This is a genomic window from Salinimicrobium sediminis, assembly GCF_900215295.1.
GTDB classification, from domain to species: domain Bacteria; phylum Bacteroidota; class Bacteroidia; order Flavobacteriales; family Flavobacteriaceae; genus Salinimicrobium; species Salinimicrobium sediminis.
This window is the reverse complement of sequence record NZ_OCMF01000003.1, coordinates 346029-403699: the sequence shown is the minus strand read 5'-3', so window position 1 is coordinate 403699 and position 57671 is coordinate 346029. Positions and strand designations below refer to the sequence as shown.

At 41.4% G+C, this 57671-nt stretch carries 52 protein-coding genes, 6 tRNA genes and 1 pseudogene (2 of these 59 cut by a window edge); 9 read left to right on the top strand and 50 right to left on the bottom strand.

The annotated features are described in order from the left end of the window. The 11 genes from CRO16_RS12895 to recR form a co-directional block, all read right to left on the bottom strand. Positions 1-1634: the 5' portion of an amidase family protein gene (locus CRO16_RS12895; protein ID WP_097056782.1), read on the bottom strand. 37 nt of this gene lie to the left of the window's left edge; the window shows 1634 of its 1671 coding nt (coding positions 1-1634); it begins with the start codon at positions 1632-1634; its stop codon lies off the left edge, out of view. 16 nt (positions 1635-1650) lie between these two features. Then, positions 1651-2604 (bottom strand): signal recognition particle-docking protein FtsY, encoded by a 954-nt coding sequence (gene ftsY / locus CRO16_RS12890; protein WP_097056781.1) that lies wholly within the window; start codon positions 2602-2604, stop codon positions 1651-1653. Positions 2605-2736: 132 nt separating this feature from the next. Continuing rightward, positions 2737-2889, bottom strand: a complete 153-nt coding sequence (locus tag CRO16_RS12885) for a DUF4295 domain-containing protein (RefSeq protein ID WP_097056780.1) — start codon at positions 2887-2889, stop codon at positions 2737-2739. Positions 2890-2896: 7 nt separating this feature from the next. After that, on the bottom strand, positions 2897-3079 hold the full coding sequence (rpmG, locus tag CRO16_RS12880; protein ID WP_013070733.1) for a 50S ribosomal protein L33: 183 nt from the start codon (positions 3077-3079) through the stop codon (positions 2897-2899). Positions 3080-3103: 24 nt separating this feature from the next. After that, entirely contained in the window at positions 3104-3343 is a 240-nt protein-coding gene (gene rpmB / locus CRO16_RS12875; RefSeq protein ID WP_097056779.1) for a 50S ribosomal protein L28, read from the bottom strand. Between the two features lie 428 nt (positions 3344-3771). Further along, complete coding sequence (locus CRO16_RS12870; RefSeq protein WP_097056778.1) at positions 3772-5031, bottom strand: competence/damage-inducible protein A; 1260 nt, start codon at positions 5029-5031, stop codon at positions 3772-3774. Next, positions 5031-5369: an Hpt domain-containing protein gene (locus tag CRO16_RS12865; protein WP_097056777.1), complete on the bottom strand. Its 339-nt coding sequence runs from the start codon at positions 5367-5369 to the stop codon at positions 5031-5033. Before CRO16_RS12865 ends, CRO16_RS12870 begins: the two co-directional genes overlap by 1 nt. Continuing rightward, complete coding sequence (locus tag CRO16_RS12860; RefSeq protein ID WP_097056776.1) at positions 5366-5980, bottom strand: fumarylacetoacetate hydrolase family protein; 615 nt, start codon at positions 5978-5980, stop codon at positions 5366-5368. Before CRO16_RS12860 ends, CRO16_RS12865 begins: the two co-directional genes overlap by 4 nt. Positions 5981-5992: 12 nt before the next feature. Next, entirely contained in the window at positions 5993-6772 is a 780-nt protein-coding gene (locus CRO16_RS12855) for a 3'-5' exonuclease (protein ID WP_097056775.1), read from the bottom strand. A 489-nt stretch (positions 6773-7261) separates the two neighbouring features. After that, the gene (locus tag CRO16_RS12850) at positions 7262-8587 is read right to left on the bottom strand and encodes a dihydrolipoamide acetyltransferase family protein (protein WP_097056774.1); all 1326 of its coding nucleotides are present in this window, start codon (positions 8585-8587) and stop codon (positions 7262-7264) included. Between the two features lie 172 nt (positions 8588-8759). Further along, on the bottom strand, positions 8760-9377 hold the full coding sequence (gene recR / locus CRO16_RS12845; RefSeq protein ID WP_097056773.1) for a recombination mediator RecR: 618 nt from the start codon (positions 9375-9377) through the stop codon (positions 8760-8762). A 108-nt stretch (positions 9378-9485) separates the two neighbouring features. On the opposite strand from recR, the gene CRO16_RS12840 reads away from it, so the two are divergent. After that, entirely contained in the window at positions 9486-10970 is a 1485-nt protein-coding gene (locus CRO16_RS12840) for a sodium:solute symporter (RefSeq protein ID WP_097056772.1), read from the top strand. Here CRO16_RS12840 and CRO16_RS12835 read toward each other — a convergent pair. Beyond that, the gene (locus tag CRO16_RS12835) at positions 10902-11264 is read right to left on the bottom strand and encodes a CoA-binding protein (RefSeq protein ID WP_097056771.1); all 363 of its coding nucleotides are present in this window, start codon (positions 11262-11264) and stop codon (positions 10902-10904) included. The genes CRO16_RS12840 and CRO16_RS12835 overlap by 69 nt on opposite strands. A gap of 350 nt (positions 11265-11614) precedes the next feature. Here CRO16_RS12835 and CRO16_RS12830 point away from each other — a divergent pair, with 350 nt between their 5' ends. Continuing rightward, positions 11615-13984 carry an outer membrane beta-barrel family protein gene (locus CRO16_RS12830; protein WP_097056770.1) on the top strand — a complete coding sequence of 790 codons (2370 nt, stop codon included), beginning with the start codon at positions 11615-11617 and terminating at the stop codon, positions 13982-13984. Positions 13985-14087: 103 nt separating this feature from the next. Here CRO16_RS12830 and CRO16_RS12825 read toward each other — a convergent pair whose 3' ends face one another. Then, positions 14088-15098, bottom strand: coding sequence for a 3-oxoacyl-ACP synthase III family protein (locus CRO16_RS12825; RefSeq protein ID WP_097056822.1), 1011 nt, complete (start codon positions 15096-15098; stop codon positions 14088-14090). Between the two features lie 125 nt (positions 15099-15223). Here CRO16_RS12825 and CRO16_RS12820 point away from each other — a divergent pair, with 125 nt between their 5' ends. Then, a complete protein-coding gene (locus CRO16_RS12820) occupies positions 15224-17689 on the top strand; it encodes a S9 family peptidase (RefSeq protein WP_097056769.1) in 2466 nt (821 codons plus the stop codon). Positions 17690-17757: 68 nt separating this feature from the next. Here the strand turns inward: CRO16_RS12820 and CRO16_RS12815 are convergent, their stop codons facing one another. The 3 genes from CRO16_RS12815 to CRO16_RS12805 all read right to left on the bottom strand — a co-directional run bounded on the left by CRO16_RS12815 (position 17758) and on the right by CRO16_RS12805 (position 20529). Then, entirely contained in the window at positions 17758-18282 is a 525-nt protein-coding gene (locus CRO16_RS12815; protein ID WP_179670540.1) for an EF-hand domain-containing protein, read from the bottom strand. A 181-nt stretch (positions 18283-18463) separates the two neighbouring features. After that, positions 18464-19771: an ABC1 kinase family protein gene (locus CRO16_RS12810; RefSeq protein WP_097056821.1), complete on the bottom strand. Its 1308-nt coding sequence runs from the start codon at positions 19769-19771 to the stop codon at positions 18464-18466. 86 nt (positions 19772-19857) lie between these two features. Then, positions 19858-20529 carry a TetR/AcrR family transcriptional regulator gene (locus CRO16_RS12805; protein WP_097056767.1) on the bottom strand — a complete coding sequence of 224 codons (672 nt, stop codon included), beginning with the start codon at positions 20527-20529 and terminating at the stop codon, positions 19858-19860. 213 nt (positions 20530-20742) lie between these two features. On the opposite strand from CRO16_RS12805, the gene htpG reads away from it, so the two are divergent. Continuing rightward, positions 20743-22629, top strand: a complete 1887-nt coding sequence (gene htpG, locus CRO16_RS12800) for a molecular chaperone HtpG (RefSeq protein ID WP_097056766.1) — start codon at positions 20743-20745, stop codon at positions 22627-22629. A gap of 182 nt (positions 22630-22811) precedes the next feature. Here htpG and CRO16_RS12795 read toward each other — a convergent pair whose 3' ends face one another. Together CRO16_RS12795 and CRO16_RS12790 are read right to left on the bottom strand one after the other, a co-directional pair. After that, complete coding sequence (locus CRO16_RS12795) at positions 22812-25019, bottom strand: response regulator (RefSeq protein WP_245859045.1); 2208 nt, start codon at positions 25017-25019, stop codon at positions 22812-22814. Between the two features lie 184 nt (positions 25020-25203). Continuing rightward, positions 25204-25983 carry a S1/P1 nuclease gene (locus CRO16_RS12790; protein ID WP_097056765.1) on the bottom strand — a complete coding sequence of 260 codons (780 nt, stop codon included), beginning with the start codon at positions 25981-25983 and terminating at the stop codon, positions 25204-25206. A gap of 216 nt (positions 25984-26199) precedes the next feature. On the opposite strand from CRO16_RS12790, the gene CRO16_RS12785 reads away from it, so the two are divergent. The 4 genes and pseudogenes from CRO16_RS12785 to CRO16_RS12770 all read left to right on the top strand — a co-directional run bounded on the left by CRO16_RS12785 (position 26200) and on the right by CRO16_RS12770 (position 30055). Then, positions 26200-27132, top strand: a complete 933-nt coding sequence (locus CRO16_RS12785) for an alpha/beta hydrolase family protein (RefSeq protein ID WP_097056764.1) — start codon at positions 26200-26202, stop codon at positions 27130-27132. After that, positions 27129-27941: pseudogene (locus CRO16_RS12780) on the top strand (Cof-type HAD-IIB family hydrolase). Before CRO16_RS12785 ends, CRO16_RS12780 begins: the two are co-directional and overlap by 4 nt. A gap of 60 nt (positions 27942-28001) precedes the next feature. Continuing rightward, complete coding sequence (locus tag CRO16_RS12775; RefSeq protein WP_097056763.1) at positions 28002-29267, top strand: DUF819 family protein; 1266 nt, start codon at positions 28002-28004, stop codon at positions 29265-29267. Between the two features lie 53 nt (positions 29268-29320). Continuing rightward, positions 29321-30055 (top strand): DUF4369 domain-containing protein, encoded by a 735-nt coding sequence (locus CRO16_RS12770; protein ID WP_097056762.1) that lies wholly within the window; start codon positions 29321-29323, stop codon positions 30053-30055. 518 nt (positions 30056-30573) lie between these two features. Here the strand turns inward: CRO16_RS12770 and CRO16_RS12760 are convergent. The 4 genes from CRO16_RS12760 to idi all read right to left on the bottom strand — a co-directional run bounded on the left by CRO16_RS12760 (position 30574) and on the right by idi (position 31921). Next, a tRNA-Thr gene (locus CRO16_RS12760) sits at positions 30574-30647 on the bottom strand. An 11-nt stretch (positions 30648-30658) separates the two neighbouring features. Further along, positions 30659-30925, bottom strand: coding sequence for a hypothetical protein (locus CRO16_RS12755; RefSeq protein ID WP_097056760.1), 267 nt, complete (start codon positions 30923-30925; stop codon positions 30659-30661). A gap of 70 nt (positions 30926-30995) precedes the next feature. Continuing rightward, positions 30996-31406: a 6-pyruvoyl trahydropterin synthase family protein gene (locus tag CRO16_RS12750; RefSeq protein WP_097056759.1), complete on the bottom strand. Its 411-nt coding sequence runs from the start codon at positions 31404-31406 to the stop codon at positions 30996-30998. Next, the gene (gene idi / locus CRO16_RS12745; protein ID WP_097056758.1) at positions 31403-31921 is read right to left on the bottom strand and encodes an isopentenyl-diphosphate Delta-isomerase; all 519 of its coding nucleotides are present in this window, start codon (positions 31919-31921) and stop codon (positions 31403-31405) included. The genes CRO16_RS12750 and idi overlap by 4 nt, the downstream gene beginning before the upstream one ends. Before the next feature lie 140 nt (positions 31922-32061). Here idi and CRO16_RS12740 point away from each other — a divergent pair, with 140 nt between their 5' ends. After that, a complete protein-coding gene (locus CRO16_RS12740; RefSeq protein ID WP_097056757.1) occupies positions 32062-33651 on the top strand; it encodes a peptide chain release factor 3 in 1590 nt (529 codons plus the stop codon). 70 nt (positions 33652-33721) lie between these two features. On the opposite strand, the gene CRO16_RS12735 is transcribed toward CRO16_RS12740, so the two are convergent. From CRO16_RS12735 to CRO16_RS12595, 28 genes are all read right to left on the bottom strand, one after another. Continuing rightward, the gene (locus CRO16_RS12735) at positions 33722-34504 is read right to left on the bottom strand and encodes a peptidase associated/transthyretin-like domain-containing protein (RefSeq protein WP_097056756.1); all 783 of its coding nucleotides are present in this window, start codon (positions 34502-34504) and stop codon (positions 33722-33724) included. Positions 34505-34646: 142 nt separating this feature from the next. Continuing rightward, positions 34647-35447 (bottom strand): oxygenase MpaB family protein, encoded by an 801-nt coding sequence (locus CRO16_RS12730; RefSeq protein WP_097056755.1) that lies wholly within the window; start codon positions 35445-35447, stop codon positions 34647-34649. An 89-nt stretch (positions 35448-35536) separates the two neighbouring features. Beyond that, entirely contained in the window at positions 35537-36262 is a 726-nt protein-coding gene (locus tag CRO16_RS12725) for a hypothetical protein (protein WP_097056754.1), read from the bottom strand. A gap of 53 nt (positions 36263-36315) precedes the next feature. After that, positions 36316-37560, bottom strand: coding sequence for a hypothetical protein (locus CRO16_RS12720; RefSeq protein ID WP_097056819.1), 1245 nt, complete (start codon positions 37558-37560; stop codon positions 36316-36318). Between the two features lie 30 nt (positions 37561-37590). Further along, positions 37591-37926, bottom strand: coding sequence for a potassium transporter KefB (locus tag CRO16_RS12715; protein WP_097056753.1), 336 nt, complete (start codon positions 37924-37926; stop codon positions 37591-37593). 89 nt (positions 37927-38015) lie between these two features. Beyond that, positions 38016-38315, bottom strand: a complete 300-nt coding sequence (locus CRO16_RS12710; RefSeq protein WP_097056752.1) for a winged helix-turn-helix domain-containing protein — start codon at positions 38313-38315, stop codon at positions 38016-38018. After that, entirely contained in the window at positions 38312-38938 is a 627-nt protein-coding gene (locus tag CRO16_RS12705; RefSeq protein ID WP_097056751.1) for a hypothetical protein, read from the bottom strand. Before CRO16_RS12705 ends, CRO16_RS12710 begins: the two co-directional genes overlap by 4 nt. Before the next feature lie 378 nt (positions 38939-39316). After that, positions 39317-39646, bottom strand: a complete 330-nt coding sequence (locus tag CRO16_RS12695) for a DUF3467 domain-containing protein (RefSeq protein ID WP_097056749.1) — start codon at positions 39644-39646, stop codon at positions 39317-39319. 97 nt (positions 39647-39743) lie between these two features. Next, positions 39744-44045 carry a DNA-directed RNA polymerase subunit beta' gene (gene rpoC / locus CRO16_RS12690; protein WP_097056748.1) on the bottom strand — a complete coding sequence of 1434 codons (4302 nt, stop codon included), beginning with the start codon at positions 44043-44045 and terminating at the stop codon, positions 39744-39746. 87 nt (positions 44046-44132) lie between these two features. Beyond that, positions 44133-47945 (bottom strand): DNA-directed RNA polymerase subunit beta, encoded by a 3813-nt coding sequence (rpoB, locus tag CRO16_RS12685; RefSeq protein WP_097056747.1) that lies wholly within the window; start codon positions 47943-47945, stop codon positions 44133-44135. 132 nt (positions 47946-48077) lie between these two features. After that, on the bottom strand, positions 48078-48455 hold the full coding sequence (rplL, locus tag CRO16_RS12680; RefSeq protein ID WP_097056746.1) for a 50S ribosomal protein L7/L12: 378 nt from the start codon (positions 48453-48455) through the stop codon (positions 48078-48080). 57 nt (positions 48456-48512) lie between these two features. After that, entirely contained in the window at positions 48513-49034 is a 522-nt protein-coding gene (rplJ, locus tag CRO16_RS12675; RefSeq protein WP_097056745.1) for a 50S ribosomal protein L10, read from the bottom strand. Between the two features lie 12 nt (positions 49035-49046). After that, positions 49047-49745, bottom strand: a complete 699-nt coding sequence (rplA, locus tag CRO16_RS12670) for a 50S ribosomal protein L1 (protein WP_097056744.1) — start codon at positions 49743-49745, stop codon at positions 49047-49049. A gap of 18 nt (positions 49746-49763) precedes the next feature. Beyond that, entirely contained in the window at positions 49764-50201 is a 438-nt protein-coding gene (gene rplK, locus CRO16_RS12665; RefSeq protein WP_097056743.1) for a 50S ribosomal protein L11, read from the bottom strand. A gap of 76 nt (positions 50202-50277) precedes the next feature. Next, positions 50278-50829, bottom strand: a complete 552-nt coding sequence (nusG, locus tag CRO16_RS12660) for a transcription termination/antitermination protein NusG (protein ID WP_029035716.1) — start codon at positions 50827-50829, stop codon at positions 50278-50280. Between the two features lie 11 nt (positions 50830-50840). After that, the gene (gene secE, locus CRO16_RS12655; RefSeq protein WP_097056742.1) at positions 50841-51038 is read right to left on the bottom strand and encodes a preprotein translocase subunit SecE; all 198 of its coding nucleotides are present in this window, start codon (positions 51036-51038) and stop codon (positions 50841-50843) included. 139 nt (positions 51039-51177) lie between these two features. Continuing rightward, positions 51178-51250: transfer RNA gene (locus tag CRO16_RS12650), tRNA-Trp, on the bottom strand. A 61-nt stretch (positions 51251-51311) separates the two neighbouring features. After that, on the bottom strand, positions 51312-52499 hold the full coding sequence (gene tuf, locus CRO16_RS12645) for an elongation factor Tu (RefSeq protein ID WP_097056741.1): 1188 nt from the start codon (positions 52497-52499) through the stop codon (positions 51312-51314). Positions 52500-52557: 58 nt separating this feature from the next. Further along, positions 52558-52629 (bottom strand) — tRNA-Thr (locus tag CRO16_RS12640). A 164-nt stretch (positions 52630-52793) separates the two neighbouring features. Next, positions 52794-52866: transfer RNA gene (locus CRO16_RS12635), tRNA-Gly, on the bottom strand. A gap of 72 nt (positions 52867-52938) precedes the next feature. Then, positions 52939-53024: transfer RNA gene (locus CRO16_RS12630), tRNA-Tyr, on the bottom strand. Positions 53025-53174: 150 nt separating this feature from the next. After that, positions 53175-53248, bottom strand: a tRNA-Thr gene (locus CRO16_RS12625). Between the two features lie 97 nt (positions 53249-53345). Beyond that, on the bottom strand, positions 53346-53651 hold the full coding sequence (gene hpf, locus CRO16_RS12620; protein WP_097056740.1) for a ribosome hibernation-promoting factor, HPF/YfiA family: 306 nt from the start codon (positions 53649-53651) through the stop codon (positions 53346-53348). 27 nt (positions 53652-53678) lie between these two features. Continuing rightward, entirely contained in the window at positions 53679-54584 is a 906-nt protein-coding gene (locus tag CRO16_RS12615; RefSeq protein ID WP_097056739.1) for a tyrosine-type recombinase/integrase, read from the bottom strand. An 89-nt stretch (positions 54585-54673) separates the two neighbouring features. Next, on the bottom strand, positions 54674-54868 hold the full coding sequence (rpsU, locus tag CRO16_RS12610) for a 30S ribosomal protein S21 (protein ID WP_029035711.1): 195 nt from the start codon (positions 54866-54868) through the stop codon (positions 54674-54676). Positions 54869-55043: 175 nt separating this feature from the next. Next, on the bottom strand, positions 55044-56213 hold the full coding sequence (locus CRO16_RS12605) for an acyl-CoA dehydrogenase family protein (protein ID WP_097056738.1): 1170 nt from the start codon (positions 56211-56213) through the stop codon (positions 55044-55046). A gap of 59 nt (positions 56214-56272) precedes the next feature. After that, on the bottom strand, positions 56273-57151 hold the full coding sequence (locus tag CRO16_RS12600; RefSeq protein ID WP_097056737.1) for a ComEA family DNA-binding protein: 879 nt from the start codon (positions 57149-57151) through the stop codon (positions 56273-56275). Positions 57152-57166: 15 nt separating this feature from the next. Beyond that, positions 57167-57671 carry the 3' end of an amino acid carrier protein gene (locus CRO16_RS12595; RefSeq protein WP_097056736.1) on the bottom strand. 1580 nt of this gene lie beyond the right edge of the window, so 505 of the gene's 2085 nt are visible here — the last part of the coding sequence; the start codon falls outside the window, past its right edge; its stop codon occupies positions 57167-57169.

Sequence of the window (57671 nt, the reverse complement as noted above, 5' to 3'; positions counted from 1 at the left end):
TGCTGTTCAAAGGCATAACCTATCTCCAGCAGTTTGTCCTCTTCAAAAGGTTTGGCAATAAAGGTGATGCTCTTAGGTTCTCCAGTATTTTCCAGTCCCGCAGGTACTGCAAGGGCAGGATATTTGGCCACCGCCGCAAAAGCCGCATGGTAGTTGTTGATGGAAGCCACAGCATCGAGCTTATGTTTTTGCATTGGATCATCAAAGAATTTTCTCCCCTTTTCCTGCAGGTCGGCAGAGATCCTTTCAAGGTCTTCGGCGCTGGTAGTATCGGCCACGATCCCTTCAAACAGGACCTGTCCATAAGGGGCACGCAACAGGCTATCTTCCATGTTATATTTGGTGATCGCCTCTGCATTTTTAAAAGTAATTGCATCCCCGGCATAGTTGGAGAGATAGACCGGAAGATCCTTTTTCATATCGGCATTTAGGAGGGTGAGGAAATTGTCCAGCTGCACTTCCGGCGCTTCAAATTCCACGATCACGGCCCCTTCACTTCTCATTTGGGCTACTGCTGAATTGTACAGGGAATCTGTAAGCAGCTCTTTCATCACTCCGATTCTTTTCCCTTTAAGACCTTCCGAAGAAAGGTTCTTTAAATAATTCTTTCCACCTTCAACCGATGCTGCATCTTCTACATCTTTTCCCGTAAGGGCGTTAAGGAGGATAGCATTATCGATCACGTATTTGGTCATGGGACCGGGAGTGTCTAAAGTGGATGAAATAGGCACAATTCCGCTGCGACTCAGTAATCCCACTGTGGGCTTTAAGCCTACCACCGAATTTTTGGAAGCCGGTGACAAAATGGATCCCGCAGTTTCAGTTCCTACTGCAGCGACTGCATAATTTGCCGCCACAGCTACCCCGCTTCCTGAGCTGGAGCCGCCGGTTTCAAATTTCTTTCTTCCGTAGGGATTTAACGTTTGTCCGCCCACTGCACTGTAGCCGAGAGGGCAGTCATCGCAAAAGTAATATGCCCATTCACTGAGATTCACTTTTCCCAGAATAAGTGCTTTGTGCCGCTCCAAACGATCTACGATAAAGGCATTTTTGGATGGTTGATTCTCTGCCAGAGCCAAAGCACCAGCCGTGGTTTTCATTTCAGAAGTATTGATATTATCCTTCAGCAGGACAGGCATACCATATACAGAATTCTCGTTCACCGCCGGGGCGGCTCTCTCATCCAGCTGTCTCGCCTGCTCCACCACATTGGGATTAAGCGCGATGACCGCATTTAAAGATTTATTGTTGTTGCTTTCAATCTCCCTTATACGGTAGATGTAGAACAGGGTAAGATCCTCATAGGTTAGGGCCCCTGTTTTCACCGCCTGCTGCAGCTCGGGGATAGACCTCTCCATGATAATAGGCTTTAACCTTTCATATTTTTCCGCAGAAAAACGGGCAAGATCTTCTTCAAAGGGCGCCCAAATGTTGTTTTTATCCAGATATTTTGAGTTGATCAATTTAAAACGCATTCTCTCAATCTCATGAGAAGACTGTTCTTCCAGCTCGGCACTCTCATCTGTGGCTTCCCAACGCACCTGGGGTGCCACTGCAGTTTCTCCCTGTTTGGGATCAACTTTACAGGAAAAGATCAATAGGCTAAGAACGGGCAGCAGGTAAATTTTCTTCATAAGTTAAACGGGAATTTTATTTGAAAAATGAATCTACAAATTCATATTTGTTGAATACCTGAAGGTCTTCAATACCTTCCCCTACTCCAATATACTTTACAGGGATCTGGAACTGATCACTTATACCAATCACCACTCCTCCTTTTGCAGTTCCGTCCAGCTTTGTTACGGCAAGGGAAGTAACTTCGGTCGCCGCGGTAAACTGCTTAGCCTGTTCAAAGGCATTTTGTCCTGTAGAACCATCCAACACCAGGAGTACTTCATGAGGTGCGTTATCCACCACTTTCTGCATAACCCTTTTCACCTTGGTGAGCTCGTTCATAAGGTTCACCTTGTTGTGGAGTCGGCCGGCGGTATCAATGATCACCACATCTGCACCTTGTTTTACGGCACTCTGCACCGAATCAAAAGCCACGGAAGCAGGATCGCTGCCCATTTGCTGTTTTACGATAGGCACATCTACCCTATCTGCCCACACCTGTAGCTGATCGATTGCTGCGGCACGGAAAGTATCTGCAGCGCCAAGCACCACTTTTTTTCCTTCTTTTTTAAACTGATAGGCAAGTTTTCCTATGGTCGTGGTTTTTCCCACGCCATTAACACCCACCACCATGATCACGTAAGGTTTTTTATCTGAAGGCACATAGAAATCTGTAGCTTCACCAGAATTGGTTTCGGCTAAAAGTGCAGCTATTTCTTCGCGAAGGATCTTGTTAAGTTCTTCGGTACCCAAAAATTTATCTTTTGCCACTCTTGCCTCAATACGGTTAATGATCTTTACGGTGGTACCCACACCAACATCGCTGCTCACAAGCACATCTTCCAGGTCATCAAGGACCTCATCATCAACCTTGGATTTCCCGGCAACAGCTTTTCCCAGTTTGGAAAAGAAATCATTTTTTGATTTTTCGAGCCCTTTATCCAGGGTCTCCTTCTTCTCCCGGGAGAACATTTTTTTAAATAAACTCATTATTTGCTTTAGTCTTTATTGTACAAAAATGGTAAAATACCTATGGGCAGGATGCCGAGGGTAAATATACACAAAAACAAAAAGCCGTCCCGATGGCGATCGGAACGGCTTTCAAAATATTTTGAAAATAACTTATTTTTTGTTCAGGAAGTCATTTACCATTTCAGGAGCCATAATAGCTTCCACAAATGTATAGGCACCGGTCTTTGGAGACTTCACCATTTTAATGGCTTTAGTTAACCTCTTTGATCCTGTCTGTAATGTTGCTACTGATTTCTTTGCCATGACCTACTTATTTAATTTCTTTATGAACCGTCATTTTCTTTAGGATAGGGTTGAATTTCTTCAACTCCATTCTATCTGGCGTGTTCTTTTTGTTTTTGGTTGTAATATATCTTGAAGTACCGGGCTGTCCCGATGCTTTGTGTTCTGTACATTCTAATATAACCTGAACTCTGTTACCTTTCTTTGCCATTTTACTGCGTCTTAAATGTGAGGATTACTTGTTTAAAAATCCTTTTTCCCTTGCTTCTTTGATTACAGCTGAGATTCCCTTCTTATTAATATTCTTAATTGCAGAAGTAGATACTTTTAAAGTGATCCATTTATCTTCCTCAGGGATATAAAAACGTTTTTTAACCAAATTGGCGTCAAATTTACGTTTTGTTTTATTCATCGCGTGGGAAACATTGTTTCCTACCATTGCTTTCTTACCTGTAAGTTCACAAACTCTTGACATTGCTCTATACTTTAACTCGTTATTTCAAAACAGGCTGCAAATTAACGATTTTTTTACCTAATAGCCAATAGGGAATAAAAAATATTTTTTTGAATTTCCTTTTTCACATCAGCTCCCGAAATCTCTCTCAAAAATTCCGTTTTTAAAACTTCTGCGGAAGGATTTATTTCATTTTCTTCGGAAGATTTCCTGCCGGAGAACTCCCATAGTCGGAAAATCGAATTAAAATTTGCTCAAAAATGACCTATTCCCGATGCCGCGGACTGACGATCTGTGCTTACCCATTGTGATCATATAACCTTAGAAGGTTAAAAGTGCAACTACCTGAAAAACCTATAAGGTCCAAAAAAGACCTTGCAGGTTAGACTTGAAAAAATTTATTCGTGGATTGGTGGCCTTAACCCCCGCGTACTTCTAACTTCGTACCTCTAACTTCTATCTTCAGAAGTAATTTCCTTCAGGATCATTTCAAAGGCCTTCTGTACGCTTTGCTTCACCACATGATCCCTGCTGTTGCCAAAAATGAATTTTTTGGAATAGGTTTTTTCAGGAGTAGCCAAACCAACAAAAACAGTGCCCACTTCGGCATCGCTGTCCCCTTTTGTAGGGCCGGCGTTTCCTGTTGTGGATAAGGCATAATCTGTCTTAAACATTTTTTTCGCGTTCTTAGCCATAGCTTCCGCCACCTCGGCACTTACCACGCTATATTTTTCAATAAGCTCCTTAGGAACGTGCAGGATCTCCTGCTTTGCCTGAGTAGCATAAGATACCAGCCCCCCTTTAAAACAGGACGACGCTCCCGGATGAGTGGTAAAAGCAGCAGAAAGCGCTCCTCCTGTACAACTTTCTGCAGCAGACAAAAATAGTTTGCGTTCGGTTAGCAGTTTACTTATTTGCACCGCAATTTTCTCGTCCTCCTCCTGCTCTTCCGAAATAATATCCCCCAGGAGTTCATACAGGCCTTCTACTTGTTTCTCGACCGACTTTATCAACTCTTCTTCATCTTCTCCTTTTCCGGAGAGTCGTAAGCGAACTCTTCCCAGGCCGGGTAAATACGCCAGTTTTATATGGGAAGGTAATTCATCCTCAAAACCGGCAAGCCTGTTTGCAATAGCACTTTCCCCTTCTCCACTGGTGAGAATGGTTTTATGATAGATAAACGGGCGGTCATATTTCTCCTGCAGCCCCGGGATTACTTCCTCCTCCATCAATGCCTTCATCTCATAGGGCACTCCCGGCAAGGAAATAAACACCTTCTTCCCCTGCTCCATCCACATTCCCGGTGCAGTACCGTTCTTATTGTGCAGCACCTTCGCTTTAGAAGGCACCATGGCCTGCTCCCGGTTAAGATCTGAAATGGGTGTTTTTTTATATTTTTCAAAAAGCTCCTCTACATGCTTAAGCACAGCCTCATTGAGCACCAACTTATCATCAAAATATTCTGTGAATGTATATTTGGTGACATCGTCTTTTGTAGGACCAAGTCCCCCGGTGAGGATCACCACATCTGCCCTTTCCGAAGCTTCTTTGAGAGCCGTAAGAATATGGTCTTTATCATCCTGCACAGAGGTGATCTGGTAGACCGAGATCCCAATAAGGTTCAGCTCTTTGGCAATAAAAGCCGAGTTGGAATCCACGATTTGTCCAATGAGAATCTCATCGCCAATGGTGATAATTTCTGCGATCATTACAGGTCGAAATCTTCCTTGAGTTCTGCTTCTGCTTTTTTGTATTTATCGGTGATGATACGGGCAGCTTCATGAACTTCAGCATTGTCTTTACCAGACTTTGACCACTCTTCGATGATCTTGATCTGTGGCATTAGCTCCAGGCCGAACATTTGAAGATTTGGCTTCATTTTATGAGCGTACTGGTAAGCCTGGCTGGCATTTTCCTGAGTCACCGCCTGGTTCATCCCCTCCAAATCTGGCGGAATCTCCTCCAGGAATGTCTGGACAACGACTTTTACAAAATCCTGATCGCCTCCGGCCATTTCCTCGACGCTGTCTAAATTGTAATTTTTCATTTTACCTGTATTGAAAAAATTTGTTTGTCTTCTATAAAACCTGTCAGAGTATCATTGATCGCCACCGGCCCAACTCCCGCCGGAGTTCCGGTAAAAATTATATCCCCGATCTTAAGCGTAAAATATTGTGAAATATATTCAATTATTTCGTCAATTTTCCACAACATGTGAGAAGTTGTCCCGCTTTGTACCGCTTCTCCATTCTTTTCAAGGCTAAAACTAATATTATTCAAGTCCTGAAAATGGGTTTTTTTAAGCCACTTCTCCCCGATGACTGCCGAACCATCAAAGGCTTTTGCCTTTTCCCACGGAAGCCCTTTTTCCTTTAGCTTTTGCTGCAGATCTCTTGCCGTGAAATCTATTCCCAGACCTATTTCGTCATAGTATTTATGAGCAAACTTCTGCTGAATATGCTTTCCGATCTTATTGATCCTTACCAGCAATTCTACCTCGTAATGTACATCTTGTGAAAAGGGAGGAATAAAGAAAGGCATCTTTTTAAGCAGGATAGCAGAATCGGGTTTCAGAAAGATCACCGGCTCCTGCGGCCGCTCATTTTTCAATTCCGCAATATGTTCGGTATAGTTGCGGCCAATACAGATAATTTTCATCGGCTGGAACGATTATTTAAGCTTGGTATTTAATTTTCGGAGTTTTATGGCAGTAAGCACTTTTTTGGTGTACAGCGGGAAATCGGCATTTTGGAACCAGCCAAAATAGCCGGGCTCCTGCTCCAGAATGTCTTCTACGCTTTTGCCCTTATATTTTCCGAAGGTAAATACTTCTCTGCCCTTTTTGTCAAAAGCAATGAGTCCGGCGATATCTGCACAATTCTTTTGGGAACTGAATTCAGACAACCACTTTACATCATTCTGCAGCTTATCTTCATACATGTCCAGCTGAGACTTAAGGACTTCAAAAGTTGCTAAGGCATCAGCTTCAGCCCCGTGGGCTCCCTCCAGTTCTCTTCCGCAGTAAAATTTATATGCGGCAGAAAGGGTACGTTGTTCCATTTTGTGAAAGATGGTTTGCACATCTACTGCCAGGGAATTCTTCATATCAAAATCCACACCTGCGCGTAGCATTTCTTCCGCCAGCAAAGGGATATCATAACGGTTGGAGTTGTAACCTGCAAGATCACAACCTTTGATCATTTCATAAACTGTTCCTGCCAACTCCTTAAAAGTAGGTTCATTTTCAACTTTTTCGTTGGTGATACCATGCACTGCCACAACTTCTTTTGGAATGGGCACTGTAGGATTTACGAGCCAGGTCCTGCTTTCGCGGTTGCCGTTAGGGTAGATCTTGAGCACAGAGATCTCCACGATCCTGTCTTTTGCCACATTTGTTCCGGTGGCTTCAAGGTCAAAAAAACAAAGGGGTTTGGTAAGCTTCAGCTCCATTAGAATATCATTCAATTTTGGTAAAGATAATAAAAGTAGTGATCAGTGATAGATGATCTGGGATCAGAAGTTTACAGTGAGCAGTAGCCAGTAGACAGTATGAAATTTGAAGATTTGAAAATGAGGTAATTTGAAAATTCATCTTTCAATGTAATTTATTAATGAGATTATATTTAAGGCTTAGAACATTGAACACCAAGATCACAAGCACCACCCTAAGCAAAGCCCCATCGGGGCGAAATATAATTAGCCTGAGGTTGTCCTCCGGGTTTAGTGGAATACAATGCCAAAAGGCCTGTAAGGGCGACCTATAAACATTTCGCAGTTCTTTTAGAGAAATGAAAAAAGAGAAATAATTCGTGGATCCGTGGATAAAAATCTGTGAGATCTGAGGAATAGAAAGACCGAAAAGCCGCACAGCCGGTCATTTATTAAACAAAAAAAACCACGACTAAAAGGCCGTGGTTTTATATCACTTTTGACAACTTATTAAATGTCTGTCTTGGGATCGAATTTTTCGAGGTACTGCGCTACGCGTTGTACAAACTGCCCCCCTAACGCTCCATTCACCACACGGTGATCGTAACTGTGAGAAAGGAACATCTTGTAACGGATGCCTATAAAATCTCCATCGGGGGTTTCAATGACTGCCGGCACTTTTCTAATTGCACCAAGGGCAAGAATTGCTACCTGCGGCTGATTAATTATAGGAGTTCCCATGATGCTGCCAAAGGTTCCTACGTTAGTTACAGTATAGGTTCCTCCCTGGATATCATCGGGTTTAAGTTTGTTCATTCTTGCACGGTTGGCAAGATCGTTCACTTTTTTAGCCATTCCAACCAGGTTAAGCTGATCGGCGTTTTTGATCACAGGAACAATTAGATTCCCATCGGGAAGGGCGGCTGCCATTCCCAGATTGATATTCTTGCGTTTGATGATTTTATCACCATCTACAGAAATATTGATCATAGGGAAGTCTTTGATGGCCTTGGCCACAGCTTCCATAAATATTGGTGTAAAAGTTAATTTTTCACCCTCTCTTTTCTCGAATGCATCTTTGTTCTTCTTTCTCCAGTTCCAGATGTTGGTTACATCTACCTCAATAAAAGATTGCACGTGCGCCGAAGTCTGGGTACTTTCCACCATGTGATGAGCGATCATTTTACCCATACGGGACATTTCGATGATCTCATCCTCTCCATTTACACTTACAGGTGTTTTCGCAGGCTGCGGAGCCGACTGTTTAGCTGCAGATTGCTGAGCCTGTGGTTGCGGCTGCGCCTGTTTTTGCGGCTGAGCAGAACGGTTTTCAAGGTATCCTAAAATGTCATTCTTGGTGACTCTACCTTCTTTCCCTGTTCCTTCTAATTGCTCAAGTTCCTCAAAAGAAATTCCTTCTTCCTTGGCTATATTCTTCACAAGCGGCGAATAGAACCTGTTGCTGTCTGAATAATCTGCAGAACTTATAGCTTTTGCTTCCTCCACACGTCCTTCTGCCTGGGCAACGGCTTCTTCAATTTCCGGCGATGGCACCTGCTGGTCTGCAACGGGAGTAACCTCTGCTGCGCCTTCTCCTTGAGTTTCAATAATGGCAATGGTCTGGCCTACCTGCACCACATCATCAGCGTTGAAAAGCTTCTCCACCAATACTCCATCAACTTCACTTGGGACCTCGCTGTCAACCTTATCTGTAGCTATTTCCAATACCGGCTCATCGGCATCAATAGTATCTCCAACTTCTTTTAACCAGTTTGTTATTGTCGCTTCCGCAACACTTTCCCCCATTTTAGGGAGCTTAAGTTCAAATTTTGCCATATTCTTATCTAGAAGATTATATACACTTAATTGACTGCGAATTTATTAAAAAAATAGCTCAGTCAATAATAATTATTCAGCTTCGGAAAAAATTTAGGTCGAATTTAACCCTTTTTCCTCCTGCCGATTTTGGGTAAATTTACAATATTTTTAGCGGAGTACTTTTTCAGAATTAATTCCGGAGCGAGCTTTCAAACGGAATTCGGTTGGTGATACTACGACCAAGGGTAACCTCATCGGCATATTCAAGTTCGTCTCCTACAGAAATTCCGCGGGCGATAGTACTGGTCTTTACATTTACTCCTTCCAGCTGCTTAAAGATATAAAAGTTGGTAGTATCTCCTTCGAGGGTGCTGCTAAGAGCAAAGATGATCTCCTCAATTTCCCCATTTTTTGCTTTTTCCACCAAAGATCTGATGGTGAGCTGGGAAGGGCCCACCCCCTCCATAGGATTGATCTTACCTCCCAGAACATGGTACAATCCGCGATACTGGCTTGTATTTTCTATGGCCATTACATCCCGTATATCTTCTACAACACATACCACTTCCTTTTGACGATTGTGGCTGGCACAGATCTCGCAGAGATCGGTATCGCTTATGTTGTGACATTTCCTGCAGAATTTCACTTCGGTCTTTAGGTCCAGTAAAGCTTTGCTCAAAGCAACCGTTTGAGACTCGGGTTGTTTTAAAAGGTGCAGCACCAGCCGCAACGCGGTTCGCCGGCCAATGCCCGGAAGCTGAGACATTTCATTTACAGCTTCCTCCAATAATTTTGAAGAAAAATCCATAAGGTCAAAATTACTCTATATTTCATACAATTCCCAGAAAAAGAAGACTTCTGAAGGGATGCTGCGGATAGAGCGAAGTTTTGTAATTTGCCACCGAAAATTTGACTTATGCAGCCCTCCTTTATCCTTCTGCTTATTGCAGGTTATTTTGCAACTCTCATTTTAATATCCTACTTCACCGGAAGAAATTCAGATAACAATACCTTCTTCAAGGCTAACCGGCAATCCCCATGGTATGTGGTAGCTTTCGGAATGATTGGTGCTTCTCTGAGCGGAGTAACCTTTATTTCTGTCCCCGGCTGGGTTGAGGCAAGCCAGTTTAGCTATATGCAGGTGGTGCTGGGATATGTGGTGGGATATGCCGTTATAGGACTGGTACTGCTGCCTCTCTATTACCGGATGAACCTTACCTCTATCTACACCTATCTCGAGGGAAGATTTGGTACTTATTCCTATAAAACAGGAGCCTCATTCTTTTTACTCTCCAGAATTGTTGGTTCCAGTTTCAGGCTTTTTCTGGTGGCTAATGTGTTGCAGATCATCCTGTTTGACAGTCTGGGAATTCCTTTTTGGGCAACAGTGGTAATGACGATTTTATTGATCTGGCTTTACACTTTCCGTTCCGGAATAAAAACCATTGTCTATACCGATACCCTTCAGACCCTGTGCATGCTGATAGCTGTAGGGGTTAGTATCTATTATGTTTCTGAAGACCTTGGCATCCAGGGTGGAGATCTCATCTCCCATATCTCCAACAGTGAGATGTCAAAAATGTTCTTTTTCGATGATATTAAAAGTGCCGATTATTTCTGGAAACAATTTATTTCCGGAGCATTTATTACAATAGTAATGACCGGGCTGGACCAGGACATGATGCAAAAGAACCTTACCTGCCGAAACCTGGGTGAGGCACAGAAGAACATGTTCTGGTTCACCATCGTGCTTGTTTTTGTGAATCTGTTTTTTATGGCACTGGGTGTACTTTTAACTGAATATGCCCGCGCTAACGGAATTGAAGCCTCTAAAGATGATCTTTTCCCGGTGATCGCTACCTCGGGAGAACTGGGAGTGGGAATAGCCGTATTTTTTATCCTGGGACTTATCGCTGCAGCTTACAGCAGTGCAGATAGTGCCCTAACAGCGCTTACTACCTCCTTTAGTATCGATATTTTGGATATCGAAAAAAGATATGACCCAAAAAAACAGGAGACGGTTAGAAAAATGATCCATATTGGAGTATCGGTAGTTATTATCCTGGTGATCATTGCTTTCAAATACATTATTAAAGATGAAAGTGTGATCGCAAAACTTTTCGTGTTTGCGGGATATACCTACGGACCTCTACTAGGTCTCTACAGTTTTGGCCTCTTCACAAACATGCAGGTACGGGATAAACTGGTGCCGGTAATTGCCATTTTGTCCCCTATTTTCACCTACATAATAAGCGTCAACAGCCTTAAATGGTTTGGTTTCGAATTTGGATTCTTTGTTCTCATCCTTAACGGCCTCCTCACCTTCCTCGGTCTAGTACTGCTGCGTAGAAAGAAGGATGAGCGTACAGGCGATGTCGACCTCGATACCTCTTTCTCGTAAAAGTTTATAGAATTCGGGATTTTCTGTTCCGGGGTTAAAGATCACCCGCTCGGGATTAAGGGACAGGATATAATCATAATATTCCTCCTGTCTTGCCGGCCCCAGGTAGAGGGTCACGGTATGAATATCTTCAAAGGGTAATTTTTCAGTTTCAATATTGACTCCGGCGACTTCTCCTTTGCGAAGGCCAAGTGCAACAGTAGGCACCTGCGCCCTTACCAGCCGGTTAATAGCAATGTGTGCATATCTTCCCGGATTTGTAGTGGCGCCTAAAACGAGGGTTTTCTTTTCCATTTTTTAAAAAATTTTCTACAAGTGTAACAAAGATAAAACTCTGTAGTCTTTAAGGTAAGAAATATTTCCTGCATCGGGGGAATTGAAAAGCATTGATGGTTAGTGTTAAATGACCCCCATGCTAAACCCGTGTAATTTTTTACACGGGTTTTTAATTTAGGCTCAGGGTTTTACCTGGGGAATTTCCTTACACAAAGGTTAAATTTTGAAAATTTTGTAACAAACAGGTTTTTCTGCAGTCTTTTATATAGTAGCCTAAATATTTACGAGGTCGTATGAATTTTAATTAGGTTATACAAGGTATTATGCAACATCAATCATTCTATTAATAACCATCAATCAATCAAAAAATGAAACAGTTAATTTTAGTATTTGTAATGAGCTTGTTCAGTTATTCAAGTCATGCCGGGACTGACCCGACAGACCTGGGTACCATTACTGGACAGATCATGGACAGCGAATTTAAGGAACCTATTCCCTATGCAACCATTTCGGTCACTACCCCTTCCGGGGAACTTGTCACCGGAGCCGTTACTACAGTAGACGGAACTTTTTCCGTAGAAAAATTAAAGGACGGGGAATACATTTTTAAAGCCCAGTTCATGGGATATAAGTCTTTTAGTAAGGAAATAAGGGTTTCCGGAGGCAATAGAGAGATCAACATCGGTACTATTTTTCTTGAAGCAGATGTAGCAGAACTGGATGCAGTAGATATTGTTGCTGAAAGATCTACCATAGAGCAGCGTATTGACCGCAAGGTGGTCAACGTGGGAAAGGATTTGACTACTGCCGGTGCTTCTGCCAGTGAGATCATGAACAACATTCCCAGTCTGTCTGTTGACCAGGACGGTAACATTTCCATGCGCGGCAATGAGAATGTAAGGATACTTATTGACGGCAAACCTACCAACATTCCTGCTGCTCAGCTTTTAAAACAAATCCCCAGCACCTCGATCAAGAGTATAGAATTGATCACCAATCCTTCAGCTAAATATAATCCTGAAGGAATGAGCGGGATCATCAACATCATTCTTCATAAAAATTCAAATCTAGGCTTTAACGGGAACCTCAACACGGGAGTTACCATTGGGGACCATACCCGGTATACCGGATCACTGAACATGAACTACCGCACCGGAAAAGTGAACTTTTTCACCAACCTGGGAACTAACGGTGGGGAAAGCAGCAATAACGGAAGGTTAGAGAATTTTACACGCGACTATACCGAGCAACTTTCCTTCCTTAACAAGAATGAATCTTACCTCGTGAAACTGGGTATGGATTATTATATGGATGATAAGAACACCTTTTCCATCTATACCAACCAGAACTATTATGATGGGGATCCTATTGGAAAGGTAAACCTTTTTTATGGGCCAAACGATGAAAGAAATTTATCTCAAACGTTTTTACTGGACGGGGAGAACCATACTCAAACGTACAATTTTGTGTACAACCATGCATTCAATCCTGAAGGTCATAAGCTGATCCTGGAAGCCGATTACAGTCTTACTGACGAAACTGAAATTGCCGACTACACTTTCACAGGACCGGGATCGGGAGGTTTTACTTCCTACCGCGACGACGTGGGAGCCGAGCTTTCCAATACCACTTTAAACCTGGATTACGAAAATCCATTTTCAGAAACAGCAAAGATCGAACTCGGAGCCGAAGCCAGGTTTAGAAGATCAACCAATGATTACAGCACTACTAATGCCAACCTTGACAACACGCTGTACAACTATGACAACAACATCTATTCTGCCTATGCAACTTTTGGACAAACGCTTGAAAAATGGTCCTATCAGGTTGGGGCAAGGCTGGAACAATATGATGTTGAAGCTGTAATGGATGGAGATCTAATCTATGAGACCGATTATTTGACCTTGTACCCTTCTGCTTTCGTCTCCTATAAATTTGATGAAATGAAGACCCTGCAGTTGAGCTATTCGAGAAGAGTGGACCGCCCGGGATTGAACCAGGTAAACCCGGTGAGGGAGTTTTCTACTCCTCGACTCACCCAACTTGGAAATCCTGAACTGGAACCTCAGTTCACCAATTCCATTGAGATGAACTACACACATAATTTCGAAAAAGGAAGCAGTATTACAGGAGGTGTGTTTTACAGACTTGTAGAACAGGAAATTAGTCAGGTATTATTTGTAGATCCCGAAGACCCTTCAAGACTGGTGCTTACTTTCGAGAACTGGGAAGACAATTCAGCTTATGGAGTTGAGCTTAGCGGGCGCTATAAACCTTTCAACTGGTGGAGCATCAACCCAAGTTTTGAATTGTACAGCAGCACAGAAAAAGGAGTGGTTGGAGAAACTTATCGTGAGGTAGAAGGAACAATGTTCGCTTTACGAGTCAACCAAAGTTTCAATGTCACCAAGAAACTTACCCTCCAATCTTTCGGGATGTACCGTAGCAAAACCAAAATGCTGCAGATCAATCCAAAAGAATTCTGGTTCGTGAACGCAGGTGCACGTTACAGCATCCTTAAAGACAAGGGAACTCTAAGCCTTAATGTAAATGACATTTTTGGCACCCAAAGATTCCAGTTCTACAGCGATGTGCCTTATGAGCAGAGAGGAACTTTTTGGGGAGATTCTCAAACTGTTTACCTCGGCTTCTCCTATAGATTTGGAGGTGGCAAGAACAAAGCCCTGGACAGAAAACAAAGAGATGACAACACCAATGAAGGTGGAGGATTATTTTAATAGATTGTTTGAATTAGCCAAAAAAAATCCGCAGCCTAACAGCTGCGGATTTTTATATTTTAAGAAGCCTATTCTCCGGATTTCAGGCTTCCCATACATTGTTCTACCATTTAATCACTGCACTTGCCCAGGTGAAACCGCTACCAAAAGCTGCCAGCACCACCGTATCTCCTTCCTTGATCTTTCCTTCCTCCCATGCTTCCGTAAGAGCAATTGGAATTGAAGCCGCAGTAGTATTCCCATACTTCTGAATATTATTGTAAACCTGCTCATCTTTCAGCTTAAATTTCTGCTGAATGAACTGCGAGATCCTAAGGTTCGCCTGGTGTGGGATAAGCATATCAATATCTTTAACTTCCAGGCCGTTGGCTTTTAAACCTTCCATGATCACTTCAGAAAAACGAACCACAGCGTTCTTAAAGACGAACTGACCATTCATGTAAGGATAATAGATAATATCATCACCCTGGGGATTCTCTTCAATGATTTGTGGTACCCAGTGCATGGTGCTCGGGCCCTTCAGAGAAAGCTCTAAAGCATGTTTCCCTTCAGAATGCATGTGAGTGGAAAGGATTCCCTGCCCGTTATGGTCACTGCGGGAAAGCACTGCTGCTCCTGCCCCATCCCCAAAAATTACAGAAACTCCGCGGCCACGGGTTGAAAAATCAAGTCCACCGCTGTGGTTTTCACTACCAATCACAAGTACATTCTTATACATACCGGTCTTGATATACTGATCTGCAACAGAAAGCGCATAGATAAAGCCACTGCACTGATTTCTTACATCAAGAGCCGGACACGTATTGATGTCGAGCATTTCCTGCACCTGCACTCCCCCACCCGGGAAATAATAATCGGGACTTAAAGTTGCAAAAACAATAAGCTCTATGTCATCTTTGGAAATATTGGCGCGTTCAATTGCTATTTTTGCTGCCTTTACTCCCATGACAGCTGTAGTGTTGCCATCCCCTTTTTTAATATGTCGTCTTTCCTTTATTCCTGTCCTCTCCTGAATCCAGGCATCATTGGTATCCATGATCTTCGAAAGATCATCATTAGTGACCACATTCTCCGGTACATAAAATCCTAATCCCGCAATTTTTGACTGATACATGAAATGTTTTTTAGGCTTTGTGAAATTATTTCTCTTAAATTTAGGCAATTAATAAAAAGTTGCCGTGCAATATAAGAAAGATTAACATTCTAAGCCGCAGCAGTATTCAACCTAATTTATTTCCCATGAAAAAAGTTATTTTAAGCTTCCTTTCCGTTTTTTGCTTTAGTGGAGCAATTAACGCCCAGGAGAACCTTACCTATCAAAAACCGCCACAGGAAATCCTTGAACTTGTAGATGTGCCTCTTGCGCCTTCCACCTTAATTGACAGCGACGCCGAGAAGATTGTATTTCTTTACCGCGACCAATATAAATCTATAGCCGAATTAAGCGAGGAAGAACTTAGATTAGGCGGGTTAAGGATCAACCCGGTGACCAACATCAGCAGTCGCGCCACTTATTATAACAATATCCAGGTTAAAGATCTATTGGCAGATGAGCCGGTACAGATAAAAGGGCTTCCGGAAGAACCAAGGCTTACAAATTTTAGCTGGTCTCCCGATGAGTCAAAAATGGCTTTTACACATACTACTTCTGAAGGGGTGGAATTGTGGGTGGCCGACTTTAAAACAGCTACTGCAAAGAAACTTACCGGCCCTACGCTCAATGCTAATATGCGTGATGTGATCAACTGGTATAAAGATAACTCTGCCATTTTGGTCAAAATGCTGCCGCAGGACAGGAAGAAACTTATAGATACTGAAACTTCAGTCCCTACAGGCCCCACCATTTCAGTGAGTGATGGGAAAGAAGCTCAGAACCGTACCTATCAGGACCTGCTGCAAAATCCAAATGACGAATATAATTTCGAACAACTGGCCCGTGCAGAGCTGGTTAAGGTAAATCTGGATGGTACTACTTCAAAATGGCTGGATCCAAAAATGTACAGCAGCATTTCATTTTCTCCAGACGGGAATTATGTCATGGTTGAACATATCAAGAAGCCGTTTTCATACCTGGTGCCTTACAATCGTTTCCCTTCAGAATCTGAAATTTACACCAAAGAAGGACAAATGGTGAATAAAGTGAACGATGTCCCGCTAATTGAAGATCTTCCAAAAGGTTTTATGGCCGAAAGAGAAGGCCGCCGCAATATTTCATGGAGAAGTGACGCTCCCGCTACTTTGGTTTATGTAGAAGCTCTTGACGGGGGAGATCCTGAAAAAGAAGTACCCTTTAGAGATGAAGTGTTTTTACTGGAAGCACCTTTTAAGGATAAGGGTAAACCAATCCTAAAAACAAAAGATCGCTTTAGCGGAATTATCTGGGGGGATAACAACACTGCTATTGCGATGGACTATTGGTGGAATAACCGTAATACCCGCACCTATGTCTTTGATCCTTCAAGCCCCAAAAAAGCACCAAAAGTCCTCTTTGACAGAAATTACCAGGATCGTTACAGCGACCCGGGCAGCTTTGTGACTGAAAAGAATGATTACGGACAGTATGTCCTGAAATTATCCAGGAACAACAGCTTTTTGATGGGTGACGGATTTACGCCTGAAGGTCAATATCCATTTGTAGACAAAATTGATCTTAAAACAGGAGAAACCGACCGGCTTTACCAGTCCTCATATAATGACAGGAAAGAAACCCTTGTAGATGCAATTGACCTGGAAGAAGGCAAGCTTCTGGTTAGAATAGAAGCTTCTGCCGAATATCCCAATTACTACATCCGTGATATAGATAACAAAGAGGATCTTACCCAGATCACCAGTTTTAAAAATCCATTTGAAAGCCTGGAAAATGTGTCTAAAGAGGTGATCACATATAAGAGAGATGATGGCCTGGAGCTCAATGGAACCCTTTACCTGCCGGAAGGTTATGACAAGAAAAATCCTGAAAAACTACCAATGATCGTTTGGGCATATCCGAGGGAATTCAAGGATAAGAATTCAGCTTCTCAAAACACCTCTAATGCAAATGATTTCACCTATCCGTATTACGGCTCCCCAATTTATTGGGTAAACCGTGGATATGTGGTTTTGGATGATGCCTCTTTTCCAATAGTGGGAGAAGGAGAAGAAGAACCCAATGATTCTTTCAGAAAACAATTAGTAGCTAACGGAAAAGCTGCAATAGACGCAGTGGATGCACTGGGATATATAGACAGGGATCGTGTTGCGGTAGGAGGCCATAGCTATGGCGCGTTTATGACAGCCAACCTGCTTTCCCACTCTAACCTTTTTGCTGCCGGAATAGCCCGTAGCGGTGCCTACAACAGAACTTTGACCCCTTTTGGCTTCCAAAGCGAGGAAAGAAACTACTGGGAAGCTCCGGAAGTATATTATAACATGTCCCCATTTATGCATGCCGATAAGATGAAGACGCCGCTTCTCCTTATTCATGGAGAAGCCGATAATAATTCGGGAACTTATCCAATGCAGAGCGAGCGTTATTTTAATGCCCTTAAAGGTTTAGGAGCTACTGCAAGATTGGTAATGTTACCAAAGGAAAGCCATGGCTACAGCGCCAAGGAATCTGTGCTTCACGTACTGTGGGAGCAGGATCAATGGCTTGAGAAATATGTAAAGAACAGGGAGCAGACAGAGTCCAATATTCAACAGGCTACGCCACAGCTTCAGAATTAAAACTCCTGACACCCCATAGAAAAAGCCCGCAAATTTGCGGGCTTTTTCTTTTCTTATCATTGGATTTTCTACCATTTACTAAAGGCATCATAATCGTTGAATTCGTCTTCATCAATATAATTGTCATCATTGACATCCCAATCTTCAAAAGTGCTGACGTTCCATTCCTCATTATCGATTAGCCCGTCCTCATTGGCATCATATCTTTCAAACCAGCTGTTGTTGTTATTTGCTTCTTCCCATTCTCCAATATCAAGTTGACCATCCATATTGATATCAAAAGAGCTATAATCCTGGTCTCTTAAAGTAGCTCCCACGCCAGATTCAATTCCCTCGTTCCATTCATCTGCATCCAGGAAATCATTTTTATCGCGGTCAAAACTTTCGTAAGCCATGTCTGATAATTCCACGTAATCCAGTTTTCCGTCCTTATTTTCATCCCAGGTACTGTATCCGGTTTTATTTCTTTCTGTAAACTCGGTTTGGTTGAGCTTTCCATCCTTGTCGGTATCATATTTATCAAATTCCTGGGCATAAGCTCCGGTTCCAAGTATCATACAAATTCCCAGAAAGGTTCCTTTTACAAATTTCATCTTCATTTTTTTTAGTTCGACTTCATTTTTATTTCTCCAACCTGAATATAATACCTAAAAAAGCTGATTTAAAACACTTTAGCTTATTTAACAGGAGAGAATGAAATTTTAGTTTTATAATAACAGGAATAAAAAAACCGGGTTAAAAAAACCCGGTCTGTTATCATTATATAGATGATCTTTAAGAATATTGTTTGAATCTGTTGATTTTCACGGTGGCGCCAAGATCATGAAGAAGGTTATACAAACCAAAGAAGGTTCGGTTAATATAAAGGAAATGCTTACTGCCCCGGTTTCCGTTCATTTTTCGCAGCTCCTGATCTTTACTATACTTTTCACTTAAAGCAGTCACTGAGCTCCAGAAATCTTCATTGGAAAAATCGAAGTCTTCCCCATGAAAAGGCGACGTGAACAAATTCAGCATTTCATAGAACAAGGCTGAAAAAAATTCGATTTCCCTGGGGTTATCGTCTTTCCGAAGGATCTCCAGTTGAAAAAGACGGGCATTAAAAAATTCAGGATCGTTGATCTTATCCTTGTCGGCAAGTTCAAAATAGGGTTTGTAAAAGTCTTCAGGAACCTGCTTTACACATCCAAAATCGATAGCGATGAGATTTCCCTCTTCATCCACAAGAAAATTTCCGGGATGAGGATCTGCATGTACGGCCTTAAGGATATGCATTTGATACATATAAAAATCCCATAGCGCCTGCCCTAATTTATCTGCTAATTCCTGATCTCTGTTCTGTTTGGCAAAATCACTAAGATGCTTCCCGTTCATCCAGTCCATAGTAATGATTCTGGCGCTGGAGAGTTCAGGATAATACTGCGGAAATCTTAGGTTTGGAATATGGCTGCAGGCTTTTGAGATCTCAATGCTTTGCTGAACCTCTAATTTATAATCTGTTTCCTCCAGCAGCTTGCCTTCCACTTCTTTAAAATATCTTTCGGAATCCTTTCCCTGCAGGTTGAACATCTTTATAGCAATGGGTTTAACCATAGCGAGATCTGAACTTATACTATCGGCCACTCCGGGGTATTGAATCTTAACAGCTAACTCTTTCCCATCTTTAGTTGCTCTATGTACCTGCCCAATACTGGCGGCGTTCACGGACTCTGCGGAAAAAGTGTCAAAAAGTTCATCCGGATATTGCCCGTGATATTTTTTAAAGGTTTTCCTTACCAGGGGTGCCGAAAGTGGAGGTACGCTGAATTGTGCCAGGCTAAACTTTTCCACATAGGCATTGGGAAGAAGGCTCTTCTCCATAGAAAGCATTTGCGCCACCTTTAGAGCACTACCTTTGAGGCTTTTGAGGCCGTTGTAGATGTCTTCAGCGTTATTCTCATCCAGTTCATCACGGGAAAGGTCTCCATTTATTGCCTTTTTTGAATAGTATTTAAGGTAATTTCCTCCCACCTTTATTCCTGTCTGTACCATTTTCCCGGTACGACTAAGTTTGCCGGTGGGTATCTTATCTATAGTTTTCATATCATTTGTATTTAAAAAACCCGCCAACCGGAATAGTAGGGGGTAAACCGGCAGCGGGCCCATGCCTAAGCTGATGTTATTCAAGTTTAAGCCATTCTCTCTTTCCAAAGGAATTTTCCAAGATCAAGAACTCTTTCTAACGGAGTATTGTCAAAAACATCAAAAACTGTATTTACAGATTTTTCGATCGCAACATCTGTGCTTTCAAACTGAGGTGAATTATCATCCATCCAGAATTTAAGCAGGAATATCAATTGTATCCAGGCAGCTTCAGAAAAAATAGTTTCAGATCTCTTCAGCAGTTTAACCTGTTTGTTTTCATTCTCGAGACGAATAAGATCTACTGCATAATTCCTCACCTCACGTCGCAGCCCCTTCAACTCTACCATATTATTGAGCATGGACTGTTTGTTCTTCAGGGTAAATAAGACATAGCTCCTATTGGCAGTAAGGATTTCAAAAAAGGTAAAATATAGAGTAAGCATTTTTTCCCTATTGCCATAAGTTGCATATTCCCGGCTACTCTGCATTACCTCGAGAGTATGTTCAAAAAAACGTTCCCAAATTCCCTTTTTCAGACCTTCAAAACTTCCGAAGAATTGATAGAAATCTGCTTCAGTTATACCGTTAATTTTACAGAACTTATAGACTGTTCGTGGCTCTTCTTCATTCTCCAGAACATATTCCATGTACATCTCGATTAGTTTCTCCCGGGACAAATTTTCATTCTGCTCTATTTGTTGTTCTTCTGTTGTCATCACTTTGTTTTATAATCAGTTACGAAGATACAATTTTTGTTTAAGTTATAATAAAAATATTTAAACAAAAATCTATTAATTGTGGTTAATGTGGATTATGGAGGTAGTCGCAAAATATATCTTTTCATTACTGCTGTCAGTTTGTCAGCGGACTCCTATTGGTACTTTTTTTGACTTAACAGGACGAACGATATAAATTAAATTTAAAAATATATGGCAACCGGAAACATTAACGTATCTGTTGAAAACATCTTTCCTTTAATAAAGAAGTTTCTTTACAGTGATCATGAGATCTTTTTAAGAGAATTGATCTCCAACGCTACAGATGCAACATTAAAACTAAAGCATCTTACCAGCATTGGGGAAGCAAAAGTTGAATATGGAAATCCTGTTATTGAAGTAAAGATCGATAAGGAGAAAAAGCAGCTCATCATTAGCGACCAGGGAATTGGAATGACAAAAGAAGAGGTTGAGAAATACATCAACCAGGTAGCTTTTTCCGGAGCTGAGGAATTTCTTGAAAAATATAAGGATTCAGCAAAAGACAGCGGGATCATTGGCCACTTCGGTTTAGGTTTCTACTCTGCCTTCATGGTAGCCAATAAAGTAGAGATCATCACCAAATCTTACAAGGACGCACCGGCAGCACACTGGATCAATGAGGGAACTACAGAGTTTACCTTAGAAGAAGCAGATAAAAAAGAGCACGGAACAGATATCATCCTTCACATCAATGAAGATGACAAGGAGTTTTTGGAAGAAGGCAGAATTAGAGAACTGTTGACCAAGTACAACAAGTTCATGCCTATTCCAATAAAATTTGGAACAAGAGAAGAGGAGATTCCGCTTCCTGAAGATGCTCCCGAAGATGCAAAACCTGAAACAAAAGTTGTTGATGACATTATTAATAACCCAAACCCTGCATGGACCAAGCAGCCAACAGAATTAGAAGATAAAGATTATAAGGATTTCTACAGGGAACTTTATCCAATGCAGTTTGAAGAGCCTTTGTTCCACATTCACCTTAACGTAGATTATCCATTTAACCTTACCGGAATTCTTTACTTCCCAAAAATGTCTCGTGATATGAACATACAGAAGGACAAGATCCAGCTGTATCAAAATCAGGTGTTCGTCACAGACAATGTTGAAGGAATTGTCCCGGAATTCCTTACGATGCTGAGAGGGGTGATCGATTCTCCGGATATTCCGCTGAACGTTTCCCGCTCTTACCTGCAGGCAGATGGCGCTGTGAAAAAGATCTCCAGCTACATTACCCGTAAGGTAGCAGATAAGCTGAAAGCGCTTTTCAACAACAACCGCGAAGATTTCGAGAAGAAGTGGAATGACATTAAGATCGTGATCGAATATGGAATGCTTTCTGAAGACAAATTCTTCGACAAAGCAAAAGATTTCGCCCTTTACCCTACTGTTGATGATAAGTATTTCACTTTTGCTGAATTTATTGAAAAGGTAAAAGAAAACCAGACCGACAAAGATGGTAACAAGGTATTGCTTTACGCTTCCAATAAAGATGACCAGCACAGCTACATTGAAGCTGCGAAAGAAAAAGGATACGAAGTACTTCTTTTAGACTCACCTATCGTCTCTCACCTGATGCAGAAGCTGGAAATGAGTGAGGAAAAAGTCACTTTTGCCCGTGTAGATGCAGATCACGTGGATAACTTGATCAAAAAAGATGATGAAAAGATCTCTAAACTTTCTGACGAGGAAAAAGAGAAGCTAAAAGGAGATTTTGAAAAGGTAATCCCAAAAGAAAAGTATACAGTACAGCTGGAAGCAATGGATTCAAATGCTGCACCGCTGCTAATCACTCAGCCGGAATTTATGAGAAGGATGAAAGAAATGCAGCAAACCGGTGGCGGCGGAATGTTTGGAATGGGGAACATGCCCGAAATGTATAACCTGGTGGTAAATACGAACCACCCGCTTATTTCCGAAATTCTGAACACCAAGACCGAAAAGAAACAGGAAAGGCTTATCAAACAGTCTCTGGACCTTGCACGTCTTTCACAGAACCTTTTAAAAGGAGAAGAATTGACTTCTTTTATCAAGCGTAGCTTTGAGATGATCAAGTAAAATATGATGTTTTCAAAAAAGCCGCTTCCCCACAACCGGAGAAGCGGCTTTTTTATTGAGATAAGTTAAAAGTTGCCGTCACTTGTTTTCAAAGAACCCAGATAAACAGCCTAACGAATCCGGAATTTTGAACCTTAAATCTTGAATTCGGACCTTAAACTTGGAACTTGAAACCTGGAACCTCATACCGCCGTTGGCGTTACCGTCTGTAATAGATTCCTAAAGATAGTATTAAAGAACTGGGGGATATCATAAGGTTTATTAATGATATCGTTCATTCCGGCTTTAAGGATCTCTTCCCGCATCTCTCCTACCTCAACAGCCGTTAAGGCGATCACGGGAAGATGTGCATCAAACTCCCTGATCTTCATGGTAGTTTCCATACCGTTCATTCCGGGCATATTTACGTCCATTAACACGATGTCCAGCTGTTCCAGCTTTATGATATCAAGGGCTTCCTCTCCACTGGCAGCGAGGAGACACTTGAAATCCCTTTTTTCGAGTATCCTTTGGGTCACTAACTGGTTGATACGATTATCATCCACAATGAGAATTTTTCTTATTAACCTTGGTTCGTTCTCTATGGGAGAACTGCTAAGGTGTTTAATACTTTCTGCTTCAGCACCCTGCAAAAATTCTATTTCAAAAGTAAAGACAGAGCCTTCGCCTTCAACGCTTGAAACCTCAATTTCAGAATTGAACAGCTTCAAAAGTTTTTTCACAATAGGCAATCCAAGGCCTGTACCCTGGTAATTGAGGTTCTGGTTCTTTAACTGAGAAAATTCTTCAAAAATTTCCTCCTGTTTATTGGGGGGTATTCCAATGCCGGTATCGCCCACTTCAAATCTGATTCGGCAGTAATTTTCCCTGCATTTCAAATTTTCGGCTTTGATCCAGACCCTTCCTCTTTCAGTAAACTTAACCGCATTCCCCACTAAGTTCATCATGATCTGGGACAACCTCATAGAGTCTCCTACCAGGTAAGGTATTTCAGGATCTATCTGCAATTCCATTTTTATATCCTTTTGATTTCGGTTAATCTCAAAGGACTTAAGAATTCCCTGAAATAATTCATGGATATTAAAAGTGACATTTTCAAGATGTACCAGATTGGATTCCATCTTGTTCATCTGCAACACATCATTGATCAGCGCCAACAGGTAGTCTGCAGAGAATTTCAGAGATTTAAGATCATCGCTCTGGTTTTCATCTTTGTTCTCTTCCAGCAAGAGAGAAGCCAAACCTACCACTCCGTAAAGCGGGGTTCTCAATTCATGGCTCACAGTAGAAAAAAAGCGGGTCTTAAGATTTGAAAGGCGCTCTGCTTCTTCCTTTGCTTCTTTTAATTCAACATTTTTATCCCGCAACTGTCCTATTAACCTTTTCCTTATCCTGTTATTCCTGAATAACAAGATGAGAAAGAAGAACATGACCACCAGAGAGATTACCATTATTGCAGATAATTGCTGAGTTTTCTTGAGCACCTCATCCTTGTAAAGTTGCTCCCTGCGGGCTGCCTCCAGGTCCTTTTTATATACTTTTGTTTGAAACCTTTCGTATACTGCCTCCCGCTGCAAATTCTTTTCCCGGGAAAAGATCTTTTCCCGATATTCCTGATGTTTATCCAGGGCAACATAAGCGGCATTATAATCCTTGCTTTTAAAAAGCATATCAGCAAATTCCTCGTAAGCAAAAGAAGCCTCTACAATGAGAGAATCCTTTTCGGCAATTGCAATTCCCTTTTCAAAATAGGTTCTGGACCTGTCATAATCTTCCATTCCCGAGTAGTACATCCCATAGAGCGTATTAAGATTACTGCGGGTGACTACATCCTCTTCATCTTTTAAAAGACCTTCTGCCCTTTTTAAATAAGGATACGCACTATCAAATTCATCATTTTCAAGAAGTGTCCAGGCAATATTAACTACAGGGATAAGCACCTGGGGTTCATCAGGATTTTTAGATGCAATGGCTATGGCTTTTCTGTAATACTCGAAACCTTTATGTACAGTATTTTTATTAGAAGAATATACATTGCCCAAATTATTATAGGCATACCAGAGCAGCGTATCATTTGAACTCAACCTGGCATATTCGAGGGCTTTTAGATAATTTTCTTTAGCTCTTATGCTATCCTCAAGCATTTCATAAGTTATACCCAACAGGTTATAACCATGGTTTAACTTATTAAAATCTTCTTTTTTAGAAGCCAGATCGATAAGCAGCAGAGATTGCTCTATTGAACGATTAAAATCGTAGTCATCCAGAGCCTTACCGGCTGCCCGGGCCAGATAGGTAGTGCTGTCTTTATAGGTTTCAGCCGGAGATTGAGCATATCCCGGGAGACAAAGAAAAACACCAAAAACACAGAGAAGGTAGTTTTTTCTCAAATTTTCTACGGTTAAAGTTCAATATAGGGCGCAGCCAAATTATTTATTTTAAGTGTCTTATGCAAGAAGAATTAAAAAAACCTAAAAATTTTATTAAAGGTTTGTTAATATCTTTCCTTTAGAAAAACAATGCACAAAAAAGCCCGAACTGGTAGTCCGGGCTTTAAATTTTTTAAACCTTGGATTAAGCGAATATTTCATTAAGGATTTTCGCCAGCCTTAAACCTCCTTTTTGAAGCTGGTCATGGACTACCGGAAACCATTCATACATGTATTCATATCCCAATTTTTCTCCCGTCTCCACAGAAGCGTAAACTTCATTCGCCAATTCTTTAGATTCATACATCCAGTCCAGAACAGATCCTTTTTGGATCTCCCTAATCTCAGCCTTAGATAATTCATCTGAATTATGTGCCAGTTCTGAATAACTCATCTGGAAATCATTGATCATCTCACTATCCCAAACGCGGTGAAGGTTGCTTCCGTCTCCAAACCATCTTACCTGTATATCATTTCCTCCCTTATCTTCCCCACGGCCTGCGTGCAAGGGTTGATGAAGATCTCCCACAAAATGCACCAGCATCTTTAGGTAAAATCCTTTTTCATCGGCTGTAGAATTTTTATCTTTTAACGCAGCCACGCAAGTTTTTATCGCCTGCACCAGATCTCCGTCCGGATTTGCTTTTTCTTTGGTATATTTTGTTTCCCCGGCTTCAAGGTTGACATAATGCCATGGTCCATACTTACGGTATGCGGGATCACTTTTGATGTCATCACCATAAGTAGAAACAAAAGCAAGGTTAGAGCCGTTAAGGATCTCCCTTACCTTTTGCTTTGCTTTTTTAGTAAGATATTGTTCTGCTACTTCTCCTGTAGCACGGTGTCCTGTTCTTCCCCAATCATTTTCTGAAGCAAAACTGAAAGTAGAAACGAATAAAAAGACAGCCAGTAAATAAATTTTCATATGTAGTATTTTTTAGGTCCTCAAAGATAGAAAAAGGAGGAAGTTTTTTCAGCTTTTTCAAATTCCCTGCCAGTTTTGGATGGAGAAAAAAATCGGGAATAATCAAGTATCTTTAAAAATGCTAATTTTGAGCCTTAGGCATCTCTACCTAAACGGTATTTTTGTTGCATTGGAAAAACAGGTACCCGGAGGTACTACTTTTAACTATTCAAAACCATGAAAAACTTCTTTTATTCTTTTCTTTTCTTCTTATGCGCAACCGGCTTTGCACAGGAGAAGCATTATAACTCTCAGGAGATAGATATTAATGAATATATTAAAGGGACACTTGTTACCCCTGTTTCCGAAGAAAAGATGCCCCTGGTGATCCTGTTGCAGGGTTCGGGACCTACAGACCGAAATGGGAATCAATCTTTTATGAAGAATGATGCCTTGAAAAAACTGGCTCTTGAACTTGCCGAAAATGGCATTGCCAGCTATCGTTATGACAAACGGATCCTACAGGCACAACGCCTGAAAATCCAGGAAAAGGATATGAGATTCGATGATTTTGTGACTGATGCTATAAGTGTATTAGATCATTTTCAGGAAAACGAAAAATTTGATAAAACAGTCGTTCTTGGTCATAGCCAGGGCTCACTTGTTGGTATGTTGGCTGCAAAAGATCGTGCTGATGGATTTGTTTCAATCGCCGGGGTAGCCCAACCAATTGACAGCATACTTACCGTTCAGATCGCTAATCAAATGCCGGGTTTAAAGGAAAATGTGCAGCAGACTTTCAGAGAAATGAGAACAAACGGGAGTAGCTCCAGCTACAATCCGGTGCTGGAGTCGATTTTTAGACCTTCGGTACAACCGTTTATCCTATCCTGGATGAAGTTTGATCCCCGGGAGGAGATCGCAAAGCTTGAAATTCCGGTACTGCTGATTAACGGCAGCAATGACCTGCAGGTTGATAAAGAGGAAGCCAGGCAATTACAGGAAGCTCATCCCGAAGCCGAATTGGTGATCCTTGAAAACATGAACCATATCCTGCGGAAAATAGAGGGTGATGACCTGGAAAATTCAAAATCATATAATGAAGCCTCCCTGCCTTTACATCCCGAATTAGTTCCGACACTCGTGGAATTCATCGAAAACATTGAATGAGCTGGAAGATCATCTTTACAGACATTGATGGCACCCTACTAAATAAAGACCGGGAGTTATCACCACTCACTCTTAAGGTGTTTCAGGAGCTTCAAAAAAGGCTACCAATTGTCCTTATCTCTTCCCGAATGCCTCAGGCTATGCAACATCTTCAGGAAGAGCTGCATATTGCTCATCAGCCAATTATTTGTTACAACGGGGCCCTCATTCTGGTTGATGGAAAGATCATCAGCACTGCAGAAATTCCATGGGAAACAATTAAGGGCCTTCACAATTTCAATAATGATGTTAATTGCCATTTAAGCCTGTATAACAACACCCACTGGTTTGTGCCACAAAATGATCAATGGGCGAAAAGAGAGTAAAACAACACAAAAGTCACTCCCGTGGTAATGGCTGTAGATGACGTGCTTGCGGAATGGGAACCTACTAAAAAAGGAGCACATAAAATTATGGCAATGGGTGATGCTCCTAAGATTGACGCTATTGAAAAATATCTTTTTGAAAATTATAAAGATCAATTGCATCTCTACCGATCAAAGGACACTTATCTGGAGATCGCCAATAAAGAAGTTTCAAAACTGACCGCCATAAAACTGCTTCTGAAATCCCATTTTTCATACTCCCTGGATGATAGCATTGCTTTTGGAGACAACTACAATGATTATGAAATGCTGAAAGCCGCCGGATTGGGAATTGCAGTGGGGAATGCGAGACCGGAGATCCTGGAGATCGCAAAGCAGGTAACCTCTCACGGGAAGGAAGACGGAGTGGCAAAAAGCCTGCAGGAAATTTTTAACCTTTCCTGATTTTAATAAATTTTTAAGACACTTCTAAAAATTGTATTTTGCCGTTCTTAAAGGCAATTTATGGACAATCCCCCTATTTTTACTAACGACGCCATCGTTCTTGGACTATTAATGCTGGCTCTCGGTTTTGTATTTATTACTTCCTCAAAAGAAAAAGGTTTCTGGTTTAAGTTTTATAAAGTTGTTCCGGCGCTGTTGATGTGTTATCTCATCCCCGCCATACTTAACTCCCTGAACATAATTTCTGATGAGACCTCCCAACTTTATTTTGTTGCGAGCAGGTATCTTCTCCCCGCTTCCCTGGTGCTCATGACCCTTAGTATCGATCTAAAGGCAATATTTAATCTGGGGCCAAAAGCCCTGATCATGTTCTTCACAGGAACTATTGGGATCATCATTGGAGGTCCGCTGGCAATATTGCTGATTGCTACTTTTTCTCCTGAAACTGTGGGAGGTGTTGGTCCCGATGCTGTTTGGCGCGGGTTATCTACCCTTGCCGGAAGCTGGATAGGGGGCGGTGCCAACCAGGCGGCAATGCTGGAGATCTTTGAATATAATCCCGACCTTTATGGAGGAATGGTATTAGTAGATATTGTGGTAGCTAACATATGGATGGCAATTCTATTGATGGGAATCGGAAAAAGCGACGGAATTGACAGGTGGCTAAAAGCCGATAATTCTGCCATTGAGACCCTAAAGAAAAAAGTGACTGCCTATGCCGATAGCGTTACCCGAAATCCATCCCTGGCAGATCTTATGGTAATGTTGGCCCTGGCTTTTGGTGCGGTTGGTTTTGCCCACTGGAGCGCAGATGGCATTTCGGTGTTTCTTACAGAAAACTATGAAGCCTTTAGGGATAATAAATCGGCTCTGTCCTCTTTTGCCTCCTCCTTCTTTTGGATGATCTCCATTGCCACAGCAGTAGGAATTATACTATCCTTTACAAAAGCTAAAGAGTATGAAGGTGCCGGCGCAAGTAAGCTTGGAAGCGTCTTTATATATTTCCTGGTAGCGACCATTGGTATGAAGATGGATTTAACCATGGTTTTTGATAATCCCGGACTCATAGGAATAGGACTTGTGTGGATGGCGATTCATGCGGGACTCCTAATCCTGGTAGCCAAGATCATTAAAGCGCCATACTTCTTCCTTGCAGTTGGAAGCCAGGCCAACGTTGGTGGTGCTGCCTCTGCCCCTGTTGTGGCAGCTGCCTTTCACCCTTCTCTGGCAACTGTAGGAGTATTGCTTGCAGTGTTTGGATATGTGGTGGGAACTTATGGAGCCATTTTAAGTACAATTTTAATGCAAATTGCTGCCGGAGGATAAACTCCACTAATATTTTTTTAGCATCTTTGCCCGCATTTTATCACAACATATACATGAAAAGATTAGGATTATTTATTGTTGCCCTAAGCCTTATGGTGGCTTGTTCTAAAGAAGAGAAGAACCTGCTCATAGAAGGGAAAGTTCAGGGATTGAAAAAAGGAACTTTGTACCTTCAAAAAATTGAAGACTCCACTTTAGTGACTATTGATTCTGTTATAGTCAAGGGAAATGAAAATTTTAAATTTGAAACTTTTACCGACGGGGTCCAGGTGATGTACCTCTACCTTAACAAAAAGGACAACAGCATCTATGATGACAGGATCATGTTTTTTGCTGAACCCGGGGAAATGGTCATTAATACTACTTTGAAAAACTTTGAAGTAGATGCCATAGTTGAAGGTTCCGAAAATCAAAAGAAGTATGTGGAATTCCAAACGATGATGCAGCAATTCAATAATAGAAATCTTGAATTGATACAGAAAAATCTGGTAGCACAGCAGGAACAGGATATGGAAAATATAGATTCCACAAATAAGGAATTTGAAAGCCTGCTGAAGAGACGCTATCTATTTACAGTAAACTTCGCTGTAAATAACAAAAATATGGAGCTCGCTCCTTATTTAGCGATTTCTGAAGTCTATGACGCCAACATCAAATATCTGGACACCATCTATAAATCTCTCACTCCTGAAGTAAAGGACTCCCGCTATGGAAAAAGCCTGGAGGAATTCCTGAAAGAAAGAAGAGAACTGGAAAAAGCAGCCGCAGATTCTACACCTCAGGCATAATATCTTATTTATAAAATTATATCAAAATCCTGCTTAACGGCGGGATTTTTTGTTGTTTAAAATTAGGAGGGAGAACTACTTACTCGGAAGGGCTACCAGGCACGAATTCAAATAATCGAATTCCGGCCTCGTGTCTGGGAGCTTAAAGCCGCACTTGCTTATTCAAAACGTGGATTCAGAGATTACCTTCTATTTTCCTCCTAAAAATACTCCAAAAATTGGAGGTTTTTGAGCATATAAAAAATGCCCCCGACTACGCCTTGTCCCTTGTTCCAATAAAAAAACCTCCCGAAAAGGGAGGCTTTTTGAGCCGATGGAGGGACTCCCCTCGATCCCGATAGCTATCGGGAGTCGGGATAAACTTCTCGTCCCTTGTTCCAATAAAAAAACCTCCCGAAAAGGGAGGCTTTTTGAGCCGATGGAGGGACTTCCCTCGATCCCGATGGCTATCGGGACTCGGGATAAACTTCTCGTCCCTTGTTCCAATAAAAAAACCTCCCGGAAAGGGAGGTTTTTTGAGCCGATGGAGGGACTCGAACCCACGACCTGCTGATTACAAATCAGCTGCTCTAGCCAGCTGAGCTACATCGGCAAATGCTCTATTTAAAGAGCGTTTATTTTTTCTACAAGACCTCTGGCCTTAGCCTCGAGTTCCTTTTCTATTCCTTTAAAATGTTGTTTTCTGTTTTCAACATCTTTCTTGTTCATCTTACCTATCAAATCATCAAAATCTGAAATTGCTTCATCAACGATCTCTTCAGATTTTGCAGGATCTTCATCCGGATGAGTTATCTGGTGCAGGTAAGCCGCCTCAATAATGTCTCCAAATACGTAATTGATATCTCTTTTTAATGTTCTTCTGTTCGCCATCGCTTCGCGTAATTTTGAGCAGCGAATTTACATTATTTCCCGTTTCAAAAAACAGTTTTTAAATTTTTTTTTACTCTCCCCGGTAAGTGACAAAATTTCGGGGAGTTTCATATAAGGTCACCTCAAGATCAAGGTGTGGTTCCAGTTCGGCTCTCAGTTTGTTCCATATCACCACTGCAATATTTTCAGCTGTAGGATTAAGATCTCTAAATTCCGCAACTTCAATGTTCAGATTCTTATGATCAAAAGGCTGCTCGATCTTTTGGTAGATTAGCTCCTTCAGATCTTTAAGATCCATCACGAAGCCGGTTTCAGGATTTATATTTCCGGTAACGGCAACAATCAATTCATAATTGTGACCGTGATAATTGGGATTACTGCATTTGCCAAAGACACGACTGTTCTTTGCATCATCCCAATCCTTGCGGTGCAACCTGTGCGCAGCGTTAAAATGTGCTTTTCTGTTTACCGTTACTCTCATTGCTGAATGTGCTTGTAGTATTTGTCAAAAATGATCTTAAACCATTCAGTATAATTATCAGGATTTTTACTCATATCTTTCTTTAACTCCTCCAGGCCAATCCATTTATATGCATGAGCTTCTTCCGGATTTAAAACAGGTTCTCCGTTATAGTTTCCCACAAGAATGTGATCAAATTCATGTTCTGTGAGACCATTATCAAAAGGAGCTTTGTAGATAAATGAGATAGTATCCTTAAGTTCTGTAGTAAAACCCATTTCTTCCTGCAGCCTTCTTTTACCGGCTTCTATATTGCTTTCTCCCTCCCGTTGATGACTGCAACAGGTGTTGGTCCATAATCCCGGAGAATGATATTTTCCCAGTGCCCGTTGCTGTATCATGAGTTCGTTTTGATCATTAAAAACAAAAACAGAAAATGCCCGGTGTAACAAAGCTTTTTCATGAGCTTCCATCTTCGGCATCAGTCCTATTTGCTCATCTTTTTCATTTACCAGGATCACTTGTTCTTCTTTCATTGCAAAAATTTGAGTCTCAAATGTACAAAAACACCCGGTAAATCCTCTTTTTGACACTTTAGAAAACCATGAAATTGAGTGTAGGCTTTGAGCATTAAATTCACGATCAAATAATTATCTTTGCAGCCTTAAATACAAATATGAAGTTTTCAGAAGAGATCAAGAGACGCAGGACCTTTGGGATCATTTCTCACCCCGATGCCGGTAAGACCACACTAACCGAAAAACTTTTGCTTTTTGGGGGTGCCATCCAGGAAGCGGGGGCTGTGAAGTCTAACAAGATCAAAAAAGGGGCAACCAGTGACTTTATGGAAATAGAGCGCCAACGTGGGATCTCTGTAGCCACCTCTGTACTCGCTTTTGAATACCAGGGAACCAAGATCAATATTCTCGATACCCCGGGGCATAAGGATTTCGCCGAAGATACCTTTAGAACGCTTACTGCTGTAGATAGTGTGATCGTGGTGATTGACGTGGCGAAAGGGGTTGAGGAACAAACCGAAAAGCTTGTGGAGGTGTGCCGTATGCGAAATATCCCCATGATTGTGTTCATCAACAAACTTGACCGGGAAGGAAAAGATGCTTTCGAACTGCTTGATGAAATCGAACAAAAACTCAACCTTACCGTTACTCCCCTCAGCTTTCCTATTGGTATGGGTTATGATTTCAAAGGGATCTATAATATCTGGGAGCAAAACGTAAACCTTTTTACCGGTGATCCGCGAAAGGATATTGAGGAAACTGTAGAGATCTCTGATCTTGCTTCTGAAGAGCTTGATCAATTAATAGGTTCAAAAGCCGCTACAACTCTTAGGGAAGAACTGGAACTGGCGCAGGGAGTTTATCCAGAATTTGATAAACAAGCATATCTTGACGGAAATCTGCAACCTGTCTTCTTTGGATCGGCACTAAACAATTTTGGAGTACGGGAATTGCTGGACTGTTTCATAAGCATTGCCCCTCCCCCACGTCCAAAAGAAAGCGACGTGAGAAAGGTTGAACCTTCTGAAGATCAATTTACAGGCTTCGTCTTTAAGATCCATGCGAACATGGATCCAAAGCACAGGGACAGGCTGGCATTTATTAAGATCGTATCGGGAAAATTTGAACGCAATACGCCATACCTACACGTACGTCACAACAAAAAACTGAAATTCTCCAGTCCCAATGCCTTTTTTGCGGAAAGAAAGGAGATCGTGGATGTATCCTATCCCGGGGACATCGTGGGACTCCATGACACCGGGAATTTCAAAATTGGGGATACTCTAACCGAAGGGGAAGAATTGCGATATAAAGGCATTCCCAGTTTCTCTCCTGAACACTTTAGATATATCAATAATGCCGATCCCATGAAATCGAAACAATTGGAAAAAGGGATCGATCAATTAATGGATGAAGGTGTGGCACAGCTTTTTACCCTGGAACTGAACGGCCGAAAGGTTATAGGGACCGTGGGCGCACTCCAGTTTGAAGTGATCCAATATAGGTTGGAACACGAATATGGAGCAAAGTGTACCTATGAAAATCTCAACGTTTTTAAAGCTTGCTGGGTGGAACCCAAGGATCCAAAAAGTGAAGAATTCAAGGACTTCAAAAGAGTGAAATCAAAATACCTGGCTCACGACAAACGCGGACAACTCGTCTTCCTGGCCGACTCTGCTTTCTCCCTGCAAATGGCCCAACAAAAGTACCCGAATATAAAATTTCATTTTGTATCGGAGTATAAATAAGAATCAGGAGATTAGAATAAGGAGAAAAGACTAATATTGAAATATCTGTCTTCGAATTTGGTCCTCGCGGTTACATGCGCTCTTTAATAAATTCAGGGGCTTTCGTTTGAAAATATGCGATGAGCTCAAAACGTTTGGTTTCGGGTAAAAGGGAAGAAAATTCAGCATCTTCGGCGCAATAATAAACAAAGTCCCGAATTCGGTCTTCGGGAATTGCCAGGTCTGTAAAAAAGGAAACCGGCATTGCAGCAACTCCCGCATCCACGGTTTGGGAAAGATCTTCATTGGCTGCGGCTTTTTGAAGCATTGCAATTTTTCCGTTCAACCTGTTGATGATTCCATCGAGGCTTACATTCACCAATCCGGGAGGATTATACGCTGAAGTCGTACTAACGTTGGAAGCTGTTTTTAATTTCCGTTCAATGGAGGTTGGCCTTGGCACATCAGACATTGGAAAACCCAGATCTGCCTGGGTAAGAGTGGGAATATTTTTTAAATCGGTAGCTATATTCCCGCTCAGGCTAATATCACTGATGCTTACTTCGTCCAGTTCATTCATTTTCTCCACAAGAAGCACCGTCAAAAATGCCCTTTTCAACAGGTCTTCTGTAACCACTATTTCCCTTGGTTCGTACTGTATTGAAGAAAAATAGATTGTATCATTCAAACTAACAGCGATCTCAAATTCCCCTTCGGTGTTGTTGGTGGTTCCAATTCCACGGGAAAGATTAAGAATATTAATGGAAGATCCCTGTAAACTTTCGGTTAGAATTTTGCCTTTCAGTAGGGTCTCCTGAGAAAAGCCCGAAACAAAAAAAAGAATGAAGATCAGTAAAAGAAAGTGTCTGATCATCTTAGATTATTCGGGAGCAACGGGTTCAAAAATAATTTCAGTTTAAATTTCTTTTATTCAAACGTAGAAATCATTTAAGTTATTTCCTACAATTTAAAGTATTAAGTAGAAAAATGGCAGAAATTGCTTTCGAGGTACAGGATCAGCCGGTAAAAACATCCAGGGACCGAATCTCTTTTTTATACTTTTTCGGCAAAATTATAGCTTTTAGAACCTTATCGAGCCCCACATATCTGCTTAGTTTATAGATCCATAGCAAAGGATTTAGAGCCGAGCGTGTTGAAAAACCTAAAAAAGTACGTACTTCTTCAGGGCAAATGAGATTTTGGGTTTCCAGCAGGAGAAAATACCGGACCGCGCCAAGATGTCTTCGATACTGTAAGTAAAGATCCTTAGTGAAATCACTGTATTTCAAATCATGTTGCAGATGCCCCTTTCGCATCTGAGTCCATTCAGAATAATTATCCGGAAGTCCCGTAATTCTCATGCGTTTACCAACCCTGTTAAAAACATCAAATACTTCCTCCTTTTCAGAAATATTAAGCTGCCTTTCCATTGTCTCAAAAGCCCTTATGGAGTAGTCGATCAACATGAACAAAACGTCCCGGTAAGCCCAATCGGGAATTTTTTGGCGGCGTGCATCTTCAATGTTAGCATGAATAGCGTTAATAGCATCAATAGCTTTTAATGCTGAAGTTTTATCTGCAAAAACAATTTGGCGGGCATAGGAAACCGTAGAAAACAACCTGCCAAGTGGATCGGCAGGAAGTTTACCTTTAAAGTAGAGCCAGTCTACAGCTTTATTCAAAGCGAATTCGGCTGCCGCACCGGCGAAGATGAAAAGTATGGTATCTCCTTTTCCCCATATTTGCCTTACGATGGATGTTGGTTTGACAAAATTAACCTGATTTCTGTCCCCTAAGATCTTCTCCTCCGTTTTCATGATATCATTTCGTTTTATCCAGCTTTCAACAGCAAATCCTATTCAAAACATTTTCCATACCTGAATGTGATTTTTTGAGTTGAAAGCATTTACCCGGAATTTTTCTTATCCCTTTCAAAATTCGCCAGGCATGTCTCCAGCGTTTCTCCCTGCTCATGTATACATCCGCAAAATTTTCTTCCGGCAGCCTCGTTTTCAGTGTTTTCAAACTGGTCACTACAGTCGGCCATAGAATTCCTGGGCATCACCTCATGACCATATTGAGCGAATGCAACGGCCATAACAACTACAACAATTACTCCTGAAACAAACAAATAGGGAAATTTCCAGTTATACTTGTTTGGCTTCCGAAATAAAACATGAGCAGGAAAATTCTTTAAGGGCAGAAGATATTTTAACCTGTCATAGTTCCAAACCAGGAGGTAAAGATTGGCCATTACCATTAGTGGAGATGTAATGACAGAACCCTCGAACCTGACAGCATAGGACAAGATCCAGATATTCACTATAATAGGGAAATACAATAATGCACCTAATGCTACAGTTCTTGGTATCAAAAGTAGAATGGCAGCGAGCACCTGAGCGATTCCGATAAACGTATAATAGTAACCGGTATGATGTAAGGCTTCCAGATAGGCGCCCATAGGGTGTAGAGTGGATAACCCACTGGCGAATCTTTCATCGAGGATCTTCACTATACCTGCGACTATAAAAGCATAGGCGAGACTTATACGACAAAAGATAGAGAACAGGAAATACCACCCATTATCTTTTACCTTGTAGTAGAATTGTTCAAATTTCGATAAAAGCTTCACTCTTATTATTTTTTAGATTATAACTTCTGAACCAGTTTAAAAACATTAGAATTTTAATTGATTCCGAATATTAATGGGAACAGGAAGGTTACCAGTATAGCCCAAACAAAATATACCGGTAAGTATCGGGCAATGATATTACCTACCTGGTGTAACTGTGAATTTTTTGAGGCAGCTTTAAGAAGTTGAAAGCTTACGAGGAGCAGGTTCACCAGGATAAGAACATTTGCACCCAGTACCGCCAGGCGGTTTGGAGTGATTCCCCACTCGGCAATGCGAAACAGAATGGCAGAAAGTGCGATCCCATTTACTACCACGGTAACCAAAGACAGCAACACCAATATATAAATCTCAGGTTTGGATTTGCTTTTTCCGGAAGTTTCTGCAACAGAAAAAAAGATTAAGGCCATTACTCCTATCAATAAAATATTGAAAATGAGCAGGAATTCCCGGTCGCTGTAAGGATCCTTGCCAGAAAATGCCATAGCTCCCAGGTAGATTACCAGCATCACCAGCACTACAGGACTGAACAGGCGAGCAATCACGGGTGAAACTTTTCCCACCAGTTGCGGATTGGTACTATTTAGAAAACTGGCGATTACAGGAACTGCCGGAAGTCCAAAAACCACTATATTCTGAAAGTAAAACTCTTCAATATTTAGTCCAATGAGTTGAAAGAGCCCAATTGTTACTGCTGTTACAATACCTCCTGCAATACAAATTAGAGCAGAGAGTACGACCAGGTCTCCATTAAATTTGAGAAAACTTAATCGACCGACATTTGTGTCCTCCTCCTCGCCTACAAAGGCAATACTGAGGAGAAACCACAGAAAGATCAGAAGATGGATACAGGCCAGGATAAGAGTGTCGCTCTCAGGAAAATCCGGAAGGCTATTTATATATAAAAGTCCGGCAAACATTGCCAAAGCAATAACAATACTTTTTCCTTTAGACAAATTGTTTTTCCAGGCGAAATAAGCTGTAAGCACAGGGAAAACTATAAAGCCCGAATTTCTGGGATAGAAAAAATCTTCGTCAATTCCGAAGAAGGCAGGTAATTTTGCAGTTAAACCGGTTATAATAATACCCAGAAGCACCAGGAATATTTCCTTGGCGGATCCCCAGTTGATCTCCTCTCCTGAAAAGGAAAGACGTTCCTTCCAAAAAGCCGCCAGAGAAGTGTCTTTAATCTCGGGATATAATTCAATAAACTCCCGCTTAAAAGAACTTTTATTGCTGCGGTATAAATGCTCAAGTTGTGCCGGATCATTAAGTCCGGATAAAATTTGGGCTTTCATGGTTTTCATGATTTAAAATATTGTTATTGATTAATCGAAAAAGGTTCCATCGAATCCCAGCACCGTTCCAAGCCAAACAATGACTACATAACCTATAAAGCTAAAGAGAATGCTCAGGGCCTTTACAAGACCTCCCCGGGAACGGGGAATTCCCATGAAATGATAAAAAGCCCCTCCAAAGGCTCCCGCTAAAGGAACAATGATAAAAGGTCGTAAGATCCAATACGGCGACCATTCGGGTTTGGGGGTTGCGCCGAAAAGAAAAATTGCGATAAATACCAGGGCTATTCCTGCACCAATCAACATTCTTTTTGCAAGGGTAGCATCAAAACCCACCTGTGAAGTAAATTCATTTTTGTGATCCATAATTGTAGTTTTAAAGTGAATAAAAAATTTAATTAGCAATTCTATAAAGTACTTTGAATTTCAAAGTTGATAAATAAAAAAATAGGCTTTTATTTTTGTGCTTTAATAATAGACTCCAGAGTGTTTAGATGCTCCTCAAAAGCCTTCTTCCCTTGTGTGGTCATATAATATCTGGTATTAGGTTTACGATCGATAAAAGATTTTTTTACTCCCACAAATTTTTCCTTTTCCAGGGCTTTCATATGGCTCGCCAAATTGCCGTCAGTCACATCCAGGTACTCTTTAAGAGCAGTAAATTCCAGGGTTTCATTTACGGCGAGCGCAGCCATTATTCCAAGACGCACCCGGTTTTCGAATGCTTTATATAAACCATCTATGATCGTTTTCATTTCTCGTATTTCAGGTGCATATAAATCCCATACAAGATGTGCATTACACCAAATCCAAAAGCCCAGAATAAAAGAGAAAACTCCAAGAAATAAGCGGCTAACAGTCCCAGAAAGATCTGGATGATCCCCAGGGATTTCATCTCTTCAAAAGTGAACTTTCCTGCATTTGTCAAAGCAAGTCCATAAAAAATGAGAGTTACCGGAATAACTAAAGCAAACAATCCCTTTGTGAGAAAAACAAGGGTCAACAGACCACCTGCTACCAATGGAATGGCCATATTTATTATTAACCTCCGGGCGCTTGCATTCCACAGTTTTTCCCCACTTTTACCGGCTTTTTTAAAAGAGAAAAAAACAGCAGTTCCCACCGACAATATCAGCACTGCAAATGCAAGGAAGATCATATTCCAAAGGCTTCCGTTTATTTCCCCTCCGGTTACAGTAGTAAAGAAGTCGGTTGAGGAATTCCGGTAGAAAAACCGATACACAAGATATGCTCCTATTAAAGCATAAATACCGGCCATAACTCCCGAAATGCCGGTTAAAGATAAAAACTTTGTAGAGCGCTCCATCATAGAACGTATCTCTGTGATATCTTTTATATAATCCTGTTCTTTTTTCATTTAAAAAGCACTTTGAGATACAAAGTTAAAAAAGTTTCCTTTGGTTTTACATACGGGGGTAAAAAAATAATTCAGAGTAAGGATATCAGGAAGATCAACCTATTGAGGCATAAAAAACCTGAAGCAAAAGCTTCAGGTTTTAAGAGGTGTCAAAAATGTCTTTTTCAGGTTCCTATTTCTGCAGTCTTCAAGAAGCGCAGTATGCAGGTACATCTACAAAGGTGGCTCAAAGAACATAAGCAGTGCCCACTACATTCTTCCCCTACCTAAAAATTCACAAGTGATGATTTCGTATAGCAAATTCATCCGGTATAGGAGAATAGCAGTAAAAAGATCAGCAGAAAAAAAGTTTTTTGCAAATCGGACCTTACATTGTATTTAAGCCTGTCCTGTGGGACCGAAATTAAGTGGAATTGGCGGCTGCTCATAATCTTTGATCTCCCCATGAGCTTTCTCAAACCTGTTTACATTATCAGCAAGGGCTTTTAAAAGCCTTTTTGCATGTTGAGGAGTTAGGATGATCCTCGATTTGACTTTACTTTTAGGAGTTCCCGGCATGATACTTACAAAATCCACCACGAATTCTGAAACCGAATGGTTGATGATTGCAAGGTTTGAATAGGTCCCCTCGGCTACCTTTTCGTCAAGTTCTATATTGATCTGCCCTTTTTTTGGCTTTTTTGGATTGTTGTTGTTTTGGTCGCTCATTGTTGATATTTAATTTAAACTAAAAGTACAAAAAAATCCCGGCCAGTGAGACCGGGATTTAATTCAAAAGAAAAGGCTGCAAAAGCAGCCTTCCTTCTTAATTATAATTTACTTCCTGCTTTTTCTCAAGCATTTCGTCAAATTCTTCTTTAGAACCAACAATGATATGTTCGTATTCACGAAGACCTGTACCTGCAGGAATTCTATGACCAACAATAACATTTTCTTTTAGTCCCTCAAGTTCATCAACCTTACCGCTTACAGCTGCCTCGTTAAGTACCTTCGTAGTTTCCTGGAAGGACGCCGCAGATATGAACGACTTGGTTTGAAGTGATGCTCTCGTGATACCCTGAAGAATAGGAGTCGCCGTTGCCGGAGTCACATCTCTCGCAGTTGCAAGATTCTTGTCCTCTCTTCTAAGAATAGAATTCTCATCTCTCAACTCACGAGGAGTTACAAGTTGTCCCGGTTTCAGGTTTTCTGAATCTCCTGCATCCTCGATAACTTTCATTCCAAAGATCTCGTCGTTCTCCTGGGTAAAGTCATCCTTATGAACCAGCTGGTTCTCAAGGAAGATTGTATCACCCGGATCAACGATCCTTACTTTACGCATCATCTGTCTTACAACTACTTCAAAGTGCTTATCATTGATCTTCACCCCTTGTAGTCGGTAAACTTCCTGAACTTCGTTCACAAGATACTGCTGTACAGCGCTTGGTCCTTTGATCGCCAGGATATCTTCTGGAGTAACAGACCCGTCAGATAACGGCATTCCGGCACGTACGTAGTCATTCTCCTGAACCAGGATCTGGTTAGAAAGTTTCACAAGATACTTCTTAACTTCTCCAAGTTTAGATTCGATGATGATCTCACGGTTACCACGTTTGATCTTTCCGAAGGAAACAACTCCGTCGATCTCACTTACAACAGCAGGGTTAGATGGATTACGTGCTTCGAAAAGCTCAGTCACCCTTGGAAGACCTCCTGTAATATCCCCGGACTTTGAAGACTTACGTGGAATCTTAACCAGAATCTTACCTACTTTGATCTTTTCGTCGTTATCCACCATAAGGTGAGCACCAACAGGAAGGTTATAAGAACGAATTACTTCGTCTTTCTTTCCAAGGATCTGCAGGGTTGGGATCAATTTCTTGTTACGGGATTCAGAAATTACTTTTTCCTGGAATCCTGTTTGCTCATCGATTTCCACCTGGTATGTCACCCCTTGCTCGATATTCTCATATTTGATCTTACCGGCAAATTCTGAAATGATCACCCCATTATAAGGATCCCACTGGCAAATCACTTCGTCTTTGGAAACTTTGTCTCCATTCTTGATAAAGATCTGTGATCCGTAAGGAATGTTACTTGTACTAAGTACGATTCCCGACTTCTCATCTTTCAGTTTCAATTCTGAAGTTCTCGAAATAACGATCTCTGCCTCACTACCGTCAGGAGCTTCTCCTTTTACGATTTTAAGATCTTCGATCTCTGCAATTCCGGGAAACTTCGCGATCAATTTATTTTCTTCAGAAATGTTTCCTGCAATACCACCCACGTGGAAGGTACGAAGGGTAAGCTGAGTTCCCGGTTCTCCAATGGACTGGGCAGCTACAACTCCAACCGCTTCCCCTCTTTGTACCGTTTTATTGGTAGCAAGGTTACGGCCGTAACATTTCACACAAATACCTTTTTTAGCCTCACAGGTAAGCGCAGATCTTACTTCAACGCTTTCAATCGGGGCTTCGGTAATTTTCTTAACAACATCTTCATCGATTTCAATACCTGAAGCTACCAATAATTCATTGGTCAACGGGTTGTAAACATCATGAAGTGCAGTTCTACCTAAGATACGCTCTCCAAGTGACTCAACGATCTCTTCGTTCTTCTTAAGCGGAGATACATCAACACCTCTCAAAGTACCACAATCCTCTTCATTGATGATCACATCCTGTGAAACGTCGACAAGACGACGGGTAAGGTACCCTGCATCGGCAGTTTTAAGAGCCGTATCGGCAAGACCTTTACGTGCACCGTGAGTAGAGATAAAGTATTCAAGGATCGAAAGACCTTCCTTAAAGTTAGAAAGGATCGGGTTCTCGATAATTTCTCCACCCCCAGAAGTAGATTTTTTAGGCTTAGCCATCAAACCACGCATACCGGTCAACTGACGGATCTGTTCTTTAGATCCCCTTGCACCAGAGTCAAGCATCATGTATACCGAGTTAAATCCTTGCTGATCTTCACGGATACGCTTCATGGCTAATTCCGTTAAGCCGGCGTTCGTAGAAGTCCAGATGTCAATAACCTGGTTGTAACGTTCATTATTGGTGATAAGACCCATGTTGTAGTTTCCAATGATGGATTCTACCTGCTCATTAGCATCATCGATCATAGACTGCTTCTCTTCCGGAATAATAATATCTCCCAGGCTGAAAGATAAACCTCCACGGAATGCGAATCCATAACCCATTTCCTTAATAGCATCAAGGAATTCAGCAGTTTCCGGTACGCTGGTTACCTTAAGGATACGTCCGATGATATCACGAAGAGACTTTTTAGTAAGTACTTCGTTGATAAATCCGGCTTTTTCCGGCACTGCCTGGTTAAATAATACTCTACCTACAGTAGTTTCAATGATTTGGTTCACCAGGTGACCAGCTTCATTAAAATCTTTAGTACGGATCTTGATAATGGCGTTTAGCTCAACCATTTTCTGGTTGTAGGCGATTACCACCTCTTCCGGAGAATAGAAGGTTAGACCTTCTCCCTTTACTGCTCTTTCTTCTGTAGATTTTCTTGACTTGGTCATATAATAAAGACCAAGCACCATATCCTGAGAAGGAACAGTCACCGGAGATCCGTTAGCAGGGTTCAAAATGTTGTGAGATCCCAGCATCAACAGCTGTGCCTCAAGGATAGCCTCTGGCCCCAGCGGAAGGTGAACAGCCATTTGATCCCCATCAAAATCGGCGTTGAATGCAGTACACGCAAGCGGGTGCAACTGGATCGCCTTACCTTCAATAAGTTTAGGCTGGAATGCCTGGATACCAAGTCTGTGAAGGGTTGGAGCCCGGTTTAGCAACACAGGATGTCCTTTCAACACATTCTCGAGAATATCCCAAACAACAGGTTCTTTTTTATCTATAATCTTCTTGGCAGATTTCACAGTCTTAACAATCCCTCTTTCGATCAGTTTTCTGATCACGAAAGGCTTGTAAAGTTCGGCTGCCATGTCTTTTGGAAGACCACACTCGTAGAACTTCAACTCAGGTCCCACAACAATTACCGAACGTGCTGAATAATCCACACGCTTACCAAGCAGGTTTTGACGGAAACGCCCTTGCTTACCTTTTAAGGAATCAGAAAGGGATTTCAATGGCCTGTTGGAATCAGTTTTTACTGCTGACGACTTACGGGTGTTATCGAACAACGAATCCACAGATTCCTGAAGCATACGCTTCTCGTTACGAAGGATCACTTCAGGAGCTTTAATCTCCATCAATCTCTTCAAACGGTTGTTACGAATAATTACCCTACGATAAAGGTCGTTAAGATCTGAAGTTGCGAAACGCCCTCCATCAAGCGGCACCAATGGACGCAATTCCGGCGGAATAATTGGAATTACTTTCATGATCATCCACTCGGGACGGTTCTCGCGGTTTTTGTTAGCATCACGAAGTGCTTCCACAACCTGAAGTCTTTTAAGAGCTTCAGTTTTACGCTGCTTTGAAGTTTCGTTATTTGCTTTGTGTCTTAATTCATATGAAAGAGAATCAAGATCAATTCGCTGCAGGATATCGATAAGACACTCGGCACCCATTTTAGCGATAAATTTGTTAGGATCATTTTCATCCAGATACAGGTTTTCCTGCGGAAGAGTATCTAATATATTCAGGTACTCTTCTTCGGTTAGGAAATCCATCTTCTTCAACGGCGATCCATCTTCATTCTTGGCAATACCCGGCTGAATTACCACGTATCTTTCGTAGTAAATGATCATGTCTAATTTCTTAGACGGAAGACCAAGCAGGTAGCCAATTTTGTTTGGTAAAGAACGGAAGTACCAGATATGCGCAACAGGGACCACAAGGTTAATATGTCCTACACGATCTCTACGCACTTTCTTTTCGGTTACCTCTACACCACACCTATCACACACGATCCCTTTGTAACGGATCCTTTTGTACTTTCCGCAGGCACATTCATAATCCTTTACAGGACCAAAAATACGCTCACAAAAAAGCCCATCCCTCTCGGGTTTGTGCGTACGATAATTGATAGTTTCAGGCTTTAGGACCTCTCCGCGTGACTCGGCAAGAATCGACTCAGGAGAAGCTAAACCTATAGAGATCTTGTTAAACCTCTGTACTGTATTCTTATCATTATTTCTAGCCATAATACTTTTTATGTAGTAATCAGTTTTGAGTAAACAGTATTCAGTAAAGTTAAACTGGATACTGCTTACTGCCTACTGGTGACTTTTTTATTCTTCTAATCTAATATCTAATCCCAGACCTTTCAATTCGTGCATCAAAACGTTGAAAGATTCAGGTAGTCCAGGTTCCGGCATTGGTTCCCCTTTTACAATGGCTTCATAAGTCTTGGCTCTTCCTATTACATCATCAGACTTCACAGTTAAGATCTCACGCAGGGTTGCAGAAGCACCATATGCTTCAAGTGCCCAAACTTCCATCTCTCCAAAACGCTGTCCACCAAATTGAGCTTTACCACCAAGAGGTTGCTGTGTGATCAATGAGTACGGCCCGATAGAACGTGCGTGCATCTTATCATCGATCATGTGTCCTAACTTAAGCATGTAAATCACACCAACAGTCGCAGGCTGGTCAAAACGGTCTCCGGTACCACCATCATATAGATAAGTGTGACCAAATCTTGGAATTCCGGCCTCATCTGTCAATTCATTGATCTGGTCTATAGTTGCACCGTCAAAGATTGGAGTAGCAAATTTTCTACCCAGCTTTTGTCCGGCCCATCCAAGAACAGTCTCATAGATCTGTCCAATGTTCATACGTGAAGGTACCCCAAGTGGGTTCAACACGATATCAACAGGCGTACCATCTTCAAGGAAAGGCATATCTTCCTGACGTACTATACGCGCAACAATACCTTTGTTACCGTGACGTCCCGCCATCTTATCCCCTACTTTAAGCTTACGTTTCTTAGCGATGTAAACTTTAGCAAGTTTGATAATTCCTGAAGGCAATTCATCTCCTACAGAAATGGTGAACTTCTCTCTTCTCAGGTTACCCTGAATATCATTTTCCTTGATGCGGTAATTGTGAAGAAGATCGGCTACCAATCTGTTTGTATGTTCATCTGTTGTCCAGGTTCCCTGAGTAAGGTGAGTATAATCATCAACTGCGTTAAGCATTTTCTGAGTATACTTTTTACCTTTTGGAAGGATCTCCTCACCAAGGTCGTTCATCACTCCCTGAGCAGTTTTTCCACCAATGATAGCGAATAGCTTATCTACCAGTTCAGACTTTAAAATGGCAAATTTCGCTTCATATTTTTTCTCAAGTGCTGCAACATCTTCCTTGTCCTGAGCTCTCTTGCGCTTATCCTTAATGGCACGGGCGAACAATTTCTTGTCGATTACCACACCTCTAAGAGATGGAGAAGCTTTTAGAGAAGCATCTTTTACGTCTCCGGCCTTATCACCAAAGATCGCTCTAAGAAGTTTTTCTTCAGGAGTAGGATCGCTTTCTCCTTTTGGAGTGATCTTACCAATAAGAATATCTCCTGGCTTCACTTCGGCACCAATACGAATCATTCCATTCTCATCAAGGTCTTTTGTAGCCTCTTCTGAAACGTTCGGAATGTCATTGGTCAATTCTTCGTTACCAAGTTTGGTATCTCTAACTTCTAAAGAATACTCATCGATGTGAATAGAGGTAAAAATGTCATTTCTTACCACATTTTCAGAGATCACGATCGCATCCTCAAAGTTGTAACCTTTCCATGGCATGAAAGCCACTTTCATGTTACGTCCAAGAGCAAGCTCTCCTGCCTCGGTAGCGTAACCCTGACAAAGCACCTGGCCTTTGCTCACCCTGTCACCTACTCTTACGATTGGCTTCAGGTTGATAGAAGTACCCTGGTTGGTCTTTCTGAATTTTACCAGCTCATATACCTTAGAATCAGAATCAAAGCTTACCATACGCTCTTCTTCAGTTCTGTCATACTTAATAGTGATCTGGTTTGCGTCAACATATTCTACAGTTCCTTCACCTTCAGCATTGATCAATACACGGGAATCTGTAGCTACCTGTCTTTCCAGTCCTGTACCAACGATTGGAGAATCAACTCTCAATAAAGGTACGGCCTGGCGCATCATGTTTGATCCCATCAAAGCACGGTTCGCATCATCATGCTCAAGGAACGGGATCAAAGAAGCAGAAATAGAGGCAATCTGGTTTGGAGCAACGTCCATATAGTGAACCTGGGTAGGATCAACAACAGGGAAATCACCTTCTTCACGCGCAATAACTCTCTCGGCTTCAATAGTACCATCATCATTCATTGCGATGTTCGCCTGTGCGATCATCTTGTCTTCTTCCTCTTCGGCACTTAAATATCTTGGCTCATCGGTAACATTCACTTTTCCATTGACTACCTCACGATAAGGAGTTTCAAGGAATCCCATTGAATTCACCTTGGCATAAGCCGAAAGTGAAGAAATTAGTCCAATGTTCGGACCTTCAGGAGTTTCAATAGGACAAAGTCTTCCGTAGTGCGTATAGTGAACGTCACGCACCTCGAATCCTGCTCTCTCTCTTGAGAGACCACCAGGTCCAAGAGCTGAAAGACGACGCTTGTGAGTGATCTCTGCAAGCGGGTTTGTCTGGTCCATGAACTGAGACAGCTGGTTGGTACCAAAGAAAGAGTTAATTACAGAAGACAAAGTCTTCGCGTTGATCAAATCTATCGGGGTAAACACCTCATTGTCACGTACGTTCATACGCTCACGAATAGTTCTTGCCATACGGGCAAGACCTACACCAAATTGCTGAGACAGCTGCTCTCCTACTGTTCTTACACGACGGTTAGACAAGTGGTCAATATCATCAACCTCTGCCTTAGAATTAATAAGCTCAATAAGATATTTTACGATGGTAATGATATCTTCACGGGTAAGCACCTGCTTATCCATAGCGATATCAAGACCAAGTTTCTTGTTCATTCTGTAACGACCTACTTCACCTAAGTTGTAACGCTGGTCTGAAAAGAACAATTTGTCAATAATTCCGCGGGCAGTTTCCTCATCTGGTGGTTCTGCGTTACGAAGTTGACGGTATATGTGTTCAACCGCTTCCTTTTCGGAGTTGGTTGGATCTTTTTGTAATGTGTTATGGATGATCGCATAATCTCCGGTCTGGTTATCCTCTTTGTGAAGAAGGATAGTTTTTGATCCGGTTTCAACGATCTCTTCAATATGCTCCTTTTCAAGAACGGTATCACGATCAAGAATGATCTCATTACGTTCAATTGAAACTACCTCTCCTGTATCCTCATCAACAAAATCTTCATACCAGGTGTTCAATACACGCGCGGCCAATCTACGGCCAAGGACCTTTTTAAGTCCGGTTTTGGAAACTTTCACCTCTTCAGCAAGGTCAAAGATCTCCAGAATGTCTTTGTCACGCTCAAATCCTATCGCACGGAAAAGAGTGGTAACGGGTAATTTTTTCTTTCTATCGATATAAGCGTACATCACGCTGTTAATATCGGTAGCGAATTCAATCCAGGATCCTTTAAAAGGAATAACACGGGCAGAATAAAGTTTTGTCCCGTTTGCATGGAAGGATTGTCCAAAGAATACGCCGGGAGACCGGTGCAACTGAGAAACTACTACGCGCTCAGCTCCATTGATACAAAAGGTCCCGCTTGGGGTCATGTAAGGAATAGTCCCCAGGTACACATCCTGAACAATAGTTTCAAAATCCTCATGTTCGGGGTCTGTACAGTAAAGCTTTAACCGTGCTTTAAGCGGTACACTATAGGTCAATCCACGTTCGATACATTCCTGAAGAGAGTATCGCGGCGGGTCCACAAAATAGTCTAAAAATTCTAGTACGAATTGGTTACGGGTGTCCGTAATGGGAAAGTTCTCCATGAAGGTGTTGTATAAACCTTCATTTCCTCTTTCTTCTGATTTTGTTTCTAGTTGAAAGAAGTCCTGGAATGACTTGATCTGGATATCCAGAAAGTCGGGGTAAGCAGGCCTGTTCTTTACAGAAGAGAAACTCAATCTTTCAGTTTGCGTTGCTAACATCAATGGACGGAATTATGTTATATTAAAAAAATAGGTGCGAAATAAACCGGAAATGTTTATATACGCAAAATGGTTTAGACCTCAGAGAACCTAATCTCCGGGTCTAAACCTATAAGTGTGTGTTGGTTTAGCTTACTTAAGCTCAACCTCAGCTCCTGCTTCTTCTAACTGTGCTTTTAATGCTTCAGCTTCGTCTTTAGAAACTCCCTCTTTTACTGGTTTTGGAGCACCATCTACCAATTCTTTAGCATCTTTCAAGCCAAGACCGGTAAGTTCTTTTACTAATTTCACTACGGCTAGTTTTGATCCACCCGGAGCTTTAAGGATTACGTCAAATTCAGACTGCTCTTCAGCGGCTTCCTCACCACCAGCGGCAGCACCACCAGCAACAGCAACAGCTGCAGCAGCAGGCTCAATCCCGTATTCGTTTTTCAAAATATCAGCTAACTCATTAACCTCTTTTACTGTCAAGTTAACCAATTGTTCTGCGAAATCTTTTAAATCTGCCATTTTCTATCGTTTTTAAAATGTAATGTAATTTATGTTTGTTAAAAAGTGCGTACTATATTATCCTTCCTTTTCTGAAAGGGTCTTAAGAATTCCTGCGATCTTACCACCACCAGATTTAAGTGCCGAAATAACATTTTTGGCAGGTGATTGTAATAATCCAACGATATCTCCAATAACTTCTTCCTTAGATTTGATGCTAACCAGGGTATCCAGTTTATCATCTCCAATGAAGATAGCCTCTTCAATAAACGCGCCCTTTAGTAAAGGCCTATCAGATTTTTTTCTGAATTCTTTAATTACTTTAGCCGGTCCATTTCCAGTTTCAGAAAACATGATCGAAGTATTTCCCTTCAATACTGAAGGAAGTTCTCCAAAATCTTTATCTGAACTCTCCATGGCCTTAGCCAAAAGTGTGTTCTTAACTACCGCAAGCTTTACGTTTGCCTTAAAACAAGCTCTACGTAAATTTGACGTATTCAAGGCGTTCAAGCCAGAAATATCGGCCAGGTAAATAGTAGTATTATCAGCTAACTGGGCAGTTAAATCTTCAATTACTCTTGATTTTTCTTCTCTTGTCATAATCTAATAATATTATTGCTCAGTGAACCTTTTGGTATCAACTTCAACGCTAGGGCTCATAGTGCTGGACATGTAGATACTTTTAATATATACACCTTTAGCCGCCGTAGGTTTTAATTTTACCAGGGTAGTTAATAATTCTCTTGCGTTACCTGCTATTTTCTCTGCATCAAAAGATGCTTTTCCAATACCGGCATGAACAATACCTGTCTTATCTACTTTGAAATCGATCTTACCGGCTTTTACATCAGATACAGCTTTTGCTACGTCCATAGTAACAGTACCGGTCTTTGGGTTAGGCATTAAACCTCTTGGTCCAAGGATACGTCCTAATGGTCCAAGTTTCCCCATAACGCTGGGCATAGTGATGATCACATCAACATCTGTCCAACCTCCTTTGATCTTTTCAAGGTACTCATCTAGTCCAACATAATCTGCGCCGGCTTCTTTAGCTTCTGCCTCCTTATCTGGAGTCACAAGAGCCAAAACCTTTACATCCTTACCTGTACCGTGTGGTAAGGTAACAACGCCACGCACCATTTGATTCGCTTTACGGGGATCAACGTTCAACCGAACGGCGATATCCACAGAAGGATCAAAATTTACGTTGGAAATCTCTTTTATTAAAGCTGAAGCTTCTGCAACCGAATAAGTTTTACCTTTTTCAAGTTTAGACTGTGCTTCCTTTTGCTTTTTAGTCAATCTTGCCATTTTTAATTTCTTTTTGGATTAAAAAGGTGCCTGTCCTTTTACAGTAATTCCCATAGATCTTGCTGTACCTGCCACCATCTTCATTGCAGACTCAATTGTGAATGCATTTAGATCTGTCATTTTATCTTCAGCAATGGCTCTTACCTGATCCCAAGAAACACTGGCTACTTTTTTACGGTTCGGTTCCCCTGAACCCTTTTTTGTTTTTGCAGCTTCCATGATTTGAACTGCAGCCGGTGGAGTCTTAATTACAAAGTCAAAAGACTTATCTTTAAAAACTGTAATTACAACAGGAAGTATTTTCCCCTGTTTATCCTGAGTTCTGGCGTTAAATTGCTTACAGAACTCCATGATATTAACTCCGGCAGCACCTAAAGCTGGTCCAACTGGTGGTGATGGGTTAGCAGCACCTCCGCGAACTTGTAACTTAACAACCTTACTTACTTCTTTTGCCATTTTATTAATTTTAAGACGATAGTTTTGTTAGTGGAAGCATACTAAAACTATCCAAAAATATATAGTGTAACAGTTATTATACTTTTTCTACCTGCATATAACTTAGTTCCAATGGTGTCTTTCTACCAAAGATCTTCACCATCACCTCAAGCTTACGCTTCTCTTCATTGATCTTTTCAACAGTTCCGTTAAAGCCGTTAAAAGGACCATCAATTACTTTTATAGTTTCACCAATGGTAAATGGAATTGCAACATTATCTGCTTTCACAGAAAGTTCATCCACTTTACCAAGCATTCTGTTAACTTCAGATTTTCTTAAAGGCACAGGATCTCCTCCTTTTGTCTCGCCCAAAAATCCAATAACACCGTTTATAGATTTGATAATGTGTGGGATCTCTCCGCCTATATTGGCTAAGATCATTACATACCCGGGGAAGTAAACTCTTTCTTTATTGACCTTTTTGCCATTGCGTATTTGAATGACCTTTTCTGTAGGAACAAGCACTTCTTCAATAAAATCCTCCAGGCCTTCATGAGCGATTTCGCGCTCAATATATTCCTTAACTTTATTCTCTTGTCCGCTAACGGCACGAACTACATACCATTTTTTGTCTTTCACCTCTGCCATAGCAATAATTTTTACGATTTAATCCATTCAAAATATTGCTCTATCACACCGCTAAAAACAGTATCCACACCCCAGATCAATAATGCAAAGATTATTGAGAACACAACCACCACGATAGTAAGTCTTTGAGCTTCTGCCCAGGTAGGCCAGGTCACGTGGTTCTTTAATTCATTATAGGACTCTGAAACGTAATTTGCTATTCCCGCCATGGTATTCAATTTTTATTGCTTAACTTCCATTAAGCTTTGGCTCCCGTAACTACCCCTTTTCTTTGGAAGAATTTCGATGGCCATGTAGTTGATCAATATGTTTCTGAAAAAAGAGGTTTGTGATCCCTCTTTTTTTATGCACGGGTTGAGAGACTCGAACTCCCGACACCTGGTTTTGGAGACCAGTGCTCTACCAACTGAGCTAAACCCGTATATATAAGTCAAGGCATTCACCGGGGTGAATACCTCAACTTTATATGATAGACTTAATAATTAGTCTAAGATTTCAGTAACCTGTCCAGCTCCTACTGTTCTACCACCTTCACGGATAGCAAAACGCAGACCAACGTTCATTGCGATTGGCTGGATCAATTCAACATGAATAGTCAAGTTATCCCCAGGCATTACCATTTCTACTCCTTCCGGAAGAGAAATTGTTCCTGTAACGTCTGTTGTACGTACGTAGAACTGTGGACGGTAATTGTTGTGGAATGGAGTGTGACGTCCACCTTCTTCTTTCTTAAGGATATAAACCTCAGCTTTGAATTTAGCGTGTGGAGTTACAGATCCTGGCTTAGTGATTACCATACCTCTTGAGATCTGAGTTTTCTCAATACCTCTTAGAAGGATACCAACGTTATCACCGGCTTCACCTCTGTCAAGGATCTTACGGAACATCTCAACTCCTGTAATAGTAGAAGTAAGTTTTCCAGCACCCATACCAATGATCTCTACAGGATCTCCGGTGTTTGCAACACCAGTTTCAATACGACCGGTTGCAACAGTACCACGACCAGTAATAGAGAATACATCCTCGATAGGCATAAGGAATGGCTTATCAACATCACGCTCTGGCATTTCGATCCAGCTGTCAACAGCCTCCATTAAGTCAAGAACAGTTTTTGTCCATTTCTCATCTCCGTTAAGAGCACCAAGAGCAGATCCTGAAATTACAGGTCCGTTATCTCCATCATATTCATAGAAAGAAAGAAGATCTCTTACTTCCATTTCCACTAGCTCAAGAAGCTCCTCATCATCAACAAGGTCAACTTTGTTAAGGAACACAACGATTCTTGGAATACCTACCTGGCGACCAAGAAGAATGTGCTCACGAGTTTGTGGCATTGGACCATCTGTAGCCGCAACTACAAGAATAGCACCGTCCATTTGAGCAGCACCAGTTACCATGTTCTTCACGTAATCGGCGTGACCTGGACAGTCAACGTGTGCATAGTGACGATTTGCAGTTGAATACTCTACGTGTGAAGAGTTGATGGTAATACCTCTCTCTTTTTCCTCCGGAGCGTTATCAATCTGATCAAAAGATCTAGCTTCTGAATAACCGGCATCAGCCATTACCTTAGTAATCGCTGCTGTTAAAGTTGTTTTTCCGTGATCTACGTGTCCAATCGTACCTATGTTAAGGTGCGGCTTGGACCGATCGTAAGTTGCCTTTGCCATAATTAATACTTATTTAATCTTAGTTATATATTAGTGTTCAATTTTATACAAAATCTCGAGCCAACGATGGGAATTGAACCCATGACCTCTTCCTTACCAAGGAAACGCTCTACCCCTGAGCTACGTCGGCAAAAAAAGTCACCTCCAACAAAGCTGTGTTTGGGGGAGACAACTAAAGGTTCTAAAAAAGCTGCTAATTTTTCCTAGCAGAAAAACACGCCGTAGCGTGAGAATCTTAAGGGCTAAAAAGAAGCAAACTTCCTTCTTAACTCCAGCCTTCAAAAGAAAGCCTAGAGCGGGAGACCGGGTTCGAACCGGCGACATTCAGCTTGGAAGGCTGACGCTCTACCAACTGAGCTACTCCCGCAATTCTTAAATTCCAAGTCTCAAGCACCAAATCCCAATTTGGTATTTGGAATTTGTAGTTTGGAATTTAAAGTGGTGGGGAGAGCAGGATTCGAACCTGCGAAGTTATAAAACAACAGATTTACAGTCTGTCCTCGTTGGCCGCTTGAGTATCTCCCCAATTTTTACCTTTTCAATATTTCAGAGAACCATCACTTTGGAATGGCTAATTTTTGAAGCCGCAAATTAACTGAAAATTAATTTACCCGCCAAAGCTTTTTAATTCAAAATTTCAAGAACTTTAAAAACCTCATTTCTGCGGTTTTTCAGAGCCGATGGAGGGACTCGAACCCACGACCTGCTGATTACAAATCAGCTGCTCTAGCCAGCTGAGCTACATCGGCCTTTAACTACCTTTTTTCACAAAAAAAGTCCGCTATTTCTAACGGACTGCAAATGTATAAATTTAATTCTGTTCTCAAAATTTTTGAGAAAACTTTTTTACGCTACCTGCACATTAAATTTTCTTTTCCGTTTTTGAAGTTGGCGCTCCAAAGAATTAACACATTCATCTACACCTACTTCGAATTTTCTCCCTCTCTTTTTACATATGATCTCGTCTCCGGGAATACTTAATAATATTTCTGAAATTTTATTCTCCTTATCACTGGATTTTTCAACCTTTAAAAATACGTCTGCATAAATTACATTTTCGAAATGGCTTTCCAGCTTGTCCAGCTTTTTCTGAATAAAATCTACAAGTTTTTGATCGGCGTGGAAGTTTACGGACTGTAAGTTAACTTTCATAATAATTGAAATTTAGTTAAACGATTACTAAGATCCCTTCTTTCTGTTCCGGGGGTGCGCACTGTTGTAGACCCTGTTAAGCTCGGCCATGCTGTTATGAGTATAAACCTGGGTAGCAGCAAGGCTCGAATGCCCCAAAAGTTCTTTAACAGCATTTATATGAGCACCCTGGTTCAGCAAGTGAGTGGCAAAAGAGTGACGCAGGATGTGCGGACTCTGTTTTAGCTTACTCGAGACTCCTCTAAAGTAATTATTAATTGTTCTGTAAACAAGGGAATCATACATTTTAACGCCTGCTGCAGTGAGAAAAAAATGGTCTCCGGAATTGCCATTTTTGACACCCGCTCTCTCCTTAAGATAATCAGTAATGCCGGCCTTTACAGATGGCAACAAAGGTATGAACCGCTCTTTGTTCCCCTTCCCTTTCACCTTCAATAAACCCGAAGAAAGGTCAATATCTCCCAGTTTAATTCCAATTAATTCACTGCGGCGTATTCCGGTTGAGTAGAATAGCTCCACCATCAATTTATTCCGAAGCTCCTCAAAACCCTCGGCCGGGATTTTTTGCAGCGCAGTGTTTATTTCTGTTTCCGAGAATGGCACCTGTAACTTGCGTGTCGTTTTCAAAGCCCGGTGTTTTGCCAAAGGAGAAACCTCAAGCTGCTTTGTTTTTAATAAAAATCGGTAGTACGCTTTTATTGAAGACACCTTACGATTTACACTGGAATTCGAAAGCCCCTGTTCCACCAGGTTTACTACCCAACTCCTCACCTGGGATGGATTTACCTCTCTAAGATCTTCCTTCCCGAATGTGGAGGAAATAAAATCAGCAAAAGTCAAAAGATCGGCCCGATAGGCAGTAATGGTATGTACTGAATTCTTTTTTTCGAATTCCAGGTAATCGAAGAATTTTGAAAAGTCGCTTTGGGGCATAAAAAAACTGTTGACAGGCAAAGTTAGAAAACTTTGACCTACCAACAGTTATTATTGTATACCTAAGAACTCAGGCTTAGGAATTGATACTAGATCTCTTCCTGATCTCTTAGATGCTGAATGTAAGCAGCTTTTTGGATTTGAGCCCTACGTTCTACTGACGGTTTTGTGAATGCCTGCCGATCTCTCAACTGGCGCATAGTGCCTGTACGATCAAATTTACGCTTGAAACGCTTCAGCGCTCTATCAATATTCTCTCCGTCTTTAACTGGTATAATTAACATAGTGTCACCTCCTTTCTTTAAAAATTAAGGTGCAAAGATAATTGAAATCTCTAAACCCGCAATTATTCGATTATTTAATTTTAATTTATTTCAAACATCGTAGTTCAACCAACAAATTCCAGGAACCAAATTCCAAGATCCGGAGTATTTTGAATCTTGAATTTTGAATCTTGAATTATTCCGCTGCCGGCTTATATTCCTTCCCATCGATGATCATCTTAGCAATGATCTCCCTTAGGATCTCTGAAGTTCCACCCCCAATTGGACCTAAACGGCTATCTCTTGAAAGTCTTGCCAATGGGTAATCTTCCATATATCCATACCCCCCGAGGAACTGAAGACATTTGTAGATCACCTCATCTGCGATCTTGGTAGATAAAAGTTTTGACATACTGGCTTCTTTAACTACGTAGACCCCTCGTTTCATTCTTTCGGCAATGGAATAATTAAATTCTGTCGCCATCTCCACCTCACTTGCCATTTCGGCCATGCTGTGGCGCAGTGCCTGGAATTTATTAATAGTCTTGCCAAAAGCTTCTCTTTCGCTCATGTACTGCAATGTATAATCTATTGCGAATTGAGCACGGGCATGCGCATTGATCCCCATAATAAGCCTCTCAAAGGCGAAGTGTTGCATGATATAAGGGAAACCTTTGCCTTCTTCTCCCATTAAGTTGGAAGCCGGGATCTCTACATTATCAAAAGCAATCTCGGCAGTATCCGACGCTCTCCATCCCAATTTATCAAGTTTGGTAGCAGAAATTCCGGGAGTATCGCGGTCCACGATAAAGATACTCATCCCTTTATTCTTTAATTCCGGGTTTGTCTTGGCTGCCACTACCAAATAATCTGAATAAACCCCGTTGGTGATAAAGGTTTTTGATCCATTGATCACATACTTATCACCCTTTTTAACGGCTGTAGTCTTCATTCCGGCTACATCACTTCCCCCTGCGGGTTCAGTGATACACAGACAACCAATTAGATCACCGCTTATACTGCCTGTAAGATATTTTTCCTTAATAGCTTCATCGCCTTCTTTTGCAACATGAGTCATGGCAAGATAAGCATGTGCCCACATTGCAGCAGCAAATCCGCCGCTGTTGATCTTTTGTAATTCTTCGAGAAAGATCACCGTATAAAAAATGTCCAGATTGAGTCCGCCGTATTGCTCCGGATAATTGAGTCCAAAGTAGCCCATGTCCCCAAATTTCTTCCAGATAAAACGCTCAATAGTGCCGGTTTTTTCCCATTTCTCAATATGCGGCACCACCTCCTTTTGTAAAAATTCCCGGAAGCTTTTCCTGAATAATTCGTGCTCTTCTGTAAAATATCTGCTGTTCATAAAGTTGTTTTCTGAATGTTGTTTTCTTTAACCTGAAAATTTTTGGGGATGAGAAAAACTTAATTTTCCCGGTTGATCGTCAAATATAAATTAATTCTGTCTAATTTATCTACGGGAAAATCCTTTATCTCTAACAGTTCATCGAAACTTTCGATCTTTCCTACCTCTTCCCTGTATTTCACCACAGCCCTTGCCTGCTCATAATTCAAATAAGGAATTTCTACGAGCTGCATCAGCGTGATAGCATTTATATCAAGCTTTTCAACTGCTGAAGGCTTTACTTCAAACCTTTGCAGCAGGCTTTCGATGACCTGTGGTGATAAGCCGTATACATCTTTGAGTTGTGCATTCCCCCTGAAGCCTCCGATGCTGTTCCTGTAATTAACGATTCTTGCTGAAAGTTTTTCTCCAATCCCGTTTATTTTCTGAAGTTCTTCGGCAGTGGCAGCATTGAGATCAGTTTTTGGAAGCGGTGTGGAAAATGCCTTTTTTGACACCTTATTTTTTTCGGAAGCACCCTCCCTGAAGTCGGGAAATTTAAAGGAGGGTGTAAGGATCTTCAGCAAAGAATCTGAAACTCCTGTTACCTCCTGAAACTCTTCAGCAGAATTCACCCATAGCTCCTGCGCCCTATACTCATGAAGCCTGTCAATTTCTTCAAGAGACATTCCCAGCATATAGCCTTTATAATCTGAAATAAAATTGGGATTGAATGGCTTAAGAGGAATGGATATTTCCTGCGACCGCACCTGCTTAAGGGAATCTATTTCCTTTTGCAGCTGAAGGACCACCTTTTCATGCTCAGGATCCTCTTCCACTTCAGAAGAAAAAGGATAGAAAAAATAAACCAGCTGCAGCAGAATTATGACCGCTACCAAAATAAAGATCCCATTTTGCTGACTTCTGTTGAAAACAAAATGGGACCTGAAATTTTTCATGTTATGCTGGAAGGCTTAAGAAGCTTTCTTCACCCGCTCTTTTTCTGGTTTTCTAAAGAGCTCTCCTCTTTTCAGCTTTTTACGGTATTCATCAAGATCTCTTTTCACCTCTCCACTCATAATATAAAGTCCTATAATGTTAGGAAAGGACATGGCAAGGATCATCATATCTGAGAAATCGAGGACGGCACCAAGACTAACTGAGGCTCCAACTACAACGAAGAAAAGGAAAAGACTTTTGTAAACCACCTCTGTCTTTTTGCTCTTTCCAAAAAGGTAGGTCCAGGCGCGCATTCCATAGTAAGACCAGGAGATCATGGTTGAGAAGGCGAAAAGGAAAACTGCGGTTGCCAAAACGTAGGGAAACCAAGAAATCACACTTCCAAAAGCACTGGAAGTAAGCTCAACTCCTCCTATTCCCTCTACTTCATGCATTCCTGTGAAGATAAGCACCAACGCAGTAAGTGTACAAACCACCACTGTGTCTATAAATGGCTCTAATAAAGCTACAAACCCTTCA

Bases quoted from the DNA above. Each gene is read 5' to 3' on its own strand.
- ftsY (WP_097056781.1), bottom strand. From the start codon at position 2,604: ATGAGTTTATTTAAAAAAATGTTCTCCCGGGAGAAGAAGGAGACCCTG.
- CRO16_RS12885 (WP_097056780.1), bottom strand. From the start codon at position 2,889: ATGGCAAAGAAATCAGTAGCAACATTACAGACAGGATCAAAGAGGTTA.
- rpmG (WP_013070733.1), bottom strand. From the start codon at position 3,079: ATGGCAAAGAAAGGTAACAGAGTTCAGGTTATATTAGAATGTACAGAA.
- rpmB (WP_097056779.1), bottom strand. From the start codon at position 3,343: ATGTCAAGAGTTTGTGAACTTACAGGTAAGAAAGCAATGGTAGGAAAC.
- CRO16_RS12870 (WP_097056778.1), bottom strand. From the start codon at position 5,031: ATGATCGCAGAAATTATCACCATTGGCGATGAGATTCTCATTGGACAA.
- CRO16_RS12865 (WP_097056777.1), bottom strand. From the start codon at position 5,369: ATGAAAAATTACAATTTAGACAGCGTCGAGGAAATGGCCGGAGGCGAT.
- CRO16_RS12860 (WP_097056776.1), bottom strand. From the start codon at position 5,980: ATGAAAATTATCTGTATTGGCCGCAACTATACCGAACATATTGCGGAA.
- CRO16_RS12855 (WP_097056775.1), bottom strand. From the start codon at position 6,772: ATGGAGCTGAAGCTTACCAAACCCCTTTGTTTTTTTGACCTTGAAGCC.
- CRO16_RS12850 (WP_097056774.1), bottom strand. From the start codon at position 8,587: ATGGCAAAATTTGAACTTAAGCTCCCTAAAATGGGGGAAAGTGTTGCG.
- recR (WP_097056773.1), bottom strand. From the start codon at position 9,377: ATGGATTTTTCTTCAAAATTATTGGAGGAAGCTGTAAATGAAATGTCT.
- CRO16_RS12840 (WP_097056772.1), top strand. From the start codon at position 9,486: ATGCAGCCCTCCTTTATCCTTCTGCTTATTGCAGGTTATTTTGCAACT.
- CRO16_RS12835 (WP_097056771.1), bottom strand. From the start codon at position 11,264: ATGGAAAAGAAAACCCTCGTTTTAGGCGCCACTACAAATCCGGGAAGA.
- CRO16_RS12830 (WP_097056770.1), top strand. From the start codon at position 11,615: ATGAAACAGTTAATTTTAGTATTTGTAATGAGCTTGTTCAGTTATTCA.
- CRO16_RS12825 (WP_097056822.1), bottom strand. From the start codon at position 15,098: ATGTATCAGTCAAAAATTGCGGGATTAGGATTTTATGTACCGGAGAAT.
- CRO16_RS12820 (WP_097056769.1), top strand. From the start codon at position 15,224: ATGAAAAAAGTTATTTTAAGCTTCCTTTCCGTTTTTTGCTTTAGTGGA.
- CRO16_RS12815 (WP_179670540.1), bottom strand. From the start codon at position 18,282: ATGAAATTTGTAAAAGGAACCTTTCTGGGAATTTGTATGATACTTGGA.
- CRO16_RS12810 (WP_097056821.1), bottom strand. From the start codon at position 19,771: ATGAAAACTATAGATAAGATACCCACCGGCAAACTTAGTCGTACCGGG.
- CRO16_RS12805 (WP_097056767.1), bottom strand. From the start codon at position 20,529: ATGACAACAGAAGAACAACAAATAGAGCAGAATGAAAATTTGTCCCGG.
- htpG (WP_097056766.1), top strand. From the start codon at position 20,743: ATGGCAACCGGAAACATTAACGTATCTGTTGAAAACATCTTTCCTTTA.
- CRO16_RS12790 (WP_097056765.1), bottom strand. From the start codon at position 25,983: ATGAAAATTTATTTACTGGCTGTCTTTTTATTCGTTTCTACTTTCAGT.
- CRO16_RS12785 (WP_097056764.1), top strand. From the start codon at position 26,200: ATGAAAAACTTCTTTTATTCTTTTCTTTTCTTCTTATGCGCAACCGGC.
- CRO16_RS12775 (WP_097056763.1), top strand. From the start codon at position 28,002: ATGGACAATCCCCCTATTTTTACTAACGACGCCATCGTTCTTGGACTA.
- CRO16_RS12770 (WP_097056762.1), top strand. From the start codon at position 29,321: ATGAAAAGATTAGGATTATTTATTGTTGCCCTAAGCCTTATGGTGGCT.
- CRO16_RS12755 (WP_097056760.1), bottom strand. From the start codon at position 30,925: ATGGCGAACAGAAGAACATTAAAAAGAGATATCAATTACGTATTTGGA.
- CRO16_RS12750 (WP_097056759.1), bottom strand. From the start codon at position 31,406: ATGAGAGTAACGGTAAACAGAAAAGCACATTTTAACGCTGCGCACAGG.
- idi (WP_097056758.1), bottom strand. From the start codon at position 31,921: ATGAAAGAAGAACAAGTGATCCTGGTAAATGAAAAAGATGAGCAAATA.
- CRO16_RS12740 (WP_097056757.1), top strand. From the start codon at position 32,062: ATGAAGTTTTCAGAAGAGATCAAGAGACGCAGGACCTTTGGGATCATT.
- CRO16_RS12735 (WP_097056756.1), bottom strand. From the start codon at position 34,504: ATGATCAGACACTTTCTTTTACTGATCTTCATTCTTTTTTTTGTTTCG.
- CRO16_RS12730 (WP_097056755.1), bottom strand. From the start codon at position 35,447: ATGAAAACGGAGGAGAAGATCTTAGGGGACAGAAATCAGGTTAATTTT.
- CRO16_RS12720 (WP_097056819.1), bottom strand. From the start codon at position 37,560: ATGAAAGCCCAAATTTTATCCGGACTTAATGATCCGGCACAACTTGAG.
- CRO16_RS12715 (WP_097056753.1), bottom strand. From the start codon at position 37,926: ATGGATCACAAAAATGAATTTACTTCACAGGTGGGTTTTGATGCTACC.
- CRO16_RS12710 (WP_097056752.1), bottom strand. From the start codon at position 38,315: ATGAAAACGATCATAGATGGTTTATATAAAGCATTCGAAAACCGGGTG.
- CRO16_RS12705 (WP_097056751.1), bottom strand. From the start codon at position 38,938: ATGAAAAAAGAACAGGATTATATAAAAGATATCACAGAGATACGTTCT.
- CRO16_RS12695 (WP_097056749.1), bottom strand. From the start codon at position 39,646: ATGAGCGACCAAAACAACAACAATCCAAAAAAGCCAAAAAAAGGGCAG.
- rpoC (WP_097056748.1), bottom strand. From the start codon at position 44,045: ATGGCTAGAAATAATGATAAGAATACAGTACAGAGGTTTAACAAGATC.
- rpoB (WP_097056747.1), bottom strand. From the start codon at position 47,945: ATGTTAGCAACGCAAACTGAAAGATTGAGTTTCTCTTCTGTAAAGAAC.
- rplL (WP_097056746.1), bottom strand. From the start codon at position 48,455: ATGGCAGATTTAAAAGATTTCGCAGAACAATTGGTTAACTTGACAGTA.
- rplJ (WP_097056745.1), bottom strand. From the start codon at position 49,034: ATGACAAGAGAAGAAAAATCAAGAGTAATTGAAGATTTAACTGCCCAG.
- rplA (WP_097056744.1), bottom strand. From the start codon at position 49,745: ATGGCAAGATTGACTAAAAAGCAAAAGGAAGCACAGTCTAAACTTGAA.
- rplK (WP_097056743.1), bottom strand. From the start codon at position 50,201: ATGGCAAAAGAAGTAAGTAAGGTTGTTAAGTTACAAGTTCGCGGAGGT.
- nusG (WP_029035716.1), bottom strand. From the start codon at position 50,829: ATGGCAGAGGTGAAAGACAAAAAATGGTATGTAGTTCGTGCCGTTAGC.
- secE (WP_097056742.1), bottom strand. From the start codon at position 51,038: ATGGCGGGAATAGCAAATTACGTTTCAGAGTCCTATAATGAATTAAAG.
- tuf (WP_097056741.1), bottom strand. From the start codon at position 52,499: ATGGCAAAGGCAACTTACGATCGGTCCAAGCCGCACCTTAACATAGGT.
- hpf (WP_097056740.1), bottom strand. From the start codon at position 53,651: ATGAAAGTTAACTTACAGTCCGTAAACTTCCACGCCGATCAAAAACTT.
- CRO16_RS12615 (WP_097056739.1), bottom strand. From the start codon at position 54,584: ATGCCCCAAAGCGACTTTTCAAAATTCTTCGATTACCTGGAATTCGAA.
- rpsU (WP_029035711.1), bottom strand. From the start codon at position 54,868: ATGTTAATTATACCAGTTAAAGACGGAGAGAATATTGATAGAGCGCTG.
- CRO16_RS12605 (WP_097056738.1), bottom strand. From the start codon at position 56,213: ATGAACAGCAGATATTTTACAGAAGAGCACGAATTATTCAGGAAAAGC.
- CRO16_RS12600 (WP_097056737.1), bottom strand. From the start codon at position 57,151: ATGAAAAATTTCAGGTCCCATTTTGTTTTCAACAGAAGTCAGCAAAAT.